The sequence below is a fragment of the Nocardia sp. NPDC059180 genome, assembly GCF_042754945.1.
Lineage (GTDB): Bacteria > Actinomycetota > Actinomycetes > Mycobacteriales > Mycobacteriaceae > Nocardia.
Window position 1 is genome coordinate 378,583 of record NZ_JBHZBU010000006.1, and the last position, 57,671, is coordinate 436,253.

Consider the following 57,671-nt stretch of genomic DNA (forward strand, 5'->3'; position numbering starts at 1 on the left):
GCGCAGGAAGTTGTCGAGGAGGCCATCGAGCAGAGGCCGATACCCGAGGCCAAGAAATGGGCGGCGGAGGCGCTCGGCACATTCATCCTGGTCATGGGCGGTGTCGGTACCGCGGTGCTGGCCGGCGAGCGAGTCGGCGCGCTCGGGGTGGCCTTGGCCTTCGGCCTCACGCTGATGTTCCTGGTCTATGCCATCGGGCCGATCTCGGGATGTCATGTGAATCCGGCGGTGACCATCGGGCAGCTGCTGATGGGGCGGCTGTCCACGGTCAGCGCGGTCGGCTACATCATCTCCCAGCTGATCGGCGCGTTTCTGTCCGGTCTGGTGCTGTTCGCCATCGCGAAGAACCTGCCCGCCTACGACCGCGCGGTCGATGGGCTCGGCGCCAACGGCTGGGGCGAGCACAGTCCGTCGGCGGTGACGGGACCGCTCGGGCAGATCGTGGTGCAGAACGGCTACGGGATGGCGGCGATGATCATCGTCGAAGTGATGCTGACCGCGCTGCTGGTATTCGTGGTGCTGGCCTCCACCGACCAGATCTCCGACGTCCCGCTGGCGGGCTTGTCCATCGGTGTCACCCTTGCGGTCATCCACCTGATTTCCATCCCGGTCGACAACACCTCGGTCAACCCGGCCCGCAGCCTCGGCGTCGCCCCCTATCAGGACGGCGCCATGGCGCAGTCCTGGGCATTCGTGGTGTTCCCGCTGATCGGCGGCTGCCTGGGCGCCCTCATCTACGGCATGCTGTTCGGCCGCTCCCGCGACATGATCAGCTGACTCGCAGGTATCAATAGACCCTGCGCCGGCCGCATATCGGCGCGGGGTCTATTGCTGTTGCGTCAGCTCCAGTTGTATTCGATGACCAGACGATGGGCGACCAGGTCGAAGGTCTTGCGCGGCAAGATCGCGCCTTCGCGGCGAATTCCCGCCTCGGGGACGTCGAGCACCCGGTCCAGCCGGACCCAGCTCGGGCGGCCCTCGTGATCCCAGCTGCCACCGCCGATACCGACCCAGTCCCGATCGTGGGCACGCATCGGGTTCGACGACAGCATCAGGCCGAGCAGCGTCCGGCGGTCGCGCCCGACGACGAGCACCGGACGGTCCTTGCCGTTGGCCGGGTCCTCCTCGAACGGCACCCAGGTCCACACGATCTCGCCCGGGTCGGCGCGGCCGTCCAGATGGGGGGAGTAGACGATCTGGCGGGCGCGGTGGGCCGTGGGCACCGGTGTGGAGGCGGCCGGGCGGACGGGCACGCTCGCCGAACGGCGCGGCGGCGCCAGCGATCCGACGGCCCGTTCCAGCAGCGTGGAACGCTGCAACTTGCCGACCAGCTTCGGCGCCTGAGACTTGACGATCTTGGGTCCCTGCTCCTTCGCGATGAGGCCGAGCTGCTTGCCGAGAGAGTTCCAACTGCGGGCCATTACTGGAATATAACGGCGACCCGTCGTGATCACATCTGTACCGAGCCGGTGCGCGACCCCGCCCAGAGCCGTCGTCGATCACCGTGTGGCCGCCCGGAATTCCCGCAATGCACGGGCCAGCGGAGGGCACCGGACCCTGCGCATGGGACGATGGGGCGCAGTTCGCCGATACCCGAATGAGGAGTGGAGTGCCCGCCAGCTTCGCCGACACGACGTTCACCGATCCGTCGCGGATCCGGAACTTCTGCATCATCGCGCACATCGACCACGGCAAGTCGACGCTGGCCGATCGGATGCTGCAACTGACCGGGGTGGTCGAGGAGCGGCAGATGCGCGCTCAGTACCTGGACCGGATGGACATCGAGCGCGAACGCGGCATCACCATCAAGGCCCAGAACGTGCGGCTGCCGTGGACCCCGCGCACCGGTGAGCACGCGGGCACCGACTTTGTGCTGCACCTCATCGACACACCCGGCCACGTCGACTTCACCTATGAGGTCTCGCGTGCGCTGGAAGCCTGTGAGGGCGCGATCCTGCTGGTGGACGCCGCGCAGGGCATCGAGGCGCAGACCCTCGCCAACCTGTACCTGGCGATGGACAAGGATCTGACGGTCATCCCGGTGCTGAACAAGATCGATCTGCCCGCCGCCGACCCGGACCGCTACGCGGCCGAGCTGGCCCACATCGTCGGCTGCGAGCCGTCGGACGTGCTGCGGGTCTCCGGTAAGACCGGTGCCGGCGTGACCGAACTGCTCGACGAGGTGATCGCCCAGATCCCGGCGCCGCAGGGCGACGCCGACGCCCCGGCGCGCGCGATGATCTTCGACTCGGTCTATGACACCTACCGCGGTGTGGTGACCTACATCCGTGTGGTGGACGGCAAGCTCACCCCGCGCGAGAAGATCAAGATGATGTCCACCGGCGCGACGCACGAGCTGCTCGAGATCGGCATCGTCTCGCCCGAACCCAAGCCCACACAGGGCCTCGGCGTCGGCGAGGTCGGCTATCTGATCACCGGTGTGAAGGATGTGCGCCAGTCGAAGGTCGGCGATACCGTCACCTCGGCCCGTGGCGGCGCCACCGAACCGCTCACCGGATACCGGGAACCGCGGCCGATGGTCTACTCGGGCCTGTATCCGGTCGACGGCTCCGACTACCCGGATCTGCGTGACGCCCTGGAGAAGCTCCAGCTCAACGACGCCGCGCTGACCTACACCCCGGAAACCTCGGTGGCGCTCGGGTTCGGTTTCCGCTGCGGCTTCCTCGGGCTGCTGCACATGGAGATCACCCGTGAGCGGTTACAGCGCGAATTCGACCTGGACCTGATCTCGACCGCACCCAACGTGGTGTACCGGGTGGAGATGGAGGACGGCAGTGAGCAGGTCGTCACCAACCCGTCGTACTGGCCCGAGGGCAAGGTGCGTCACGTGTTCGAGCCGGTGGTCAAGTGCACCGTCATCTCGCCGAGCGAGTTCATCGGTTCGATCATGGAGCTGTGCCAGGCCCGGCGCGGTGAACTCGGCGGCATGGACTACCTGTCGGAGACCCGCGTCGAGCTGCGCTACACGCTGCCGATGGCCGAGATCATCTTCGACTTCTTCGATTCGCTGAAGTCGCGTACCCGCGGCTATGCCAGCCTCGATTACGAAGAGGCGGGCGAGCAGGAGTCGAACCTGGTGAAGGTGGATATCCTGCTGCAGGGCGAGGCAGTCGACGCGTTCAGTGCCATCGTGCACCGTGACGCCGCGCAGGCCTACGGCAACAAGATGACCAACAAACTGCGCGAGTTGATTCCGCGTCAGCAGTTCGAGGTGCCGATCCAGGCCGCCATCGGTTCGAAAATCATTGCCCGCGAGAATATCCGCGCCATCCGCAAGGACGTGCTCGCCAAGTGCTACGGCGGCGACATCAGCCGTAAGCGCAAGCTGCTGGAGAAGCAGAAGGAAGGCAAGAAGCGGATGAAGACCATCGGCAGGGTCGAGGTTCCGCAGGAGGCCTTCGTCGCGGCGCTGTCGTCGGATGCGCAGTCGGATAAGCCGAAAGACAAGAAATAGCGCGCGATCTCGGGTCTGATCAGGGATAATGGCGCGCCGGCCTGGGCCGGTGACGCCACCCGATAACTGGGGGCTGTGGCAATTTGCGCGGCGTTGTTAACTTTTTCAGCGTCCCGGAGGATGTGACAGCTGGGTTCCGCACAAATATGGTGGTACCTGATCTTCACTCTCGGTCGGTCCGGCGCGGTGAGGATGCTGGATAGACCTGAGAGTGGAGTTTCGGATGACGCGTGACCTGCCCTTCGACGGCGACTTCGATGCCGACGAGCGTGGCGGCGACACTGCCTACCGTGTAGCGAGCGGGGTCGCGCGAGTAGCCAGAGGTGGCGCCTACGTCACCGGCGGCGCACTGGTGGCCGCCAACGGTGGTGGAGTTCCGGCGCAGCCGGGTAACGAACACCACCTCGACAGCTGGAATGCCGGCTGGGCGCGCAACACCGATCCCGACCCCGATGTGCCGAGCCCGGTACTCACTTTCCCGGATCCGGAACCCGGTGATTTCGCTCCGAGCCCGATCGCCGACCAGACGCCCGAACCCGACGCCCCGGGCGTCGATCCATGGGTCACCATGCCGCTGCCGCGGCTCGATGGTGGCATGGGCAGTGGCGGTGGCGGGACCGACGCGGGCTTCGAGCTGCCGTCGCTGCCCGGCAACGGGTCCGACGGTATGCGGATTCCCGGTTCGAACGGTGAAGGTGTCCCCGGCCTCGGTGGTATCCCCGGTTCGAACGGTGACGGTGTGCCCGGTATCGGCGGCATCCCCGGTTCGAACGGCGAGGGCGTTCCCGGCTTCAGCGGTATCCCCGGCGCGAGCGGCGAGGGGGTCCCCGGATTCGGTGGAATCCCCGGTGCCGGTGGGCAACCGAACGGTATCGGCCTGCCGGGCACCGGCGGGGGTGGTCTGGAGGAACCGGGCGGCCAAGGATTCGGTCTGCCGGGCCATGGGCTCGGTCAAGCCGGGCACGGCTTCGGTCTGCCTGGCACCAACGGTTTCGTCGCGCCGGGCTCGGACCCGTTCGGGTTGCCGGGCACGTCGCCGGTGGCGCAGAACGGGACCACGGCTCCTGGCGCGGGGGATCCGTTCGACGGTGTCGGCAACGGTGACAGCCTCGGTGTGTTCCTCGGTACTTCACTCAGCGTCGATTTCGGAATCGGGCCGGACGGGATCTACCTGACCACCGCGATGGAGGTCGACTTCGGCGTCGGCAATGTGGGCGATCAGCTCGACGAGTACACCGACTGGCTCGCCGACGGCATGCGAGTGCCGGACGGTTCGCATTCCGGTGTCGAAGCGGGCGAAGCCGGCGGCGCTCATCAGGGCCTGGTCGGCGGCGTCACCATGCCGCAGGCGGCCGGCGCGAGTTCGGCCGCGGCCACCGGTGCCTCGGCAGGCCATTCCGCACCCCACACCGCGACGCACTCGGCTCCGGTGGCCCCCGCGGCTCCGGCCCCGATCGCTCCCACCGCGCCTGCCCCGGCGCCCGCACCGGTGGCGCCTGCCGCCTCGGTAGCGCCCGCCGCGATCGCTCCCGTTCCGGCGGCGGTCGCGCCCGCGGCGGTGGCTCCGGTCGCGGTCGCGCAGCCGGTGGTGGCGACGCCATTGCAGACCACGATCCAACCCGACGCCGCGACGTCCCCGATCGCGAATGTGATCGCGCCGCCGCCGGGTCCGTCTCCGCTCACCGCGCCCGCCGCAGCGGTTCCCGCGATCTTCGAGCGTTCCGTGCCCGCCGAGCGGCCCGGGTCCACCGGTACCGGTATCGACGATCCGGCACAGACGACGGACACCACCACACCCGGCGTGCCGACCACAGTCACGTCGACGGTGCCGACTCCGAGCACGCCGGGCGGTACCACCTCGCCGGGCTCGAGCACGTCCACGCCCGACGTGAGCGTCACCAAGCTGCCGGGGGTGCCCGGTACGACCCGGCCGGGCGGCTCGACCACCGACGATCCGATCACCAAGACGCCGGGTGGGAGCGCCACTGGTCCGAGCACCCGCCCGACCACCTCGGATCCGGACGACGACGTGACCACTCCAGGGAACTCCGGTGGCGCCACCACCCGTCCGCAGACGACCGACGCGCCGGAGCCGACCACCCGGCCGCAGCCGACGGTCGATACTCCGACCACGGCGGACCTGCCCTCGACGGTGAACCAGCCGACCGCGGACGTTCCCACCGCCGACGTTCCCACTGCGGACGTTCCCACCGCGGACGTTCCGACGGTCACCGCGCCGCGGCCGACGGCGCCGACCTACGATCCGCCGACCCAGGCGCCGACGGTCGATATCCAGCCGAACAACCCGGCTCCAACGTTAAAACCTCAGGTCGGGGTCAAGCCGATCGCCGATTACGACACCGGACATCACGATCCGGCGCTGTTCGCGGCGGCCTCCCTCGCCGATCACGGCCCGCTCGGCCTGGCCGGCGGTGAGCTGAGCGGTGCGTTGATGCCGGAGACGACCATGGCGCAAACCCATCATGTGGTGGCGCACGCGGACCCCGCCATGATGTGACCGGCTCGAACCGGGACGGGTTGACGGCGCTCCTGGGCGTCATGATCGAATGAAGGCCGACAGCGTGCGAGAGATTCTTCGACGCCAGCGACGATAGTGAGGAGCAGGGTTGTCTGCCGCAGCCGGACTGGAGGCCGCGACGGTGAAACATCCGGACGCCATGGCCCCGCTCATCCGGATCACCGACGAACTGCGGGAGCTGACCCGATCCGCCGGCCGCGACGATCTCGGCGGCCGGCTGAGCATGGTCCGGGCCAGGGTGAACGATCCGCGGGTGCGGCTCGTGGTGGTCGGTGACGCCAAGAGCGGTATGAGCAGCCTGGTCAACGCCCTGGTCGGTGCGAAGGTCAGCGCGACCGATATCCCGATCGGTGTTCCGGTCATCATCGAGCACGGTCCGGAGCCGACCGCCACTCTGGTGCGTTCGGTGGGTGGCGGCCGGATCGAACGTCAGCCCGTCGACCCGCTCGACCCGGCGCCCGCGCTCAATGCCAAGGGCGTCATCCGGGCCGAGTTCACGCAGCCCAGCCCGCTGCTGGCCGAGGGTGTGGTGCTGATGGATGCGCCCGGTGCGACCCGCGAGGACAACACCACCTGGTCGATGATCGCCGCCGCCGACGCGGTGCTCTACGTCGGTGACGCCGCCGCCGAGCTGACGCCCGAGCAGATCGGCCATTTGCAGCGCATCCAGCAGATCTGCCCGACGGTGGTCTGCGTGCTGAACAAGATCGACGTGCACGCCCACTGGGCGCACACCCAGCAGCGCAACCGCGATCTGCTCGACGCCGCAGGTCTGGGTTTCGCGGTCGCGCCGGTGTCGGCCGAGATGCATCGGCAGGCCGGTCTGGTGGGCAACTATCAGCGCGATATCGAATCCGGGTTGCCGCAGCTGGTCGATCATCTGCGCGACTTCATCGTCAACCGGGCCGATGAGGTGGCCATCGAGGCCGCGGCGGGCGATATCCGCCTGGTCTGTGACCATCTGGCGACGTCGCTGCGCACCGAGGCGGAGACGTTGCGCGACCCGCGCCGTCGTTCGGAGATCACCGCACAGTTGGCCGCGGCCCGCGACGAGGCCGATCAGCTGCGTCAGCGCACCGCGAACTGGCAGATCACCCTGGCCGACGGCAGCACCGAGCTGATGGCCGATATCGAGCACGATCTGCGGCACCGGCTGCGCAGCCTGGTCCGTGATGCCGAGGCCGAGATCGCCCAGACCGATCCGGCGCGGCGCTGGAGCGATTTCGGCACCGACCTCGACGCGCGCATCTGCGAGGCCGTCGAAGAGAACTTCGTCATGGCCCACTACCGCTCGGTAGAACTGTCGGAGCAGGTGGCGGCGAAGTTCCCGGCCGATCACCGCGCCCCGCCGCTGCCGGATGTGCGGCTGGAGAATCCGGGCGACGTCCTCGAGCATGTGGCGCCGCTCGAGCCGCTGGAGAGCGCGAAGACGAGCGTGACCCAGCAGTTCCTCTCGGCGCTGCGTGGCTCCTACGGCGGCATCCTGATGGTCGGGCTGGCCACAAGTTTGCTCGGAATGTCGCTGGTGAACTGGTATTCCGCCGGTGCGGGTGTGCTGCTCGGTATCAACGCACTGTGGGATGACCGCCGCGCACGCAAGCAGCGCCGCCAGGCCGAGGCCAAGGTCGCCGTCGCCCGGTTGATGGACGATGTCGTCTTCCAAGTCGGCAAGGAGTCAAGGAACCGCTTGCGCGCGACCCAGCGTTCACTGCGCGACCATTTCACCGAAATCGCCACCGACGTCCTGCGCAGTGCCGACGAAGCGCTGCGGGTCGCCGAGGAGGCGGGGGAGAAGTACGGCGATCGCGGCCGTGATCGGCTCGATCGCATCGATGCCGATATGGCGACGTTGCGTGCGGTGCGTGAACGCGCAGACGGGTTGATCCCCGCCGCCTGATCCGTCAGGGGCCGGAGGCGGTAGCGGAGCGTCACCACGCAGGGCCCCGGATCGGGCGTAGACCAGCACCGCCTGATCCGTCAGCTGGAGGCACCGCTCACCCGTGCTGGGTGGCGGGAGTGTGCGCGGGCACGAAGCGGCCTGCGTCGCTGGCTTCCTCGGCCCGGATCACGTGGGTGACCGCGTTGATCAGGGCCAGATGGGTGAACGCCTGCGGGAAATTGCCCAGATGGCGGCCGCTGTGCGGTTCGATCTCCTCGGCGTAGAGCCGCAGTGGGCTGGCGTAGCCGAGCAGCCGTTCACACATCTGGCGGGCGCGGTGGAGCTCACCGATCTCCACCAGCGCCGACACCAGCCAGAACGAACAGATGGTGAAGGTGCCCTCGGCCCCGGACAGTCCGTCGTCGGTGGTTTCGGTGCGGTAGCGCAACACCAGGCCGTTCTCGGTGAGCCGGTCGGCGATGGCCAGGACGGTCGCGCGGATGCGATGATCGTCGGGCGGCAGGAAGCGGGTCAGCACCGCGAGCAGCAGGGACGCGTCGAGCGTGGTGCCGCCGTAGGTCTGGGTGAGCACCCCGTCGGCATCCACGCCATGGGTGAGCACGTCGTCCTTGATCTCTTCGGCGATGCCGTACCAGCGGCCGGCGATCTCCATCTCACCGTGTAGCTCGGCCAGTTTCGCCCCGCGATCCAGCGCCACCCAGCACATGATCTTCGACGAGGTGAAGTGCTGCGGGTCGCCGCGCACCTCCCAGATACCGCGGTCGGGTTCGCGCCAATGCCGGATGGCCGCGCCCACCTGACGCTCCAGCAGCGGCCACAGCGTCTCCGGCACATGCTGGCGGGATTTGACATGCAAGTACACCGAGTCGAGCATCGTGCCCCAGATATCGTGTTGATCCTGGTCGTAGGCGCCGTTACCGACGCGCACCGGTCGGGCGGAGTCGTAGCCGGACAGATGGTCGAGCGTAGTTTCGGTGAGCTTGCGTTCGCCGTCGAGCCCGTAGAGCACCTGCAGTGGAACGGGTTCGCCGTCGGCGCCGGTGGTCGCGTCGTTGAGGAAGGCGAAGAAGTCGTCGGCCTCGCGGTCGAGCCCGAGGGTGTACAGGCCCCACAGCGCGAAGGTGGAATCGCGCACCCAGCTGTAGCGGTAGTCCCAATTGCGTTCGCCGCCAGGTGTTTCCGGTAGAGATGTGGTAGCGGCGGCCATCAGCGCACCGGTCGGCGCGTACGTCAGTCCCTTGAGGGTGAGGGCGCTGCGCTGCAGGTAGCTGCGCCACGGGTGATCGGGGAACTTGCCGAGGGTGATCCATTGCCGCCAGCATTCGGCCGTCGTCCACATCTTTTGCGCCGCCTCGGCAAAGGTTTGCGGTGCGGGCAGCTCCGACCAGGTCAGCGCCACGTACACCTCATCACCCTCCTGCATCCGGGTGCGGGCGCGCGCTTCCCTGCCTTCCAGGCCGATGCGCAGATCGGTGGTCAGCACCAGCGTCGGACCCGAACTCGGGTCGGCGGCGCATTGGGCGGTGGCCTCCTCGTACACCTTGCCGGTGTACTCCCACAGCGCGGTCTCGCGGTGATAGTCGAAGGAGGGTTCGCAGCTCATCTCCAGTTCGACGGTGCCGCTGACGCATTTCACCGTGCGCAGCAACATGTGCTCGGCATCCCAGTCCATCGGGGTGCGCCGGTGGGTCTTGCTGCGCTGAAAGTTGTTGTGCCACGGCCCGAGAACCAGTGCGTCGCGCACGATCAGCCAGCCGGTGGCGGTCTGCCAGGTGGTTTCCAGGATCATGCCGCCCGGCAGGTAGCGGCGCGCCGCGGGCACATTGCGTCCATACGGCCCGATGCGGAAATGCCCGGCATTGCGGTCGAGCATGGCGCCGAACACGCTCGCCGAATCCGGTCGCGGCACACACATCCACTCGACGGAGCCGTTGCTTGCGATCAGGCAGTTGGTCTCGCAGTCGGACAGGAAGGCGTAGTCGTCGATCGGCGGGAAATTCGAGCGGCGCCGGGATTCGATGAGCGAATGCGCCGTCTGCTGGACGTCGTGATCCTCGGAGATCGCCATAACCTCATGATCACCCCGCACCTGCGGTGCGTCCACCGCACCGCGCCGGTGGAAGCGGCACCGACCGCCCTCACCGGCGCGAACGGTCTCAGATCCGGCGGATACGGGCCAGCCAGGCCGCGGTGTCGATAGGTCCCTCCTGCGGCAGTCCGAGGCGCGCGACCTCCTGGGCGACCACCTCGGTATTGCGGCCGCGATAGCGTGCTGGGCTGAGGTCTTCGATCTCCCAGCCATCGGTGAACGAATCCCGGATGATCGAGTCGCTGATCCGCGGTCCGAACCCAGGCTCGACATCCGAGAGCGCCAGGATGTGCACCAGCCCGCCGGGCGCGCAGATCGCGCGCAATCCGCGCACGTAGGCGGCCCTGGCCTCGGGATCGGTGCCGAAGACGTGGAACAGCGCGCTGTCCACGATCGTGTCGAAGGGCCCGAAATCGCCTTCCGGGCGATCGGCGATGGCCAGCACGTCTACCACCTCGAACCGTGCGTTCGGCGCGTCCTTGGCGGCCGCGTTGCGGCGGGCATAGTCGACCGCGCTGGGGGACAGATCGACGCCGAGCACGTCGTAGCCGAGTTTCGTCAGCAGAATGGTGTGTTCACCGGCACCGCTGCCGGGATCGAGGACCCGGCCGCTGATACCACCGGCGCGCTCCAGTTCGACGATCGCGGGCTGCGGTTCGCCGATCACCCAGGGAGCGGTGTCGTTGTCGTAGACGGTGTTCCAGAATTCCGCGGCTTGTGTCATACCACCAGCGTGCACTCTCAACCACGGTTCAGGTCAACGGTGCGCGCGGGTCGACCACGCAGGGCGGCACTCGGCGTGGATTACGCTGGTGATCGTGGATCGCATAGCGGGTTGGTGGGACGGCTTCGAACTGTGGGTGGCGGGTCTTCCGTTCATCCCGCAGTTCCTGGTGGTGCTGGTGGGCATGGTGCCGATCAGCTTCGCCCTCGCCTACCTGCTCGATCGCGCGCTGAAGCTCGTGCAGCATCGCGTGACACTCGCCCAGCATCGCGTCCGGGCCGGCCGCTATCGCTCCGCGCGGCTGGCGCAGGCCGCACCCGTGGAACCACTGGTCGAAACCCGCGAGCACGCGCAGAGCGGAGCCCGCTGATGCCTCGCTCCCGTGTTCAGCTGGCCCTGCTCGCCCTGCTCGTGCTGGTGCTCGTCGCCTGGTTCTTCACTCGCTGAACGAGCCGGCTTCACTCGCTGAACGAGTCCTCCCGCGCGTCGCTACCGCGGCGCCAGTCGGTGAGTCGTTTGCCGACCTTGGCGACGGTATCGCCGACCTCCTGGCCGACCGTGTTCACCGCCGCACCCATATCGCGGCCCATGGTGCGCACGGTGCGGATCAGCGGGTCCTCGGACTGGTCGAAGGAATCGCGGTAGCTGCGCGCCGCCTGCTTGATCTCTTCGCTGATCTTGGCGTCCTTGTCGTGCGCGCGGCGCGGGTAGTCGCCGCCGAGGATGCGCTCGTAGTCGCCGTTCTGGATCCAGCGCCGTAGTTCGGCTGCCCGCAGCACTGAGAACGGATGGCTCTGCAACTCGAGGTTCAGCAGCTTGAGCACCCCGTCACGCAGGTCACCGGACCGCTCGTAGTCATCGGCCTGCGCCAGGAACGCGCCGAGATTCATCTCCTCGACGCGGGCCCCACCGGCCAGCTTCATATGCACCCGTACCGAGGCCTCCACATCCTGCCCGCACAGCAGACCGGCCCGGTCGCCGGAGAGTTCGGATTTGCGGCTCCATTCCATCAGGGCTGCGACGATGGCCCGCAGCGCCCATCCGCCGATCGGCATCCACCCGATACCGTCGGCCATACGCAGCAGATGCATCAGCATCGTCCGGTAGACCGCGTGCCCCGACATCGCGTGGCCGAGTTCGTGCCCGATGGTGAAACGCATCTCCTCGTGGTCGAGCAGATCGACCAGTCCGGTGGTCAGCACGATGAACGGCTTGTCCATGCCGATGGTGAAGGCGTTCACCTGCGGGTTCTGCACCACGAACATCTCCGGCGTGGTGGGCGCGTCCAGGATCTCGACGCAGTCCTGGCGCAGCAGGTGCAAGGACCGGAACTGTCGTTCATCGACCCGGACCGCGGTCGCCAGATACATCAGCCGATACTGACGTTCACGCAGCAGCCCGGACAGGGTGCGCAGGACCAGGTCGAAGCCGCTCAGTGAGCGCAGCGCCACCAGTGCGGTGCGGTCGGCGGGGTGTTCCCAGGCGCGCGTGCTGATTTCGGGCAGCCGCGTGCGCAGGCGATCAGGGCTGGTCGTCATGGTTGTTTCCCCCGTCGATCTAGGATTCGTCGATTCGAATCGGCTCGAGTGCTCTGCTACAGTCTGCCGGGTGTCGTCGAGTGTTGTGCCGCAGGTCCGCCATGAATTGGCGTTGATCGCGGTCGGCTGCCTCGTCGTCGCGGATATTCACTGTCGGTGATCGGAATCCGGGCAGTTCTGCGCGTTCCCTCCTGGACTGGTGCGCACCTTTTTCGCAGCATTGCCCGAACCCAGCGGCCACATCCGGCCGGCAAAGTCGCGCCACTGCCACCTCTGCGGCAGGTCTTTCGTTCGATCCCGATGTGTTTCCGCCACTCGCGCCCGAAAAGCTCATGGCGGCCCCGAGAAAGGTCCATCCCATGTCACGCATCAGCCGGCTCACCACGCGCCGACGCCGCGCCGCCATCGCGCTCACCGCGATCGCGGCGTTCGCTCTCACCGCGTGCAGCGGTGGCGCCAGCGATTCGGTCGACGGTGAGGTCGCCGACGGCAGTGGCGGCACCATCAACCTGTTCGCCTACGCCGTGCCCAAGCCCGGCTTCGACAAGGTGATCCCCGCGTTCAACAAGACCGAGGCGGGCAAGGGAGTGCAGGTACAGCAGTCCTACGGCGCTTCCGGCGATCAGTCCCGCAAGGTCAAAGACGGCGCAGAGGCCGATGTGGTGAACTTCTCGGTCGAGCCCGACGTCACCCGCTTGGTGGACGCAGGCCTGGTCGATCAGAACTGGAATGCCGACGCCAACAAGGGGGTTCCGTTCGGGTCGGTCGTCGCGATCGTGGTCCGCGAAGGCAACCCGAAGGGCATCAAGACCTGGGACGACCTGCTGAAGCCCGGCGTCGAGGTAGTGACCCCGAACCCGTTCAGCTCCGGTTCGGCCAAGTGGAATCTGCTGGCGCCGTACGCGGCCAAGAGCGAGGGCGGCAAGAACCCGCAGGCGGGTCTGGACTACCTGTCGCAGCTGATCTCCCCCGAGCACATGCGGGTGCAGCCCAAATCCGGCCGCGACGCCACCGAGACGTTCCTGCAGGGCACCGGTGATGTGCTGCTGAGCTACGAGAACGAGGCGCTGTTCGTCGAACGCAACGGTGATCCGGTCGAGCACATCGTCCCGGCCGACACCTTCAAGATCGAGAACCCGGTCGCGGTGCTGAAGAGCAGCCAGAACCAGGAGAAGGCCGTCGCCTTCCGCGACTTCCTCTACACCCCTGAGGGGCAGCGCGCCTGGGCCGAGGCCGGCTTCCGTCCGGTCGATCCCGGCGTCGCCGCCGAATTCGCTTCGGACTTCCCGCAACCGGAGAAGCTGTACACGATCGCCGACCTCGGCGGGTGGAAGACGGTCGACGCCGAACTGTTCGCGCAGGGCACCGGCAAGATCGCCATCATCTACGACAACGCGACCAAGTAGTCGGGTGATCCGGCACACACGCGATACTCGACACCGTGACAGACAGTAGTAACAGCACCGGAACCGAACCCGCGTCCGGTTCCGGCGCCGCCACAGACCTGGGCAAACCCGCGGCCGCGGGATCGCGGGGACCGAACTGGTCGTGGCTGCGGGTGACGGGCTCGGTGGGCCCGCTCGGCATCGCTACCGCGGTGCTGTGGCTCAGCATCATCGTGCTGCTGCCACTGGCCGCGCTCACCGTCAGCGCCTTCGACGAGGGCTGGGCCGGTTTCTGGGACGCGGTCACCTCGCCGGTCGCGCTGGCCTCGCTGCGGGTCACCGTGTTCGTCTCGGTGATCGTCGCGCTGATCAACGTGGTGATGGGCACTCTCATCGCCTGGGTGCTCGTGCGTGACGATTTCCCGGGCAAGGGCGCCGTCAACGCGCTGATCGACCTGCCGTTCGCGCTGCCGACCATCGTGGCCAGCATCGTGCTGCTGTCGCTGTACGGCCCGGAGAGCCCGCTCGATATCCACCTCAATGCCACCCAGCCCGGTCTGGTGGTTGCGCTGGCGTTCGTCACCTTGCCGTTCGTGGTGCGGTCGGTGCAGCCGGTGCTGATCGAGGTGGACAAGGAAGTGGAGCAGGCCGCGCTCTCGCTTGGTGCGGACAACTGGACCACGTTCCGAAGCATCGTGCTGCCCACCCTGACCCCCGCCATCGTCAGCGGCGGTGGCCTCGCCTTCGCCCGCGCGCTCGGTGAGTACGGCTCGGTGGTGCTGATCGGCGGCAACATCCCACGCGAGACCCAGATGGCTTCGCAATACATTCAGCAGCAGATCGAGATCGACCGGCCGGTGGCCGCTGCCGCGATCTCGGTGGTGCTGCTGGCGATCGCGTTCGTCTCGCTGCTGGTGCTGCGGTTGTTCGCCGAGCGGACAGCCAGGAAAGAGCAGGAAGCGCGATGAAACTCTCGACTCCGGTCCGGCTGTCGTTGCGCGTGGTCGCGCTCGGGTATCTGTTCGTGCTGCTCGTGCTGCCGCTCGGGGTGATCCTGTTCCGGACTTTCGGCGACGGAATCGGTGCCTTCATCGATTCCATCAGCACGCCCGCCGCGATCTCGGCGTTCAACCTGTCGATCATCATCGTGGCGATCGTGGTCCCGGTGAACGTCGTGTTCGGCGTGGTCACCGCGATCGCGCTGGTGCGCGGCCGATTCCCCGGCCGCAGCCTGGTCCAGAGCATCGTGGATCTGCCGTTCGCGGCATCCCCGGTGGTGGTCGGTGTCGCGCTGATCATGTTGTGGGGTGCGGGCGGCTGGTTCGGTGGACTCGACTCCGCCGGATTCAAGGTGATCTTCGGGTTGCCCGGCATGGTCCTCGCGACGATCTTCGTGACGCTGCCGTTCGTCGTGCGCGAGGTCGAACCGGTCCTGCACGAGATCGGTGACGAGCAGGAGCAAGCCGCCGCGACGCTCGGCGCCTCGCGCTGGCAGACCTTCTGGCGGATCACCCTGCCCGCGATCCGCTGGGGCCTGACCTATGGCATCGTGCTCACGGTGGCCCGTTCGCTCGGCGAGTTCGGCGCGGTGATCATGGTGTCGTCGGGTTTCCCCGGAGTCTCACAGACCCTGACACTGCTGGTGCATGCCAGGTACATGGACGACCACAACACCTTCGGCGCCTACAGTGCCGCCACCCTGCTGATGGGCATCGCCCTGGTCGTCCTGCTGTTGATGACCCTTCTCGAACGCAAGCGGGGCAACAAATGATCGGCACTGCCGCGCGCAGGGCACCGATGTCGACTGCCGGAGGCAACCAATGATTACCGTGACCAACGCGCGCAAGAACTACGGTGCGTTCGCCGCGCTGGACGACGTCAGCATCGATATTCCCTCCGGTGAGCTGACCGCGCTGCTCGGTCCGTCCGGTTCGGGTAAGTCGACGCTGCTGCGGTCGATCGCCGGGCTGGAGACGCTGGACTCCGGGGTGGTGGTGATCTCCGATCGCGACGTCACCAGGGTGCCGCCGCAGAAGCGCGATATCGGCTTCGTCTTCCAGCATTACGCCGCGTTCAAGCACATGACCGTGCGCGACAACGTCGCCTTCGGGCTCAAGATCCGCAAACGGCCCAAGGCCGAGATCGCCAAGCGGGTCGACGAACTGCTCGGCATCGTCGGCCTGGACGGTTTCCAGCATCGGTATCCCGCGCAGTTGTCGGGTGGTCAGCGTCAGCGCATGGCGTTGGCGCGTGCCCTGGCCGTCGATCCGCAGGTGCTGCTGCTGGACGAGCCGTTCGGTGCCCTGGATGCCAAGGTGCGCGCCGATCTGCGCACCTGGCTGCGTCGTCTGCACGACGAAGTCCATGTGACCACCGTGCTGGTGACCCACGACCAGGAAGAGGCCCTCGATGTGGCCGACCGGATCGCGGTGATGAACGCCGGCCGCATCGAGCAAATCGGCTCGCCCGAGGACGTCTACGACCGGCCGGCCAACGAGTTCGTCATGTCCTTCCTCGGCGCGGTGGCCCGGCTCAACGGCCATCTCGTACGTCCGCACGACATCCGGGTCGGCCGCGATCCGAGCATGGCGATGGCCGAGCACGAGGGCACCGCGGAATCGGCGGGCGTCACCCGTGCGACGGTGGAGCGCGTTGTGCATCTCGGTTTCGAGGTGCGAGTGGAGATGCGCAATGCCGCCACCGGCGATCTGTTCGCGGCACAGGTGACCCGCGGCGACGCCGAAGCGCTTCGCCTGTCCGACGGTGAGACCGTCTACGCCCGGGCCACCCGCATTCCGGAATTGCCCACCAGCTGACCGCATCTCGGCGATCGGTGGTGACCGCACACCACCGTCGCCGAGTCTCGGCAGTGTCCGGCCGGCAAACCGGAGCAGGTCAATCGGCGTGTCCGCTCGTGGTCCGCGCGGCTGCCGTCGCGCGCTCCCGAACAGGTCAGCAGGGCTGGTGGGGGCACTACCGGCGGTCTCGTTCCCCATGGCGGGGGAGAGGCGATGGCGGACAACCTGGTGTCCGGTGGTTGGCACGCCGATCGCGCGATGATTGCCTGATGGGCGTTCGAAGCATGTCCGCTCGGCGATCAGGTGGAGTTCGATGGCGTTTGGTCTCGGATTGAGCATCGGCACGGTGAACACGGTTTCGGCAGTCGCGGAGGAGGATTCGGTGAAGGCGCCGCCGGGGCGACGCCGCCGGGCCACCCGGCCACCCGCCGTCACCCACCGCACCACCCTTACCTTCGACAGCACAGGTATGGCCCGGCTCGGCACGATTCCCCGGCACGGCCGGGTCGTCACCGAATTCGCGGACCTCACCCAGCGCGGCGCGACGGCCGCCCGCGTCGGCAATCGTGCCCTCGCACCCGCGGATCTGGTGGCGGTCGTCGCGGACTGCTTGATCGCGGAGATCCGCGACGACCCGCGCGCCACAGGCGACGACGCGGGCATCGCCCTCACCCACCCGGTCGGCTACACCGACGAGCAGGTGGGCACACTACGTACGGCGCTCGACGCGGCCGGGCTGGAACGAGTGTCGCTTGTGGCCGAGCCGGTGGCCGCCGCTGCCTGGCTGGAGGCCGAACACGGGCCGCTCATGCCGGGGCTGGCCCTGGTCTACGACCTCGGCGGTGCGAGCCTGGATGTGACGTTGGTGCGGGTCGGTGCAGGGTGCCCGGACAACCCGGTGATCGGCACCCTGCGTTCGCGTGACTTCGGCGGGCGCGCGTTCGGTGCGCTGGTGACCACACAGGCGGTGCGCGCAGAGTCCTCGCGTGATGATGAGGACGCAGGCGATCCGATGGGCGCGCGGGCACAGGATCGCGCGGGTGTATTGCGTAGCGAGCATGTGCGCGGCTCCTTGGAGCTGGTCTATCGATGCCTGCGTCAGGCTGATGTGACCATGGCCGACGTCGACCGGGTGCTGGTCGTGGGCGGGGCCGCACGACCGGCCGAGGTGGTGCGGGTGCTCGGCGAGGAACTGGCGCGCCCGGTGGTCACGGCGCCCGATCCCGAGCGCACCATCGCGTCCGGGGCCGCGATCATGGCCCGTCGCACGGTGATGCCCTCGGCGGAGGCCGGACGAAAGCGTGGTTCGGGCCCACGCGCATGGGAATTCTCCCGGCGCAAACTGCGTAGGAGTGCGCGGGTCGCGGTGGGGGCGGGAGTCTGCGCAGTGGCCGTGGCGTTGACGCTCACCGTCCCGGGTGATGCGGTACTCACGGCATTGTCGCAGTTCGGAGCGGGTTAAGCGGAGATAGAGCAGGTCCGGGTACGGCGGGAGTGCGGCGACGTCGACCCGCCGCCCGGACCGCGCCCGTGTTGACGTGGCTCACGGTTGGTGTAACTATTGGGAACAGTTAAAAGGTATTCCCGACCGAGAGGCAGTGACGACGATGTCCGCAGCCACCACGACACCTGATATCGACCCGGTAGTCGCGCAGGCCCAGGAGTACGCGCAGAAGTTGCTGCTGCTGTCGGAGGGCTCGGTGAACCGGCACTTCGATCCTTTCGAGGACATCGACTGGGACAACCCGGACTTCGACGCCGAGACCAAGCCCGAGCGCTGGATCCTGCCGCGGTCCGCTGATCCGCTGGGCCGCCACCCGTGGTACCTCGCGCTCACCGACGAGCAGAAGATCGCGGTCGGCAAGTATCGCCAGGCCAATGTGGCCAGGGTCGGTCTGCAGTTCGAGGCCATCCTCATCAGCGGCATGATGCAGCACGTCTTCGGTCTGCCCAACGGCTCGCCGGAATTCCGCTACTGCTCCCACGAGATGATCGAGGAGCACAACCACACCCTGATGTTCCAGGAGATGGTCAACCGCATCGGCCTCGACGTTCCGGGAATGGGCCCGCTGGTCCGCCAGTTCCGGCAGATCGTCGTCCCGGTTGCGGTGCTGTTCCCGAACTTGTTCTTCATGGCCGTGCTGGCCGGTGAAGAGCCGATCGACCACATCCAGAAGGACATCCTGCGCTCGGGCGAGGAAGTACACCCGATCATGCGCGGTGTGATGGCGATCCATGTCGCCGAAGAGGCGCGCCACATTTCCTTCGCGCACGAGTTCCTCAAGCAGCATGTGCCCGAGGCCAACGCCGCCAACCGCTTCGTACTCTCGATCGCGATGCCGATCGTCATGTGGATCCTCGGCCGCTCCATCGCGACCCCGCCGCGGGCGTTCTTCGACGAGTTCGACATCCCGGACTCGGTGCGCAAGGAACTGTTCTACGGTTCCAAGGAAGCCAAGCAGGTCTTCAGCGACTACTTCGCCGACGTCCGTTCGCTGGCCAAGGAAATCGGTCTGATGAACCCGATCTCCAAGCGTGTGTGGAAGCTGCTCGGTATCAACGGTCACTCGACCCGTTACCGCTCCGAGCCGCTGCGCGTGGTCGGCAAGGTCGCCTGAGGTACCCATGCCCTACGTTGTCACGCAGTCCTGCTGTAGCGACGCGTCCTGCGTCTACGCCTGCCCGGTCAACTGCATCCACCCCACGCCCGACGAGCCCGACTTCCGCACCGCGGAAATGCTCTACGTCGACCCGCAGGCGTGTGTGGACTGCGGCGCCTGCGCCTCGGCCTGCCCGGTCGACGCGATCACCTCGTCGAAGAAGTTGACCGAAGAGCAGAAGCCCTTCATCGAGATCAACGCCGATTTCTACCGGCAGTCCCGGCCGCGCCCGATCCTGGCGCAGCCGGTGCCCGCCCCGGAGATCCGCACCGAGCGCGAACCCCTGCGGGTGGCGATCGTCGGTTCCGGTCCCTCGGCCATGTACGCCGCCGACGAGCTGCTCACCCAGCCCGATGTCGCGGTGACCATGTTCGACCGGCTGCCGGTGCCCTACGGCCTGGCCCGTCACGGCGTCGCGCCCGACCACGCCAAGACTCGTCAGGTGAGTCAGCTCTTCGATGTGATGTCGGCCCAGCCCGGCTTCGGTTCGTACCTCAATGTCGAGGTGGGCAAGCACATCTCGCACGAGGAGCTGCTGGCTTACCACCACGCGGTGATCTACGCCGTCGGCGCGTCCTCCGATCGCAAGCTCGGTATCGCGGGCGAAGGACTGGCGGGCAATGTGTCGGCCACCGATTTCGTCGCCTGGTACAACGGCCATCCCGATCACGTCGGCCGCACCTTCGATCTCTCGCGCAAGCGCGCGGTGATCGTCGGTAACGGCAACGTCGCGCTGGATGTGGCTCGTATTCTGACCATCGACCCGGAGTCGCTGGTCGGCACCGACATCTCGCAGTATGCGCTGGATGCCCTGCGCGAGAGCCAGATCGAAGAGGTCGTCATTCTCGGTCGGCGCGGTGCGGCGGAGTCGGCGTTCACGGTGCCGGAGTTCGTCGGCCTGCTCGGTTCCGATATCGACATCGCCATCGAGGGCGAGCTGCCCGGGATCACCGATGACCTGCCCTACCAGGTGGAGCAGAAGCTGCGGCTGCTGCACAGCGTGCGCACCCGCCCGTTCGGGCAGCGCCGCCGAATCGTGTTCCGGTACCTGTCCTCGCCGACCGAGATTCTCGGCCCGGATCAGGTGACCGGTATCGAGGTGGTCCGCAACGAGCTGGTCGCCGACGGCGACGGCAATATGCGCGCGGTGCCGACCGAGCAGACCGAAAAGCTCGACGCCGGCCTGGTACTCACCTCGGTGGGTTACCGCGGGGTGCCGCTGCCTGGCCTGCCGTTCGACGAGCGGGCGGGCGTGATCCCGAACCTGGATGGTCGTGTTCTCGAACAGCCCGGTGGTTCGGTGCTGTCGGGCACCTACGTTACCGGCTGGATCAAGCGCGGTCCCACCGGTTTCATCGGTACCAACAAGTCCTGCGCCCAGCAGACGGTGCAGCAGCTGGCCGACGATTTCAACGCGGGCAGGCTGCGCGCGCCGTCGGGTGGTGCGGCCGGATTCGACCGCCTGGTGCGCAGCAGGCAGCCCGAATTGCGGCCCGGTGGCGCGGTATTGCGTCCGACCGGACCGGTTCGGCGCCTGCTCAACCGGATCTGAGTCCGTACTGACAATCGCGCCGGAGTCGTGGACTCCGGCGCGATTGTCGTGTGTGAAGCCCGGATCCCACCGGATCTCGGCAGGCCACCGCGCGCATCGGCCGATGAGGGGCCGGTGCGCGCGGTGCTGATCAACGCGCGGTGAAACCGCCGTCGATTGCGAGCGCCGCTCCGGTGACGAAGCTCGACTCGGGGCTGAGCAGATACGCACACAGCGAGGCGATTTCCTCGGGCTTGCTGATGCGGCCCAGCGGATGCAGCGCCGCGATCGCGGCCTCGCCCTCCGGAGTTGCACCCATCGAATTGCGGAAGGCCGGCGTATCGATCGCGCCGGGGACCAGCGCGTTTACTCGAACCCCCTGTTCGGCTGCTTCCAAAGCGACCGCGCGGGACAACCCGACCACACCGTGTTTTGCCGCGACATACGGTGCGACCGAGCCCATTCCGACCACACCCAGGTTGGAGGCATTGTTCACAATGGCCCCGCCTCCGGAAGCCGCCAGCGCCGGAACCTGATGGCGCATACCGTAGAAGACGCTGGTCAGGTTGAGCTCGAGTTCACCGCGCCACGCCGCGTCGTCGATCTCGGTGATGGGACCGGATGCGGTGATCGCACCGGCGTTGTTGAACGCGGCATCGAGGCGGCCGAACTCGTCGAGGGCCGCTCGGGTCAGCGCGGCCACCTCCTCCTCGTTGCGCACATCGGTGGGCACGAACACCGCGCGCCCGCCGTCGGCGCGAATCTCCTCGGCCACCCGGACCCCTGCTTCTTTGCCGCGCGCACCGAGGACGACCGCGGCGCCCTCGGCGGCCACCCGCCGGGCCACCGCCTCGCCCACCCCTGAGGTGGCGCCGGTGATCAAGACGACCTGCTCGGCGAATCGTTGTGCCATGGAAATCGGTTTCCCTTCTGATACTTGGTTTTTGGTCATCGCTACGACGTCGTGCTCTCCAGTCAACTCGAGGGACGGCAGGTGTGCTGGCGGAAATCTGCCGCCGCGTTGACGCGTCATGCACCTGGCTGGAAGCAACCGCTCGGTCGATTTTTGCGCGGTAGCAACAGTTTGGTTACCGACTGGTAGGTGTGTACTCGACGGATGCCCGAGGGTCGTCAACGGTGTCCGGCGGGTAAAAGGGCGTTGATCGCCGAATGATTGCGGAGCGCGACACGAGGTCTCCGAATCGTATCGATCCAGGGGTCTGGATCATCCAATCGCGCAGCTGTGACCAGGTAATTTAACGAATTGTCGCGGAAGGTTGAATCTTTCATATCAAATCGGCATCCGGACGGAGTCGAAACAGTTAACCTGTGGGGGCTGTTTGGAAGACGACCGCGGCCCATGGTTCTTCACATGAGGGACGTGGTCACGGTGCGTTGACGGGATAGCGAATGACTACAGGGCTGGGCTTCAGCATCGGCACAGTGAACTCCGTTTCGGCAGTGGCGACCGCCGAGCAACCACGGCCATCGGTGCGGACCAGGCGCACGACCGCCGCGTTCGACGGCACCAGCGGCCTCCGGCTCGGCGGCATCCCCGAATTCGCCGTCGCGGTCACCGATTTCGCCGACCTCGCCCGTGACCCCGACTCGGTCACCATCGGCGGGCGGATCTGGTCGCCCGCGAACATGATCGCCGCGGTGGTGCACAGCCTGCTGGCCTCGGCCGAACCCTGCGCCGGCGTGGTCACCACCTATCCGGCCGCCTATTCGAACAAGCAGGTCGCCCTGCTGCGGCAGGCGCTGGAGCTGTCCGGGATCGGGCATGTGGAACTCGTCCCCGAACCCGTGGCCGCTGCCGAATGGCTCGAGCGCGAACAGGGGCCGCTGCCTTCGGAATTCGTGCTCGTCTACGACCTCGGCGGCAACAGCCTCGACATTACGGTCGTTCGGGTCGGTCCCGATTGGCACAACCACCCGATGGTCGGGAAACCGGTGCGCTGCTACGACTTCGGCGGCCGGCCGCTCGGCGCGATGATCGCCCGCTACGCCGGTGGAAAGATGTCGTCGGCGCCCGGCACCGTCGCGATGACGTCGTTCGTCGATACCGACAGCCTGCGGGTGGAGCAGATCCGCGATTCGCTCGAGGTGGTGCGGGCCGCGGTGCGTGCCGCAGGAATCACCATGTCCGATATCGGTCGGATTCTGGTGGTCGGTGGCGCCGCCCGGCCGCCCGAAGTGGCGCGGACCCTCGCCGAACTCGGCAGGCCCGTCGTGATGTCGGCGGATCCGGGCCAGACCGTCGCGGCCGGAGCCGCCTACCTCGCGGCACGCACCGCGATGCCGGCAGCGCCAGGTGCCAGTTTCCACCCGCCGGTGTTCTCCGGTGCGGCAATCTTTTCCGCGATCGCGATGTCGGCCGCCACCATGTTCGGCGGTGGGGCGGTCGACAACCAGCTCTCGCCGGTACTCGACCGCTTCCCGCGCCTGGACATCCCGAACGACGCACTACTCGTCGAACTCGACGGCAACGCGTTGGACGGACGTGGCCTCGTCGGCAATGTCGGCGCGGTCGGCCATGTGGCGGCGGGAATGGCCCGCGCCGTGGCCGGCGCCCCCGCGCGGCTGACCGGATACGCCGCGATGGTCTCGCCGTCGGCGTACCCGCAGGGATCGCGACCGCACGGGCCGACCATGGCCGAAAGCCGTGGCGATACCCATTCCGACACCCGCCAATGGCGGCACAGGTCCGACGAGCTGTCGGGTACCTACGCCGACCCCGCGCGGTTCCGCAATCCGATGCCGTTCTCGCAGCCGAACAAGTCGGTACGCCCACCGAGCAGTCCGGTCGAGGGCACGCCGTCGATTCCCGGCGGGAAACCCGGCGCCGGAGATGGGTCGAATCCTGTTCCTGGCGTGCCCGGTTCGGTCCCCGGTGATGTGACGCCGGGCGGGAACGAACCCGGAACCCCGGTCGGCTCTACACCGGGTGTTCCTTCCGTGCCGGACACTTCGGTGCCGGGCAGCACGGCCCCCGGCTCGTCCACCGGCGCAATTCCAGCGGGTGATACCTCGCCGGGCGGGGTGGGGATTCCTGACGGATCGATCGGGACCGGCGACGACGGGGCCTCGGGTGGCGTGTCGACCGGCGGGCTCGGCGGCGGAACGTCCTCGGGTGACGGCTCGGGGACATCCGGCGGTGGCGCCTCCGGGGGCGGCGCGGTCGGTGACGGTGCATCGGGTGGATCGCCGGGCGGTTCGACCGGTGCGGGTGCCGGCGGCGCCTCGGGCGGTTCGGCGGCCGGAGGATCTGCGTCGGGTGGCTCGGACTCGGATGGCACGGACTCGGATGGCACGGGTTCGGATGGTTCGGGCTCCGGCGGTTCCGCCTCCGGTGGATCCGGTGCGGGGGGTTCCGCTTCCGGTGGATCGACCTCAGGCGGTTCGGCGTCGGGCGGGTCGGGTTCTGGCGGTTCGACTTCGGGTGGTTCCGCGTCGGGCGGGTCGACGTCAGGGGGAGCGTCCTCAGGCGGCGGCATGTCCGGTGGGAATTCCTCCGGTGGAATCTCATCCGGTGGGAGCACGTCCGGTGGGAGTTCCTCGGGTGGAAGCTCGTCGGGCGGAAGCTCGGGCCGATCGTCCTCGGGTGGTTCGTCGGATTCGAGTTCGGGCGGGCGCTCCTCCAGCGGAGGCTCACGCGGCGGTTCGGGCAGCGATTCGGATGGCGGCTCGTCGGGCGGTTCCCGCGGCGGCGGCTCGAAGGGCGGTTCAGGCGGTTCGCGCGGCGGGTCAGGTGGCTCGGGCGGCTCAGGCGGATCCGGGGGGTCGGGTGGTTCCGGCGGGTCCGGAGGTTCGGGTGGCGGCTCAGGAGGTCACTGAGTCCCGATCGCCCGCGGCAGGCGCCGATGGTGCCGCCACCGATATTCGGTAGCGGACCGTCGGCTGCTGGCTCCGGCTCCAGCATCGAGGGGTTCTGGTTGTGGCAGCCGGTATTTCGCCACAACGGGGAAGCAGAGCCCTTCTCAGGTCCGGCGGGCACGGCAGCGGGTGACGAACCGCCCGCGGCACCGACCATCGGCGACAGTGCCGGATCGACGGCCCCGACCCCGCGAACACCGTTCGCGCGGCGGACCCCGGCCATCGAGTCGCCAGCGGCGAGTCGGCGGTAGCGATGCCCGTGCGAAGGCCGGGGATGTCCCGCGCGTCAGCGCAGCGGAGCGCCCCACCGAATTTGCTCACGAAGCTGCGCCTTGAGCAGTTTTCCGCCGGCATTGCGTGGCAGCGCTTCATCTACCACAGTGACGTACTGCGGAATCTTGAAGTCGGCCAGCTGTTCTCGGCAGTGTGCGATGACGGCATCGAGATCGATATCCGCGCCGTCGCCGAACAGGACCGCACCGACCTTCTCACCCATGACCTCGTCGGGGACAGCGAGTACGGCCGCGTCCGCGACATCCGGTGCCGCGAGCAGCGCCGCCTCCACCTCGACACTCGAGACGTTTTCCCCACCGCGGTTGATGATGTCCTTGATCCGGTCGATCACGTGCACGCGCCCGGCATCATCGACTCGGACGACGTCCCCGGTGCGCAGCCAGCCCTGCATGCGCGCCGCTTCGGTGGCCTCCGGCCGATTCCAGTATCCGGCAGTGATATTCGCCCCGCGTGCGAGCAGCTCTCCGACGTTCGGATCGTCATCGATCGGCGCCAACGCGAGCCGCACGGACGGAACCGCGTAGCCGACCGAATCAGCATGGTCGACGGCATCGTCGTCGGGCAGCAAGGTCATGAGCGAGGCGGTCTCGGTCATGCCGTAGCCGTTGAATACGGTCGCCGCGGCGAACGCGGCCTGCAATGCCCGAACCAGGGCCGGAGCGATCGGCGCACCGCCGTAGCCGACCCAGCGCACTCCGGACACATCCGCACCGTCGAAGTCCGCATGCCGCAGCATCAGCGAATACATGGCCGGAACTGTGACGATGAACGAGATCCGTTCGGCAGCAACAGCGGCGATCATTCCGGGTATGTCCCGCGTCGGCATGATCACCGAGGTGCCGCCGAGGTAGACGGCGACCATCAGCTGGGAGTTGCAGCCGGTCACGTGGAACAGTGGAACCGAGATCAAGGTCCGCAGCTCGGCACCGATGCCTCTGGGCAGGCCGAGGCAGCGGACCATGTTCTCGGCGTTGGTCAGGAATGCCTCATGGGTAGTGGGAACGCCTTTCGGCTTGCCGGTCGTGCCCGATGTGTAGAACAGCGCCGCGATGTCATCGTGCTGGAGTCCTTCTGCGACATAGGGTTCGCCGTCGGGCAGCGGTGAGCCGGGACTCAGATCCACGCGAGCGCCCGCATCCGCCAGGACGAATTCGATCTCGGGCGCCGCCGAGCGAGTGTTCACCGCGACGGCGATACCGCCGGCCAGCACGATGCCCCAGAAGGCGAGAACCCAGTCGGCGCCTGCGGGGTACCGGATGGCAACTCGATCGCCGTGCGTGACACCGGACGCCCGCAGCCCACCGGCGACGCGGGTCGCGCGGTCCCACAACTGCCGGTAGGTCAGCCGATGGACCCCTGGTTCGACGACCGCCTCGGTGTCCGGGCAGGTGTCGGCGCGAGTCCTGAGCAAGTCGAGCAAGGTGGCGGGTAGGCCGTCGTAGTGGGGGATGCCGTTCGCATCCAGCGACGTACCGGTGGTGTCGAAAGGGTTGTGGGTGCGCGGGATCTCGATCATCGTGCTCAGATCCCGGCCTCGTCGGCCACGATGCGGGCCTGGCGGACGACCGCATCGATGCGTTGGGTCGTGGGCACCCCCGCGCTGGCCTTGTTACGGGGCTCGTCCATGCCACGGCGCAGGACCCCATCGGCGATGATGGCGAGTTTCCACAGCCCGAGCGCATGCCAGTAGCGCAGCGCGGCGGGGTCGCGTCCGGTCTCGGCCACATAGATGTCGACGATCTGGGCGCGATCGGGAAATCCGGGCAGGGCCGTGGCGGGGAAGTCGCCGGCAAAATCTTCGCCCGGCTGTACCCAGTAGGTGAGCAGACTGCCCAGGTCCGCCAAGGGATCTCCGAGGGTGGACAGTTCCCAGTCCAGCACCGCCGTGACCTCGCCGCTGTCGGGTGCGGTGATGACGTTGCGCACGTGAAAATCGCCGTGCACCAACGTGAGTTCCTGTTGCTCCGGTGCGGCGGCGGTCAGTCGTCGGGTGAGATCGTCGAGCTCGGGCCGATCGGCGGTCTTGGACTGTTCCCACTGCCGCGACCACCGCTTCAACTGTCGCTGCGCGTACGGCTTGTGACTGGCCAGATCGCCCAATCCGACCGCATCGATATCGACGGCGTGGATTTTCGCGAGCGCCGAGGCCATCGAGTGGCCGATCCGGCCGCGGATCGACGGGGACAGTGACTCCGCGATCTCCATGGTGTCCACCACGCGGCCGTCGACGAACTCCATCAGCACCATCGGGACCTCGGCAAAAGCCGGATCGTCGGTGTAGCCGAGCACGCGAGGCGTCGGTACGGGTGTGTCGGTGAGCGCGGAGAGGATGCGCGCCTCCCGGCCCACATCGTGGGCGGAGGCGAGCAGATGCCCGAGCGGTGGCCGACGCACCACCCAGCGGTGATCGGCCGAATCCCGCACCAGATACGTCAAATTGGATTGGCCGAGACCGATCCGATCGAATCGCAACCGCCCGGACCGGTCGATCGCCAGGTGATCCAGCCAGCGGCCGATCGCCGTCGGATCGATACCGGGAACAGTGTCGGAATCCATCGAGGTGCCCGTTTCGTCGCTCATGCCTGCGCCTCGCCGGCGCTCGGCTCAGGCACGAGCGAGAGCTCGGCTGTGTATATGAATCGCTCGCTCATGCGGTGAAGTACCTGCGCGGGTTGTCGACCAGCATCGTCGTGATCTGCTCCGGGCTGACCCCGCGTTCCAGCAGAGCGGGCAGCACATCGTCGCTGATGTGGGTGAAGTTCCAGTTGGGCACGGCGGCGGCCTTGCCTTCCGCGGTGAACCAGTCGATGAAGCAGGCCGCGTCGTGGGCGAGCACCATCTTCTCCGCGTAGCCGCGTTCGGCCAGCGCCACCACCGTGGAAACCCGCTCATCGAAGGGCAGCAGCACATCGAGTCCGAAACGGTCCATGCCGAGATAGGACCCGGCATCGGCCAGCTCGCACAGATAATCCAGATCGGTGCTGTCGCCGGAGTGCCCGATGACGACCTTGGTCAGGTCGGCGCCTTCCTCGGCGAGGATCTTCTGCGCCACCAGCCCCGAGTGAGTGTGCGGATTGGTGTGCACGGTGATCGGCGCACCGGTTTCGACGTGGGCTTGTGCGACGGCGCGCATCACCCGCTCCACGCCGGGTGTCAAGCCCTGCTCCTCGATCGCGCATTTGAGGAATGCCGCCTTGACGCCGGTGTCCGCGATGCCTTCGCGGATGTCCTTGACGAACAACTCCACCATCGGCTCGGCTACGTCGAACAGCAGTCCGGGGCCGGTGTAGTGGAACTGGAAAGGGACCTCGTTGTAGGTGTAGATGCCGGTCGCGGCCACGATATTGATGTCTACCTGCTCGTTGATGCGCTGCACGCGCGGCAGGTAGCGGCCGAGGCCGATCACCGTCGGGTCGACGATCGTATCGATCCCGCGGGCCTTGCACTGTGTCAGCTTCTCCACGGCGTCGGCGACGCGGACGTCCTCATCCCAATGATTCGGATAGTCCGGGTAGTTCTGCTGAATTTCGGTGCCGAGCACGAAGACGTGCTCGTGCATCAGCACCTTCCCCAGGGCTGTGGTGTCGACGGGGCCGCGGACGGTTTCAACTGTGGGCATCGGAATTCCTCTGCGCTTTCGCCGGTCGATGATGGTCTGCGTGTGATGCACACCACCATGCGTGAGACACTCATGGAGTGTGTCTCACGTCCGGAGTTCCGTCAACCCATCGCGATAGCCACGCAGGGCGCCGGTTCGCGGTGTGTGCACGGATAAGAGGAGATGAACAGGTGATCGCTACTTCCGAGGCGCGCCGCGCGGTCGATGCCGCCACGAAGCTGTACCTGGACGGCGAACCGCTGGACATGTCGGTGCTGGCCCGCACGCTCGGGATCGGCCGGGCCACGCTGTATCGGCACGTCGGCAACCGCGACGAGCTGATCGCTACTGTGCTGGCCGAGGCCACCGAGCGCACCTACCGAAAGGCGATCGCGGCCGGGTCCGGGACGGGGGCCGAACTGATCCTCGATGTGCTCGAGCGACTGATGACAGCGGTGTCCGGTTCCGAACCGCTGCTCGCACTCACCCGTCGAGAGCCGCAACTATTCATCCGGTTGGCACTGCTGCCCGGAGCCATCGAGTCCACCTCGGCGCGTTTGATCGCGGAGATGCTCGACGACGAGCAGCGGCAGGGGCATCTGCGGTTACGTATGTCGAGCCGGGTGCTTGCCGATGCCATCGTCCGCATTTGCGACGTCCACCTCTACGCGCCGTTGCTCGGCGGCGATGACCCCCAGATCGGCACGGCCCTCGACATTGTCGCGCTGCTGATCGGGCACGAACCGGCGAACTCGTAACCTCCGCTCGTAGCAGTGTGCCGATTCCGCTGCGATGCCGGTAATTTCGGCGCCGCTACTTAATATCGATGCCAGATGTCAACTCGGACGGCACAATAGGGAAGTGAGTGACAACGGGGGAGCGCCTGAACTGATCGCGCTGGACGTGGACGGAACCCTCATGCCCACCGGTGAGCCGATGAGCGAACGGGTCGTCGCGGCGGTGCACGCCGCGGTCGCCGCAGGCGCGCACGTCGTCGTCACGACCGGCCGCACTGTCCTCAAGACCCGCCCGGTCCTGGCCGAACTCGGTCTGGTCGCCGGGCACGCCCTGTGCTCCAACGGTGCCGTGCACATGGACGTCGCCGGTGGTCACCCGGTCGCCGTCCACGCGTTCGATCCCGCACCTGCGGTGCGGGCGCTGCGAGATCTGTTCCCCGAGATGATCCTCGCGGTCGAACGCGTCGGGATCGGTACCTGGGCCACCGGATTCAGTCCGGGAGAATACGATGTCGGCGGCGAATACCTGGTCGTCGACGACCGCACCCTGTGCAGTGCACCGACCCCTCGGCTCAACGGCTGGTGGCCGGAGGGCTCCACCGAGGAACTGCGACGCCTGCTGACGTTCCTGCGCGTACCCGACGCCAGCTGGGTGTACGGCGAATACGGCCCCTGGCTGACGGTCTCCCGGCACGGTGTCTCGAAGGGCTGGGCGCTGGAACGTCTCCGCACCGCCCTCGGCGTCCCGGCCGCCGCGACCCTCGCCATCGGCGACGGCTACAACGACCGGGAAATGCTCACCTGGGCAGCACATTCGGTCGCCATGGCCAACGGCCCAGCCGAAATCCGTGACCTGGCCGATGAAGTCACCGCCGACGTCACCGCCGACGGTGTCGCGAAGATCCTCGAACGCTGGTTCCGGCCGTAGCAGCGGTCCCGCACCGTGTGCTGGTCGGCACGCGGTCGCCCATGTGCCGGTGCGCGCGGTGATCGGACCGCGAGTAAACGGGCCGCCGATACTCAGGCGGACGCCGCCACGGGACCGGTTTCCGCAAGCACCTCCACGTAGTGCGGGTTGGACATGATCCCGAGTACGTTGCCGAACGGATCGACCACCGACGCGGTGACGAACCCGGTGCCGACGCCACGCTCGGTGATGGGGTCGTACACGGTGGCGCCGAGCTCGAGCAGCCGATCGAAGCAGGACTGCAGGTCGTCGACGTGCCAGTGCAGAATGGCGCCGCCGGGGGCCTGCCTGCCCTTCGGGGCATACGCCCCGGCGATGATGCCGAATTCCTGCTGGTAGTCGCCGATCCGGAACTCGTAGTAGCCGCCGGGAACCTGGAAATAGGGCGGGATGCCGAACACCTCGGTGTACCAGTCCTTGGCGGCCTCGAGATCGTCGGCGTAGAAATTCACGGTCGCCATTCCTCGCATCATCACTGTCTCCTTCGGTTCGTTGTGCGTGTTGAATACATCCTCGCGGTCAAAGTGCTCACCGAATGATCACTTTTATCGGCAGAATGAGATTTATGCGAGCTGATCGACTGGTGGCCACTCTGCTGCTGATGCAAAGCCGGGGGCGGGTCACCGCCGCCGAGATCGCCACCGAACTCGAGGTATCGGTCGCCACCGCGCGCCGGGATCTGGAGGCGCTGTCCGCGGCGGGTATCCCGGTGTATCCGCAGCCGGGCCGCGGCGGCGGATGGCAGTTGATCGGGGGTGCGCGTACCGATCTGAGCGGTCTGACCGCGGGGGAGGCGCGAGCGTTATTCCTGCTCGCGGGTCCGTCGGCGGGCGCGGAACCCGAGGCGAAGGCGGCTTTGCGCAAACTGGTGCGCGCGCTACCCCAGACGTTCAGGGAGGACGCCGAAGCCGCCGCCGCCGCCGTCGTCATCGATCCGTCCCGCTGGGGTGCCACCGACCGTGAGTTGCCCGCCGAGGTTCGCACCCTGCAACGGGCGGTCGTGCAGCGCACCAAGGTCCGTATCGGCTACCGCACCCGCACCGGCGAACAGTCGCAGCGGCTGGTCGACCCGCTGGGGCTGGTCGACAAGGACGGCATCTGGTACCTGGTCGCGGGAACCGACCGCGGCAGGCGGACTTTTCGTGTCGAACGCATCAGCGAGATGGTTGTGACCGCAGAGACTGCCGACCGTCCCGAGGATTTCGATCTTGCCGAGGTATGGCAGCAGGTCGTCCACGAGGTGGAGCGGCAGCGCTCGACCGTCGCCGCGACGGTGCTCATCAGCGCGCGGTTGCTCCCGATCCTGCGTGATCAGCAGGGACGGCACTGCGTGGTGGACGGACCGATCGAGGACGGGCGGGTGCAGGCCCACATCACCGCACCAACGGCATGGATGGTTGCCCAGCAGCTCGCCGGCTGGGGCGACACGATCGAGGTCGTCGGGCCTGCGGAAGTCCGCGCCGAGCTGGCCAGGATCGGCGCGGAGCTGGTCGGCCGCTACGCCGTGGCCGACCCCGACACTGTGCCGTGAGCCGGGTACGCCGGTGCGGCAGCGGAGGTTACGGCCGACGGTGCGCACTGGGCGATCCGCAGCGCCGTGCACATGGTTCGATCACGCGAAACTGGTTCAGGCCGAACACAGCAGGGGCAGGTCGACTGCCACGTCGTAGCGATCCAGCACCACATCGGTCAACGCGGGGTGCGGACCGAGCACCTGAGTGTGCACCAGATCCGGTGCCTGATTCACCAGCCGATCGGTGAGCAGACCGGGCGCGAGGAACCACGGCGCCACGAGTACCCGTTCGGCGCCGCGCGCACGTAGCCGGGCCGCAGCCTCGGTGACCGATGGCCCGGTGGTGGCGAAGCAGATCTCGGTCTTCCAGCCGGTCGCCGCGGCCAGCGTCCGCGCCACCTCCGCGGTGCGGATATTCGCCGCAGCCGACGAGGAACCCACTGCCGCGACCGCTACGCCGAGGCGGGAATCCGATACTGCCCCAGCGAAAACGGAGCCACCGCCGGTCGAGTCGGCGGCGACGGTGATCGCGCGGTTCTCCATCGCCGCGTGGTTCGCGGCGATCACCCGGTCGCGCAATGCCGAGACCAGCCTGGCATCGGGTCCGAGCACTTCGGCCTGGGTCAACTCCAGCCGAGGATGCCGTGCCGCCGCACCCGCCAGGAGTCCGGGCAGATCCACCCGTGCGTGAAAGGCGCTGCCCAGCAACAATGGGACGACGATCGCGCAGGTATGTCCCTGCGCCGCGACGGCATCGATCACCTGATCGACCGACGGCGCGTTCAGATCCAGAAACGCCAGCCGCACATCCAGATCCGGGCGCGCGGCCGCGAGCTGCTCGGTCACCGCCGCCATGGTGGCGGCCGAGCGCGGGTCGCGGCTACCGTGCGCGACCGCGATCAGTGCGGGCGCGCCGGTGCCGCCCGCACTGTGCGCGGTCCTCGCGCGGATCACCGCGGACACCTCAGACCTCGGTTCCGACCTCGACCGCCGTCAGCGCATCGCCGACCAGGCCCGCGGCAAGGGTGTTGCCGCCGGACGGATCGATCAGCAGGAAGCTGCCGGTGTGCCGGTTCACGCGGTAGTCGTCGGCGGCGACGGGCTCGGCCACCCGCACCGAGATCCGCCCGATGTCGTTGAGCTCCAGCGATTCCGGATTCGGCGCCGCCGACAGCCGCTGCTCGTCGAACCGTTCGATCAGCTCGCCAACGATCGCCTGGGTGGTCCGGGTGCCGTGCTTGAGCAGCAGTCGCGCGCCGGGGCGCAGCGGCTTGTCACCCAGCCAGCACACGGTGGCGTCGAAGGTGTCGATCGGTTCCGGTGCATCGCCGGGGGAGGCGATGATGTCGCCGCGGGAGATGTCGACCTCATCGGCCAGGATCAGCGTGACGCTGCGTCCGGGCTGCGCGACGGCCAGCTCACCGTCGGGGGTGTCGATGCGTTCGACGGTGGTGCGGATACCCGAGGGCAGCACCACCACCTCGTCGCCGGGCGAGACCGAGCCTGCCGCGATCTGGCCCGCGTAGCCGCGGTAGTCGGGGTATTCGGCGGTGCGCGGGCGGATGACGTACTGCACCGGGAACCGCAGGCCCAGCGAATGCGTGCCGGAGCTGTCGGCGTCGACCGGCACCGACTCGAGGTGCTCGATCAGCGAGGGACCGCTGTAGTACGGGGTGTTGTCCGACCGGGTGGCGATATTGTCGCCGTGCAGCGCGGAGACGGGGATCTCCAGCACGTCCTCGCTCGTCCAGCCCAGTGTGCTGGTGAGCTTGTTGAACTCGGCGGAGATCTCGGCGAACACCGTCGCGGCGTCGTCGACCAGGTCGATCTTGTTCACCGCGAGCACCAGCTTCGGCACACCCAGCAGCGCAAGCACCGCGGCATGGCGGCGGGTCTGCTCGATGACGCCCTTACGCGCGTCGACCAGCAGGATCACCAGCTGCGCCGTCGAGGCGCCGGAAACGGTGTTGCGGGTGTACTGCACGTGGCCGGGGGTGTCGGCAAGCACGAACGAACGCTGCGGCGTCGCGAAGTAGCGATAGGCGACGTCGATGGTGATGCCCTGCTCACGCTCCGCGCGCAGGCCGTCCACCAGCAGCGAGAGATCCGGCGTGGACAGGCCCTTGTCCACCGACGCACGGGTGACGGCGTCGATCTGGTCGGCAAGCACGGATTTGGTGTCGTAGAGCAGACGTCCGACAAGGGTGGACTTACCGTCGTCGACAGAACCGGCGGTGGCCAGCCTCAATAGGTCGGACATATCAGAAATAACCCTCTCGCTTGCGGTCTTCCATGGCGGCCTCGGAGACGCGGTCATCGCCTCGGGTCGCGCCACGTTCGGTCAGTCGTGACGCGGCGACCTCGGCGAGGATCGCCTCGTTGTCGGCGGCGTCGGACAGGATGGCGCCGGTGGTGGAGCCGTCGCCGACGGTGCGGTAGCGCACCGAACGGGTCTCGAGCACCTCGTTCTCGGCCGGGCCACCCCACTCGCCCGGCGTCATCCACATGCCGTCGCGCTGGTAGACGGGGCGCTCGTGCGCGTAGTAGATGCTGGCCAGGTCGACGTCCTCGCGGGCGATGTAGCGCCAGATGTCGAGCTCGGTCCAGTTGCTCAGCGGGAAGACCCGCACATGCTCGCCCGGGGCGTGCTTGCCGTTGTAGAGGTTCCACAGCTCCGGACGCTGCCGCTTGGGATCCCACTGCCCGAAGGCGTTGCGCAGCGAGAAGATCCGCTCCTTGGCCCGCGAACGCTCCTCGTCGCGCCGGCCACCGCCGAAGACGGCGTCGAAGCGGTTCTCGCTGATGGCGTCCAGCAGCGGGACGGTCTGCAGCGGGTTGCGGATGCCGTCGGGACGCTCGGTGAGCCTGCCGTCGGCCAGGTAGTCCTCCACCTTCGCCACGTGCAGGCGCAGGCCGTAGCGCTCGACCACCTTGTCGCGGAATTCGAGCACCTCCGGCAGGTTGTGCCCGGTGTCCACGTGCAGCAGCGCGAACGGCAGCGGCGCGGGCCAGAAGGCCTTGAGCGCCAGATGCAGCAGGACCGTGGAGTCCTTACCGCCGGAGAACAGGATGACCGGCCGCTCGAATTCGCCTGCCACCTCGCGGAAGATGTGAATCGATTCCGATTCCAGTGCCGCGAGGGTGTCGAAATCGGTAATGCCGAGGGAACGTTCGCTGACTGTCTTGGTCATGAGCTGTGCAACCCGCATTCGGTCTTGGCGAGGCCGGCCCAGCGGCCGCTTCGCGGATCGGATCCCGGCTCCGGCTTCCGTGTGCACGGAGCGCAGCCGATGGACGGATATCCCTCTTCCACCAGAGGATTGACGAGGATCGAGTGCTGCTCGATGTAGGCCTGCATCTCGTCGTCGGACCACGGCGCGATCGGGTTGATCTTCACCAGGCCGAAACCCTCGTCGAAGGAGATGAGCGGCGCATTGGCCCTGGTCGGCGACTCGACGCGGCGGATGCCTGTCACCCAGGCGTTGTAGCCGGCCAGCGACCGCTTCAGCGGCACCACCTTGCGCAGCCGGCAGCATTCGGCGGCGTCACGGGCGAACAGGTCCTTGCCGAGCAGCTGGTCCTGTTCGGTGACCGAATGCTCCGGGCGCACGTTGATCACGTTCACCCCGTAGACCGCCTCCACCGCGTCACGGGTGCCGATGGTCTCGGCGAAGTGGTAGCCGGTGTCGAGGAACAGCACGTCGACGCCGGAGCGGACCTGCGCGGCCAGATGGACCAGCACGCCGTCCTGCATGTTCGAGGCCACGATGTAGTTGGTGCCGAAGGTTTCCTCGGTCCAGCGCAGCAGTTCGGCCGCCGAGGCGTCAGAACCCAGTTCGGCCGCACCGCGCTCGGCGATGGCCCGCAGCTCGTCCTCGGACAGCTTGTCCGCGAGTTGTGTTGTCACTGTTGATCTCCCGTCACCTGATCAGGCGTGCTCATCGCAGGTCGGCCTCGTCGGCGCGCACTGCCCACTGTGCGAAACGCTCGCCCGCGTCGCGGTTCTTGACGAAATTGCGCACCACGCGCTCGATGTAGTCGCCGAGTTCGACGCTGGTCACCTTGTGCTGGCGCAGCTTGCGGCCGAAACCGCTGTCGAGTCCGAGGCTGCCACCCAGATGAACCTGATAGCCCTCGACCTGATTCCCTTCACCGTCATCGACCAGCTGGCCCTTGAAGCCGATATCGGCGATCTGGGAGCGGCCGCAGGAGTTCGGGCAGCCGTTGATATTGATCGTGATCGGCACATCGAGCTGGGCGTTGATATCGGCGAGCCGCTGCTCCAGCTCGGGTGCGAGCACCTGCGAACGCTTGCGGGTCTCGACGAACGACAGCTTGCAGAACTCGATACCACTGCACGCCAACAGGTTCTTGCGCCACATCGACGGACGGGCCTGCAGGCCGAGCGGTTCCAGTTCGGCGATCAGCTCCTCGACCTTGTCGTCGGCGACATCGAGCACGATCAGCTTCTGGTACGGCGTGAAGCGGATGCGATCGGAACCGATGCGCTCGGCGGCCGCGGCCACCTTGGTCAGGATCGTGCCCGACACGCGGCCCGCGATGGGGGAGAAGCCGACGGCATTGAGCCCGTTGCGCAGCTTCTGCACGCCCACGTGATCGATCGGCTTGTCCGGCTGCGCCGGGGCGGGACCGTCGATCAGCTTGCGCTTCAGGTACTCGTCCTCGAGCACCTGACGGAACTTCTCGATGCCCCAGTCCTTGATCAGGAACTTCAGCCGGGCCTTGGTGCGCAGGCGGCGGTAGCCGTAATCGCGGAACACCGCGACGACCGCCTCCCACACCTCGGGGACCTCGTCGAGCGGCACCCACGCGCCGACCCGCTGGGCCAGCATCGGATTCGTCGACAGGCCGCCACCGACCCACAGGTCCAGGCCGGGCCCGTGCTCGGGATGCTCGACACCGACGAAGGCGACGTCGTTGATCTCGTGCACCACATCCTGCTGGCCCGAGATCGCCGTCTTGAACTTGCGCGGAAGGTTCGAGTACTCCTTCTTCCCGATGTAGCGGCGCACGATCTCCTCGATCGCCGGTGTCGGGTCGACGATCTCGTCGAGCGACTCACCCGCCAGCGGGGAGCCGAGGATCACGCGCGGGCAGTCACCGCAAGCCTCGGTGGTGTGCAGACCCACCTGCTCGAGCCGCCGCCAGATCTCGGGGACGTTCTCCACCTCGATCCAGTGGTACTGGACGTTCTCGCGGTCGGACAGGTCGGCGGTGTCGCGGCCGAACTCGGTGGAGATCTCACCGATGGTGCGCAGCTGCGCGGCATTGAGCGCGCCGCCGTCGCAGCGCACCCGCATCATGAAGTACTTGGCCTCGAGCAGGTCGATGTTCTCATCGCCGGTGTAGGTGCCGTCATAGCCCTGCTCACGCTGGGTGTAGAGGCCCCACCAGCGGAACCGGCCACGCAGATCGCCCTTGTCGATGCCGTCGAAACCGGTCTTGGAGTAGATGTTCTCGATGCGCGCACGCACATTGAGCGGGTTGTCGTCCTTCTTGGACTGTTCATTGGGGTTCAGCGGCTCGCGGTATCCGAGCGCCCACTGTCCCTCGGCGCGCCGCTTCACCGGCTTACCGGTGCGGGCGCGCGGGGCCGCCGCAGCTTCGGCCCGCGGGCGATCCGGGCGGACCCGGCGCTCACGTGCGGGCGCGGCGGTTTCGGGCTGATCGGCGGGGCCGGCGTCGGTGCTCGACGTCATAGGGGCTGCTCCTGCTGGGTATGTCGTACGTCCGTGCTGAAGGCGTGAGATGGGCTGTGCTCACGCCCGCGGTGTCAGCGGGCCGAAGTCCTCGATATCGGAATGGCCGGAGAGGGGAGATGGCCGGGGGTCCGGGAACGGGCGCAGCTGAGCTACCGGGAAGAACCGGGCAGACAACAGGCGCTGCAGACGCGCTTGAAGTCGACGTGGCGTCGTGCCACCAGTCGTACTCCGATTTCGCGCATGGGCTTCATTGTGCCACGTCAGCCCCTACGTTCCGACCGCCCTGCCAGTATTTTCCGCTCACAAGGGGGAAATGCCCTGGATTCAGGGGGTCATTTGTGACCGCTGTCATAGTTCATGCGCCGGATCCGGCCGTCGATGCGCCGGATTTGCCGGTTGTGATTCATCGCACCGGGCGCTTGACCTCGAGTTAACTCGAGGTCGCATGCTCATCGGCATGAGCATCGAGACAACACAGACCCGCTACCGGCCCGCCGATACCGACGCCGAACTCGCGGCGATCCGCGCGGTGGTCGACACCGTCGCACACGCACAGGCGAATGAACTCGTCGACGATTTCGTCGGCCTGTTCCGCGAGGACGCCATCTGGACCACCGGCCACGGCAAGCGACTGTTCGGGCGCCGGGCCATCGCCGAGTTCACCGCGCAGGTGCTGCCTGGTGCTGCGCTGAACGGCACGGCGACCTACGAGGTGGAGCACATCTTGTTCCTCCGCCCGGACGTGGCAGCGGTCAAAATTCGGCAGCGATACATCACCAACGACGGCGAGATCGACAGCGAGGGCAGCCCGATGTACGTGATGACCAAGGAAGACGGTCGCTGGATGCTGACGGCGAACCAGAACACCCCTGTCGTCGCGGGGTGAGCGGCATGTAGCCGCTCGGGTCACGGCCGCCCGAAGGCCTGACCCCAGCGCGGTGTCAACGCCCCCAACGCCCCGAGGGCAACCGCTGCCGCAGTGGAGGTGCGCAGCACGGTCGGCCCGAGCAACACCACCTCGGCGCCTGCCTCGGCCAATGCCGACAGCTCCGCATCGTCGAGCCCACCTTCCGGCCCCACGATCAGCGTGACCGCGGGCGCAGTGCCCAGCGGCAGGTCGGTGAACCGAGAAGCGCCGGACTCGTGCAGCGCCGCAACCACCGCACCGTCGGCTTTCGCCGTACGTACCGCCGTCAGCAGGTCGGCAGTGCGGTGCAGGCCGGTGACCTCGGGGATGTAGGCACGCCGGGATTGCCGGGCCGCCGATTTCGCCGCGGCCCGCCATTTGCCGATGCCCTTGTCGGCCTTGGCTTCCCAGTTGGCCACACAGCGAGCGGCCTGCCACGGCACGATCACGTCCGCGCCGGCCTCGGTCATCAGCTCGATCGCCAGTTCGGAGCGATCGGATTTCGGCAATGCCTGCACCACCGTGACCGGCGGCCGTGCCGGCTCCGCAACCGCCGTGGCCCGCACTGCGAGTTCGAGCCGGTCACGCTGTGCGGCAACGACTTCGGATTCGGCGAGCAGTCCGCGACCGTCGGAGAGGGTGATCTGCTCACCGACCCGGATGCGGCGCACCGTGGCGGCATGTCTGCCCTCGGGACCGTCGAGCACGGCGATTCCCCCCGGCTCGGGGATCTCGTCGAGGTAGAAGACGGTCGCGGCCACCTAGCGTCCGCTGAAGGAGGCGCGCAGCCGCGCGAACAAACCGCTGTTGTGCTCGGACTGCGCCGACATCACCTCGGCGCGTTCACGATCGCGCATGCCCTTGTACTTGCGCAGCAGATCGGTCTGCTTACTGTCCAGCTTGGTCGGGACGACGATGTCGAGGTGAGCCAGCAGGTCGCCGCGCGCGCCCGAACGCAGCCTCGGCATGCCGTGGCCGCGCAGGACCGATACTTCGCCGGGCTGTGTGCCCGCCGAAATGGTGAGTTCGGTGGGGCCGTCGAGGATGGTGTCGATGACGACGGTGGTGCCGAGCGCCGCGTCGACCATCGGGACCCGGACGGTGCAGTGCAACTCGTCACCGTCGCGGACGAACACGTCGTGCGGCTGCTCGACGACCTCCACGTACAGATCGCCCGCGTGACCGCCGCCGGGGCCGACTTCGCCCTGGGCGGCCAGTCGCACCCGCATCCCGTTCGCGACACCGGCCGGGATCGGCGCGGCGATCTCGCGGCGAGCCCGCACGCGGCCGTCGCCACCACACTTGTGGCACGGATCGGGGATCGTTTCGCCCGCGCCACGGCAGGTGGGGCAGGGGCGTGAGGTCATCACCTGGCCGAGGAACGAGCGCTGCACCGACTGGACCTCACCGGCACCGGCGCAGGTCTCACAACGCACCGGCTTGGAATTGCCGTTGGTGCCCGCGCCCTGGCAGATATCGCAGAGGATGGCGGTGTCGACAGTCAGGTGCTTGGTGACGCCGACGGCACATTCGGCGAGGCTGAGGCGGGTACGGACCAGCGAATCGGCGCCCGGTTGCACGCGTCCGCGCGGCTTGCGTGCGCCGCCGGTTCCGCTCATGCCGCCGAAGAACGCCTCGAACACATCGCCGAGACCGCCGAAGCCCGCTCCGCTGAAACCGCCACCGGGGCCGCCACCGGACTCGAGCGGGTCGCCGCCCATATCGACGATGCGCCGCTTCTCCGGATCGGTCAGCACCTCGTAGGCCGCCGAGACCTCCTTGAAGCGGGCTTGGGCCGCTTCATCGGGGTTGACGTCGGGATGCAGTTCGCGAGCCAGCTTGCGGTATGCGCGCTTGAGTTCCTGGTCGGTCGCGTTGTTCGCGACGCCGAGCAGTCCGTAGTAGTCCCGTGCCACTTGAGTTCTCTAGTCCTTGATCGCTGTCCACAGTTCCGACTGCGTACGGCCGGATGCCGTTGGGCTGGTCCCGGGCCGGTACCGCTCCAACCGCACAGCATTAGTCGGGTTCACTCAACTTTATCCGGCCGGAGATTCGAGCGTATCAGTGGAGGCGACGACCGGCGTCACCGTCAACGCTCGGCGAGGACCTCGCCGATGTACCTGGCCACCGCGGCCACCGACGCGATCGTGCCCGGATAGTCCATGCGGGTCGGTCCGAGTACGCCCATCCCGCCGAGAATCGCACCAGAGGCGCCGTATCCGGTGGTGACCACCGAGGTGCCGCGCATCTGTTCGACCTGGGTTTCCTCACCGATGCGCACCGTGACGGTGCCCGGCTGCTGCGCCGCGGCCAGCAGCTTGAGGACGATGACCTGCTCCTCCAACGCCTCCAGCACCGAACGCAATGAGCCGGGGAAACCGAAGTCCGCCGCATTGCGAGTCAGATTGGCGGTGCCACCGAGCACCAGCCTTTCCTCCGGATGTTCGACCAGGGTCTCGACGAGCACAGTCGACACCCGGACCAGCACATCACGCAGCCGAGGCGGCGCCTGCTCGGGCAGTTCCGCGACCGCCGCGGACGCCGCGGCGAGCCGCTTGCCATCCATCGCACCGCCGAGCATGGCGCGCAGCGCGGCCAGATCCTCGTCGTCGACGAGCGCGCCGAGTTCCACGATGCGCTGATCGACGCGTCCGGTATCGGTGATGACCACCAGCAGCAGCCGAGCCGGGTTCAACGCGACCACTTCGATATGTCGCACCGTCGACGCGGACACCGTCGGGTACTGCACGACGGCGACCTGACGGGTCAGCTGGGCCAGCAGACGCACACCGCGGCGCAGCACATCGTCGAGGTCGACGCCGGATTCCAGGAATTCCAGGATGGCGCGGCGCTCGGCCGGTGAGAGCGGCTTGACATCGGCGATCCGGTCGACGAACTGCCGGTAACCCTTATCGGTGGGAACGCGCCCGGAACTGGTGTGCGGCTGGGTGATGTAGCCCTCGGCCTCCAGCACCGCCATATCGTTGCGCACCGTGGCGCTCGACACACCCAGATTGTGCCGCTCGACAAGTGTTTTCGAGCCGATCGGCTCCTTGGTCGAAACGTAGTCGGCGACGATCGCCCGCAGGACCTCGAAGCGCCGGTCTTCGGTGCTCGACATCGGCCCCACCTCCTCGCTCGCGTGGGCACGCAGTCGCGGCCGTTGCGCGCGCCACCATACTGGGCCCTACCGACTCCGGCCGAGCCTCACCTATCCAGTTTAGTGGGCCGACCAGATCGGCCGCGGGTCCCGCATCGGCGCGGCGGCCCGCCCGCTGCCGTGACGACCCAGCGGGTACGGCTGCCACCGTGGTAGTTTCCCGGGCGTCTTCGCATCGACAACGACGGAACAGAGGGGGATCCGGATGTTCGACGACCCAGCCAGGGCTGCCGACGATCTCGCCCAGTGGGCGCAGAATCTCGAGAAGAAAGCGCAGCAGTATCAGGCGCTGCACGGTCGGATGGCCGCGATGTCGGTCACCGAGACCTCCGAGGGCGGGCGCGTCACCGTGACCGTCGACGGCAACGGCCTGCCGACCGATATCCGCTTCTCCGACGGCATTCGCGGACTCGGCCCCGCGGCATTGTCGGCCGAGCTGATGACTTGTCTGCAACGCGCACAAGCCAAGCTGCGCCGCGATGTCACCGCGACGGTGCAGGAGGTGGTCGGCGAAGACGAAGCAGGCGCCCGCATCATCGGGCAGTACGCCGACCGATTCGCCGATGAGCAGGAGACCGAACCGGAGCCACCGGCCCCGGCGACGCCACCGGGTGATCTGCGCGGGCCGGACTCCGACGATCCGGATGATCAGTATTTCCGCGGCAAGTCCTGGTTGGTGTGAGGATGACGCAACCGAATCTCGCCGTCGAACCGGATGATCTGCGGCGGCATGCGCGCAGCGTGGCCGGGCTGGTCGAACGCACCCAGACGGCGTTGCAAGCCGCGGAGTATCTTGCCGCCGCCGACGATGGGTTCGGAATGTATCCGCGGCCGTTGGTAAAGCTGTTGCTCGACGACAATCACCAGGGCGCTGTCGACGCGATTCGCAAGGTCACCACTGAGCTGTCCGGGGTTCCGGCCAAGCTCGAAACCAATGCGGCCTCGTTCGAGAGCGCGGACAAGGCGCTCGGAACGACTATCGGCAAGACGGGCCGACCGATCGAAGACGTGGGAGGCTTCCCGCGATGAGCACTCCGTACGGCACCTGGATCAACGAGCACACACCGGGATTCGATGATGCCGCCGCACCGAAGAATCCGCTGATCGCCGACGGTACGGATTATCGCGACGAGTACTTCGCCGAGACGAATTTCATGCTCTCGAATGTGGGGTTCGAGGGTAAAGACGGGCCATGGGGCGTGCTCGAAGGGACCGTTGCCGCCGATTCGTGGAAGGTCGTGTCGCATATCGGCAAGGGCGAGATCGTCGATGCGGTCTTCAGCGGCATCGCCGCCGGCGCCGCACTCAGCAGCATCGGCACGGACCCATTCGGCTTCGTCGGCGGGCAGATCGCCGGTTGGATGCTCGAGCATGTCGAACCACTACGAAAGAGCCTCGACGCGTTGTGGGGCAACGCGGACATGGTCGAGGCCTATTCGGAAACCTGGAAGAACGTTTCGACAGAATTGACCGAGGTCGGCGCGGCATGGCGGACTGCGGTGGACACCGAGGTCGCAGAATGGAATGGCCTTGCCGCCCAGGCCTATCGCGCTCGCGTGGCCACGCTCACCGACCAGGTCGGTGGCGCTGCCGGCGTCGCGGCCGCGCTGGCGGCGACCGTCGAGAAAACGGCCAAGATCGTCGATGCGATTCGCAGCATGGTGTCCGAAGTCCTCGGCGCCCTTGCCGGAGCGTTGATCGGGTACACCATCGAGCTGGCGGTCTCGCTCGGTAGCGCGGCGCCATTGATCGCAGCGCAGGCGTTCTTCAGGATCACCGCAGAGAGCGTCAAAGTCGCCGCACTCATGGCGAAATTGACCAAAGCATGCACGGATATGCTGCCGTACCGGGTAGCGGTCGGAAAGATCGTGGCCGAACTGCTCGGGACCGAAGAGCCGGGAACCGAACCGCAGGCTGCGCCGGCGTAGGTCGGCGATCCGAAGTCGAGGAAACTGTGAACAATTTCGATGCCGGCCGCCGCATGCCTGCGGCACCGATGCCATACGCCCCACCGCCGCAGCTGGTTCCGCCACTGCCATTGCAAGGCGGGCCCGGGGAAATGCCCGCGTACAACCAGGCGATGCTGCCGCCGGATTTCTCGCAGCCATATCTGCATCTTCTCGATCGCCCGATGCCGCACTACATTCCGGAGCCAGGGCCTACGGGCGTCACGGTGCACTTGCGGTATGCGCAATGGGCCCTGCCCGTCAGCCTGCTGACTCGTTTCGCCGGTCCGAAGCTCCTCATCAACGGACGGGAATGGCCCGATATCCCATGGGGCACAACGCATATACCGCTACCGCCTGGCCTGTACCACGTGCGGGTTTGCTGCCGCGGCACGGCGATCGCGCCATGGATGGGATTCGGGCCGATGGGGGGACGATTACGGCCATGCGGACGCCATGCTCGCGGTCGCCCCGGACCACAACATCCACACCTACTATTCAGCACCGGCTGTAGCGACACTGCGGGGCGGGCTGGAGCCCGGAGAACATCGACGCACACCGGGGTTCTGGTTTGCGCTGCCGTTGTCGGTGGTTGCGATGTTCTTCCTGGTCGGCATCCCCATCATCGCCGTCGGCATGGCAGTCGTGGGCTGACTCGGGTTCGTACGTCACCCCACCAGATCGCGCACCACACCGTCTGCCAGCAGACGTCCCTGATCGGTGAGCACCAACCGATCATCGCGCAGCTCGGCCCGCCCATTCGCGACGATCTGTTCCGCTGCCGCGACCCCGGCCGGATCCAGATCACCCATCGGCAATCCGGAGCGCAATCGCACGACCAGCATGATGCGCTCCAGGTAGCGCTCCTCGTCGGTGAGCAATTCCCAACCCGCCGCGGGCAACCCACCTTCACTCACCCGGTCGGCGTAACGCGCCGGATGCTTGACGTTCCACCAGCGCACTCCACCCAGATGACTGTGTGCACCAGGGCCCGCTCCGAGCCAGTCCCCGCCGTCCCAGTAGCCGAGGTTGTGGCGGCAGCGGGCCTCGTCGGAAGCCGCCCAGTTGGAGACCTCGTACCAGGACAGGCCCGCTGCGGCGAGGCGGGCGTCGATGCGTTCGTAGCGGGCCGCGAGGACGTCGTCGTCGGGCGCGGGCAGTTCGCCGCGGCGCACGCGGCGGGCCAGTGCGGTGCCGTCCTCGACGATGAGCGAGTACGCGGAGACGTGGTCGACGCCGGCGTCGAGGACCGCGTCCAAGCTGGCGTCCAGATCGCTGTCGCGTTCGCCGGGAGTGCCGTAGATCAGATCGAGGTTGACGTGCTCGAAGCCGGCCGCCCGGGCCTCCTTGGCCGCGGCGACGGCCCGGCCGGGCGTGTGGGTGCGGTCGAGGACGGCCAGAACGTGTTGTGCCGCGGACTGCATACCTAGTGAGACCCGGGTGTAGCCGGCGGACCGGATCCGCTCGAAGAAGGCGGGTGAGGTCGACTCGGGATTCGATTCCGTGGTGACCTCGGCATCCGCGGCCAGGTCGAATTCGGCGCGCACAGCGTCGAGCACTTCGGCCAGACCGTCGCCACCGAGCAGCGAGGGCGTCCCGCCGCCGACGAACACCGTGGACACCTCGGGCGTGGCGCTCGGTAGGTCCGCGAACTGCCGCGCCGCCGTCGCCAGCTCACCGCGCAGCGCCGTCAGCCAGGACTGCGGCGAGGACGAACTGCCCAGCTCACCGGCGGTGTAGGTATTGAAGTCGCAGTATCCGCAGCGGGTCGCGCAGAACGGCACATGCACGTAGATGCCGAACGGCCCCCCGCCGAAATCGCGCAGCACCGGAACGGAGGCGTCGGCGTGCGGTGTGGTGACAGCGGGGGAACTCACCGTTCCAGTGTGCCCGTGTGCTGCAGCACCAGCACACGCGACCTGGGGTGTTTGCCGCCACGTATCCGCCTGCCGGACCCCGGCCGGCATCGGTGCGGGCGAGCGGCCGGGCCGGGCAGCGGTGAGCTGTCGATCCTGTGGTGTGCGCTGCCGGTTTTTGGTGTGCTGTCGATCCTGGGGCGTGCGCAGCCGATTCCGCGGTGCGCACCGTTGGTCCCGCGATGCCACTGGAGGCGGCTACCCAATCGCGGGGAGCATCGCCATAGTTGCTGGTAGGACGCCCGAGGGTAGCCGGCGACCGCATAATCGGTGGGCGGGCGTCGGTGCCGCGCGTTAAACTTTGAGCATCCACTGCGCATGATCTCCACCGCGCCGGAGCAGGGCCGATGCCGCCGAACACGCGGTGGTCGCCACGGGTGCGGGGGCGGGTGATGCGGCGGCTCCGAGACCGGAAAGCAGGCTATAGCCACTACGTGAGAACCCAAGGTGAGATCGGCGACCCGGCGACACCCGCTGTCGGCAATGGTGCAGACGGCAGCAATACGGGTCCCGCGGCACGCACCGTACGTTCCAGTATCGAACTCGCACCGGAGTCCGTCTTCCCGTTCCTCGGATCGGCCGACCAGAATCTGCGTGAACTCGAGGATCTGCTCGACGCCGACATCCATGTGCGCGGCAACTCGGTCACCCTCACCGGTAAGGCCGCCGACGTGGCGCTGGCCGAGCGTGTCATCGAACAGCTCGTCGCGCTGACCGGCCGCAACCGGGTCGTCACCCCCGAGGCCGTCCGCCACACCGTCTCCATGCTGACCGAGGGCACCGCCGAGTCGCCCGCCGAGGTGCTCAGCCTCGACATCCTGTCCCGCCGCGGCAAGACCATCCGCCCCAAGACGCTCAACCAGAAGCGCTACGTCGACGCCATCGACGCCAACACCATCGTGTTCGGCATCGGCCCGGCAGGCACCGGCAAGACGTATCTGGCCATGGCCAAGGCGGTGCAAGCCCTGCAGTCCAAGCAGGTCAACCGCATCATCCTCACCCGTCCCGCCGTCGAAGCGGGCGAGCGCCTCGGCTTCCTGCCCGGCACCCTCAACGAGAAGATCGACCCCTACCTGCGCCCCCTCTACGACGCCCTGCACGACATGATGGACCCGGAAGCCATCCCGAAGCTCATGGCAGCAGGCGTCATCGAGGTCGCGCCCCTGGCGTACATGCGTGGTCGCGCGCAGCCGGTGTTCACCAAGGTGCTCACCCCCGAGGGGTACCGGCCGATCGGCGAACTAGAGGTCGGTGATCTCGTCATCGGTTCGGACGGTCGTCCGACGCCGGTGTTGGGTGTGTATCCGCAGGGCCCGAAGGAGATCTATCGGGTCTATACCCAGGACGGGTCGTCGACGCTCGCGTCCAGCGACCACCTGTGGTCGGTTTACACCCGTGACGACCGGCGGCGTAACAAGCCGGCGCGGGTGCTCGAGACCAAAGAGATGATCGGCAACCTGCGTGCGGCGCACTACCACCGCTTTGAGCTGCCGCTGCTCGACGCACCCGTGTGCTTCCCACCTCAGCCGGTGCCGATGGATCCGTATGCACTCGGGCTGCTGATCGGCGATGGCTGCTTGACCGGCAAGACCACTCCGAGTTTCGCAACGAACGACGCAGAGTTGGTTGAGGCTCTGCACCATGCGATTCCGGGTATCGCGTTGCGGCGCACCTCACCGGTCGACTACACCCTCAGGCGTGACCCGCAGCCGGGGGAAGTGATCACTCTGGAGAACCCGATCACCGGCGTCGCCCGACGTCTCGGACTGGCGGGCGCCCGGTCGAACACGAAATTCGTCCCGTCGGAGTACCTCTACAACGACGCCGAAGTTCGGCTGGCGGTCCTACAAGGGCTGCTGGATTCCGATGGCGGTCCGGTCACCCAGAACGGGCGGACCTGCCGGATCCAGTTCACCACGGTGTCGGACCGGCTGCGCGATGACGTCGTGTTCCTTGTGCAGTCGCTCGGTGGAGTCGTCTACGCGCGCACGCGCCTCGCAGCGGGTCGCAAGCCCGGTTTGGCACGGGGCCGTGCCGTCCACCATCGCCACGACGCGCACATCCTCGACATCCGATTGCCGGCCGGTATCACGCCGTTCCGGCTCGCCCGCAAAGCCGCGAAGTACGAGACAACAGGTGGCGGCAGGCCGGTGCGGTATATCGACCGCATCGAGCCCGCCGGGACCGAGGAGGCCGTGTGCATCCAGGTGGCGGCCGCGGACTCGCTGTACGTCACCGAGGCCTTCCTGCTCACCCACAACACACTCAACGACTCGTTCATCATCTTGGACGAGGCGCAGAACACCACGGCCGAGCAGATGAAGATGTTCCTGACCAGGCTCGGGTTCGGGTCGAAGATCGTGGTCACCGGTGACGTGACGCAGGTCGACCTGCCGAACGGTTCGCGTTCGGGTTTGCGGGCGGCCAGTGAGATCCTCACCGAGATCGAGGACATCCACTTCTCCGAACTCACCAGCAGCGACGTCGTCCGGCACCGACTCGTCTCCAACATCGTCGACGCCTACGAGCGGTTCGAATCCGAAACCCGCCCGGTCGGCCCGCACCTGCCCGGCAACCGCGCCGAGCGCCGCGCCGCCAACCGCCCCGGACGGCGGTAACGGCGGCGGCACCCGACGTCACGAAGCCCCCGCAGACCGCGCAGCCGGTCAGCGGGGGTATTCCGGGTTCGGCACGACGATAAATCGACCGGCACCGCGCCGTTCGCATTCTTCGCCGTAGTCGATGTCCAATCGCGCCGGCGGGACAACGCTCGCCAGATCCACGACCAGCGCGTGCGCGACAAGATCGCTCAACGACTGCGCGGCCTCCCTGGGTAGGCTGCCATGCAGCTTCTTGTACGGGATCGCACCGACGACCGGTATGCGGCCGTCCCATGCACTCGCCAGGTTCGAGCCGCTGTCGCCTGGCATGTAGTCGATATCGGTCGAATCGCCTTCACCGAGGTCCGCTGCGATTCCGTCGGCGAGTGCACGCCACCAATCCGTCAGCGACCTCGCCTGATAGACGAGCGAGAACTGGTAGAAGTCGGGTGAGGAAGCGAACACCGCACCCCAGCGCCCGGTCTCCGGATCGACGTCCACGTAATAGGTGTCGCCGTTGCCCGGGTCGTGCAGGAACAGCGACGTCCCCACCGGACCGCAATCGGGCGAACCGCCGAACGCGTGGTCCCAGTTCGATGGCTCGCCGATGGCACGTTCCCCGCCCAACCCGAAGTACACACCAGGGGCGGTGCCGACCCAGAACCCGCTGACCTGCCTCAGCAGTGCGCGTTCGGGATCCGGCACTCGGACAGGACACGCGTCCAACTCTGCGTCGGTGAGGCCGGGCAGCAACCGGATCTGCCGTTCATGGCGTTCGGCGAGCGCGCGCAACACGGCCACGAGACCGTCGACGTCGTTGTCCGGACTGATCATTCGAGGGTCCTGCTCTCCTCGCCGGACGCGGCGATATGCGGTTGTCGGATCGAAGGCTCAACCTATCCGGCACTTGCCTGATGGCACCAGGTGGTTCGACTGGAGGTTGCGGCCGCTGTCTCAGCTAGGCTGACCTGGTGAGTATCGAGATCGCCAACGAGTCGGGTATGGACGTGCCCGAGGAAGATCTGGTCGGTGTCGCGCGGTTCGTGATCGCGCGGATGGATGTACACCCGGCCGCGGAGCTGTCCATGGTGCTCGTCGATCTCGACACCATGGCCGACCTGCATATGCGGTGGATGGATCTTCCGGGGCCCACCGATGTGATGTCGTTCCCGATGGACGAGCTCGAGCCGGGTGGGCGGCCGGACAGTCCCGAACCGGGCCCCTCGATGCTCGGCGATATCGTGCTGTGCCCCGAGTTCGCTTTGGCACAGGCCCGCAAGGCCGGCCATTCGCTCGACCACGAACTCTCGCTGCTCACCGTGCACGGTGTGCTGCACCTGCTCGGCTACGACCATGCCGAGCCGGAGGAGGAGAAGGAGATGTTCGCGCTACAGGCCCGGCTGCTCGAGGAGTGGTACGAGAGCCTGCGCGAGGCCAGGCGCCGCGCCGAACTCGCCGAACGTGACGCCAGGCTGCTGGGGAAGGCGGGCTTCACGACGCCGGGTGATTCCCGGGCGTGAACGCGCTGACCCTGATCGTCCTTGCCGTCCTTCTGGTCCCCGTCGGCGGTGTCTTCGCCGCCGTCGACTCCGCGCTCAACACCATTTCTCCCGCCCGCCTCGACGATATGGTGCGCGCCGAGCGCGCAGGTGCCGCCCGCCTGAGCCGCATCGTCGAGGACCGGCCGCGCTATGTGAATCTCATGGTGCTGCTGCGCATCCTGTGCGAGATCACCGCGACCGTCCTGCTCGCGGCCGCGCTGGCGACCATGCTGTCCGACGGGCTCGCGCTGCTGTTGACCGCGATCATCATGGTGCTGGTCGACTATGTCGTGATCGGTGTCGGACCGCGCACACTCGGCCGCCAGCACGCCTATTCGATCGCTTTGACCGCCGCGCTGCCGTTGCAGTTCATCGGCGCGCTGCTCGGTCCGGTCAGCAGACTGCTGATCCTCATCGGTAATGCGATCACCCCAGGTAAGGGTTTCCGCAACGGCCCGTTCGCCTCCGAGATCGAGCTGCGCGAGGTGGTCGATATGGCCCGTGAGCGTGGTGTGGTCGCCGACGACGAACGCCGGATGATCCAGTCGGTCTTCGAACTCGGCGATACCGCGGCAAGGGCGGTGATGGTGCCGCGCACCGAGATGGTGTGGATCGAGCAGGATAAGACGGCCGCGCAGGCCACCTCGCTGGCGGTGCGCAGTGGTCATTCGCGGATCCCGGTGGTCGGCACCAATGTCGACGACATTCTCGGTGTCGTCTACCTCAAAGACCTTGTGCAGTACGGCGATCGTGGCCGCACCGTGCGCGTCGGCGACGTCATGCGGCCCGCGGTGTTCATGCCCGACTCCAAACCGCTGGACGACCTGCTCGACGAGATGCAGCGCCGCCGCAACCATATGGCGCTGCTGGTCGACGAATACGGCGGTATCGCCGGTCTGGTCACCATCGAGGACGTGCTGGAGGAGATAGTCGGCGAGATCGCCGACGAGTACGACACCGACGAGACCCCGCCCATCGAGAAGCTCGACGACGACCGCTACCGGGTGTCGGCACGCCTGTCGGTCGAGGATCTCGGCGAGCTGTACGGCCTCGATATCGAAGAAGAGGACGTCGACACCGTCGGCGGTCTGCTCGCCCACGAACTCGGCCGGGTCCCGCTGCCCGGCTCCGAGATCACCGCGCACGGACTGTTGCTGCGTGGCGAAGGCGGATCCGATACCCGCGGCCGGGTGCGCGTGCACACGGTGGTGGTCAGCCGGGCGGTCGAGGGTGACACGGCATCGAACGGTAACGGCGTGGCGCGGCAGGTCCCGGCCGGCCGAGACGAACAGGAGACACCGAATGACTGAACTGGATGCCGAGGACAACAAGCTGCTGGTCCTCGCGCGCGGTGCCATGGCCCGCACCGAGGGCACCAGCGGTGCCGCGGTCCGCGATACCGACGGCCGCACCTACGCTGCAGGCGAGGTGAAGCTCGAGGCGTTGCGGCTCACCGCGTTGCAGGCGGCGGTCGCTGCCGCGATCTCCAGCGGCGCCGAAGGTTTCGAGGCAGCCGTGGTGGTAGGCGGCAAGTTCTCCGATTCGGGGGTGACCGCGGTGCGCGAGGTATCGGCGCAGGCGCGGATCGTGTTCACCGACCGCGCGGGCGCGGTCTTCGATATTGCCGAGGGTTTCGAGGTACAAGGTGGCTGACCGGTCCGATTCCAAGAAGTCCGGCGAATTCCGGTCCGGCTTCGTCTGTTTCGTCGGCAGGCCGAATACCGGCAAGTCGACGCTGACCAACGCGTTGGTCGGTGCGAAGATCGCGATCACCTCCTCCCGGCCGCAGACCACCCGCCACACCATCCGCGGCATCGTCCATCGCGAACACACTCAGCTGATCCTTGTCGATACCCCCGGACTGCATCGCCCGCGCACCCTGCTCGGCCAGCGGCTCAACGATCTGGTGCGCGACACCTACTCCGAGGTCGACGTGATCGCGCTGTGCATCCCGGCCGACGAGAAGATCGGTCCCGGTGACCGCTGGATCGTGCAGCAGATCCGGCAGATGGCGCCGAAGACGACACTTCTCGGTGTGGTCACCAAGATCGACAAGGTGAGCCGCGACCAGGTCGCCGCGCAGCTGCTGGCGGTGTCGCAGCTGCTCGGTCCCGACGCCGATGTGGTTCCGGTGTCGGCGGTCAAAGGTGAGCAGGTCGAGGTCCTCGTCGATGTGATCGCGTCGAAGATGCCGGAGGGGCCTGCCTTCTATCCCGACGGCGAGTTGACCGACGAACCCGAGGAAACCCTGATGGCCGAGCTCATTCGTGAGGCCGCGCTGGAGGGTGTGCGCGACGAGCTGCCGCATTCGCTGGCCGTCGTCATCGAGGAGATCCTGCCGTACGAGGAGCGCGAGGACATGCTCGACGTGCACGCGCTGCTGTATGTGGAGCGGCCGAGTCAGAAGGCGATCGTCATCGGTAAGGGCGGTTCCCGGCTCAAGGAAGTCGGCACCAATGCCCGCAAGCAGATCGAGCACATCCTCGGTACCCGCATCTATCTGAACCTGCACGTGAAGGTCGCCAAGGATTGGCAGCGCGACCCGAAACAGCTGGGCAAGCTCGGTTTCTGAACCCTGCTATATTCCCGGCGTGTTCGCTGTCGCTTGACCAGGCTTGTCACCGGCTCGCGTCACGATGATGATCAATCGATGCCGGAAGGGTCCCGGCGTCGACGCAGGTGTGGGAGGACAGTGCCGGGTGGAGATTTCCGAGGGTATGGAATTCGCCGGGTATCGCGTCGAGCGCAGACTCGGTGTCGGTGGCATGGGGACCGTGTACCTGGTCCAGCATCCTCGGCTGCCGCGCAAGGATGCACTGAAGGTGCTCTCGGACAGCCACCGCGACGATGCCGAATTCCGCGCGCGGTTCCTGCGGGAGGCGGAGATCGCTGCCGGGCTGAAGCATCCCAATCTGGTCGCGGTCCGGGATCGCGGTGAGTTCGAGGGCCTGCTGTGGCTCACCATGCAGTATGTCGACGGGATCGACGGCGCCGAACTGATTCGCCGGGGTCCGGCGGCATTGCCGTTACCGCGCGCGGTGTACGTCATCGGTGAGGCCGCGCGCGGTCTCGACGAGATCCACCGCGCCGGGCTACTGCACCGGGACGTGAAGCCGGCCAACATCCTGATCGCCGAGCAGCCAGGGGAACCGGACCGAGTGCTGGTGACCGATTTCGGCATCGCCCGCGCTGCCGACGATTCGACCACGCTGGGCGATCCGGGCGGGCTCACCGCGAGCCTGGCATACGCGGCGCCGGAACAGATTCGCGGCGAGGTGCTGGATCGGCGCGCGGATGTGTACGCGTTGGGGTGCACGCTTTTCCAGATGCTGACGGGGACGGTGCCGTTCCAGCGGGACACTCCGGGCGCGGTCCTGTTCGCCCATCTCAACGATCTGCCGCCGCGGCCCTCGCAGGTCGATTCGCGGCTGCCCGCGGGATTCGATGAGGTAATCGCGATCGCGCTGGCCAAGGATCCGGCGCGGCGGTATCCCAGTTGTGGTGCGCTGGCCGAGGCGGCGCACAGGGCGCTGACCGAAGGGGAGGCGCAGACAATCCGGCTCACCGCTCCCGCCACTGCGCAACCCGTTGTGCTCGCGGCCTCCGGACCTGCCTACCGGTCCGGAACACGGGCGCTGCTCAGCGCCGCTGCGGTCGTTGTCGCCGTGCTCGCGGTGTTGATCACGGTGGTCGCATGGCCCGATCGTGGTGAGTCGACGTCGTCGGTGGAGCTGCCGACGCCTTCGATGCCTCCTCCGGTGATATCGCCGGAATGGGCCGCGCACTCGTTCATGGTCGAACCGTTCGCCGATCTCCTGCCGTTTTCGCCGACCGGTATCGGCTATCGGGAGCTGTCGATGTGCGACTCGATCGATGAAGCCCGGAATCTGATTCCACTCGATGCGAAGGTCACCGTCGGCCGGATTCGCTGCAACGGCGATCAGGATCCGGTCGGCGTTTTCGATCTCGAATGCTTCGCCGACCGTACCCAGGTGAGGCCGGCCCCGCGAGAGGGTATCGACGGCGAAGAACGGTGGGACCGGCCCTCGGGTACCGGCACGCTGCGGTGGGGCCACTACACCACGGTGCGCGGAGAGTCTTGGGGACGGCTCGAGGTGTTCTTCGACGGCCGCGACCGGAATTTCTGCCGCATCACAGTGACGGGCCCTGTGCCCGGTGCGGAGCTGCGGGCCCGCTGGTGGTTGGATGCGCCGCTGTGACAAGGAGAGACGAATGAGCTTGTGCGCCAACGCGATCCGACGGTTCTGCGTCATCGCGGTGATTGCGGCGACAGCAAGCTGTGGGGTGCAGGGCAATCCGGTCCCCGAGCAGACAGATCTCGCCTCGCTCGACGTCGGCTACCGCGCCGTGAGGCCATTGACCGAGCCGCCCAACGACAGCGAGCGATACGGCCGGGTACTCGAATCGGTGCGGATGGCCGAAGCGTTGATCGACCCCGCCGAGGCCGATCCTGCGTTGAAGTACGCGCTCGGGTCGGTGCGCTCCTCCCCGCTGCCCACACCCGCCAAGACGACCGGCCTGCTCGCCGCACCGGCCAGGGCGGTGCTGGCCCGCTACGGCATGATTGCGGGCTTCGTCGCCGGTGGCGCCGATCGCGAGGTCAGGGGCGTTCCGCTGGTGGGGGCGGCGCGGATGATAACGGTGTTGCTGTTGCGGTTCCCGGACAACGACTCCGCGCGGCGCGCCGCCCAGGAGATCGACGCGATCGATGCCGCGGTCAGCACGGAAAACATCGCTGTGGCACTCGATGGTCACCCGGACGCACACGCACACTGGCGGCCGACGGTCCCGACGATGGCCGCGACGGCGGCGCAGGGGCCGTTCGTCATCAGCCTGATGATCGGCCACACCTCGCCGGATCGGGATGCGCTCACCGGGCTCGCCTCCGCCGCGCTCGACGCCCAGGTGACGCGGCTGGACGAGTTTCGGCCCACCTCACGCGACGAGATCGCGAATCTACCGCTCGACAATGAGGGCATGCTGAGCCGAATGGTGCCGGAAGAACCGGGGCAGTGGCCGTTTCCGATGGTGATCGCGGCGAGTTCGGAGGAGAACGCCGGCTGGAACACCGCGACACTTCCGGTCGGTGTGGTCTACGGACCGCGCGCCGCGCATCTGCACTGGGGGCGTCCGGGTGATGGCGAGCCCGCCGGGGAGCCGTTGGAACTGCTGGCCCTCAACGGTCTCTTCGCGCTGGCTCGATTCGCCGACGCCACCGTGGCCCGCCGTGACTACGACGCCCATGCCGGGGAAGTATCCGAACCCGGATACCGCGCGGCGCAGGCGCCCGACGATATCCCGGACACCCGCTGCGTCGAATACCTGGCGGCGTCATCGAAGGCGCTGCGCTTCTCCTGCCGCATCCTCCAGGGCCGTTATCAGGCATTTGTTCGCGGTCGGACCCTCGAATCCACCTATCAGCTGGCAGCTGCGCAGTACGTGCTGCTGGTGACCACCGCGTGAGCGGTCCGCTCCAGCCGGGGTCGGTGTTCGCCGGTTACCTTGTCGAGGCTGTGCTCGGTAGCGGCGGGATGGGCACGGTTTATCTGGTTCGGCATCCACGGTTGCCGCGCCGCGATGCACTGAAGGTGTTGTCTCCACAGCGCAGTGCCGATGCCGAGTTCCGGGCGCGATTTGTCCGTGAGGCCGATCTCGCCGCCCGGCTCGATCATCCGAACGTCATCGCGGTGCACGATCGCGGGGTGTCCGACGGTCTGCTGTGGATTGCCATGCAGTACGTCGACGGCATCGACGCCGCCGGGCTCATTCGCCGCGAGCCGGGTGGGCTGGCACCGGCGCGGGTCGAACACATCCTCACGCAGGCGGCTCGCGGTCTGGACGCGGCGCACCGGGCCGGGATGCTGCACCGAGATGTCAAACCCGCGAATATTCTCATCGAATCGCGGGCTGATGGGCCCGAACGCGTGTTCGTCACCGATTTCGGGATTGCCAGGGCTGCCGGTGATTCCACTGCACTCACGGAAGCGGGCGTGGTGCTGGCAACCCTCGCCTATGCCGCACCGGAACAGCTCACCGCGCGCCCCGTGGATCAACGCGCCGACGTCTACGCACTGGGCTGCACGCTCTACGAACTGCTGACCGGGGCCAAGCCGTATCCGCGCGCGAACGCCGCCGCGGTGCTGCATGCGCATCTACGGGATGCACCGCCGCGGCCGTCGGCGGTGCATCGCGGACTACCGCAGGCGATCGACGACGTGGTGGCGTGCGCACTGGCGAAGGATCCTGCCGACAGGTACCCGTCGTGTGGTGAACTGGCGGCGGCGGTGTCGGCGGCGCTGTCCGGAACGACGATTGTTGCGCGCACCGGCTCCTCCGGGCAGTCGGCGGGTCAGTATTCGACCCACGTTCAGGTCGATGGTGCCGCAAACGCGTCGCGCTCGCCCCGTGGGCGGATCGCCATGGTGGTGTCAGCGGCGGTGGTCGCCGTGATCGCCGTCATCACGGCAACGGTGTGGCTGGGGAATTCGGGCGATACCGCGGCGCCGGCCGCCGCGGCGACATCGACCACCGTCCCCGTACCATCGACGACAGCTTCCGATGACTTGGCGACGTGGGGCACTCATATCGCCATGACCACGAAGTTTCCGGGATTGCTACCCGCCACTCCGGACGTACTCGGCTATCAGGGTCTGAGTTGTGCTGCGGTGGACGAGCAGGGACGACCCGCCGATCTCAATGCTCCGGTCGGAGAGGTTACCGAGGTGGAGTGCCGCGGTGACCGTCGCCCGGTGGAACGGATTACGGTGAGCTGCCGAGTCGACTCCGCCGTGGTGAAGGTGTATCCCGTGGATGGGATGGTCGTCAGCGGCGATGCCGCATGGGAGCGCGTGTCCGGACGGGGCCAGATCATCTGGGGCGAGGTCGCCACGCGTAGTGGCGAGGTTTTCGGCACGCTGCTGATCGGCTTCGACGACATGCGGTCACACTGCCGCATGGTGGTCATCGGCGGCTACTCCGGGCAGGCCCTCTACGAGCAGTGGTGGCCTGGCGCGCCGATCTGACGGTATCGCCGTGCGGGGGAACAGCTCTCGTCCGTCAGTGGGCGAAGCGCGATGTGACGACTGGCTGCCCCGCTGAAACATCACCACCAGGATTCTGGACGCTGACGCTCCCAATGCAGTTCCGATTCCAGTTGCGCGGCAAGCGAAACCAGCAGCGGTTCGGTGCTTGCGGTACCCATCAACTGGGCCCCGACCGGCAGCCCGGTCGCGGTGAACCCAGCGGGCACATTGACGCTCGGCCAGCCCAGCACATTCCACGGCCACGTGTACGGACATGCGGCGGTGATCAGATTGTTGGTGGCGACGACACCGATATCGTCGATTTCCTCCGCGCGCGGCGGGGGAGTGGCCGTCGTGGGGGCGAGCACCACATCGAAGTCGTCGAAGAAGCGTCCGATACGCCGGTGCAGCAATGCCTCCGCTTGGCGTGCCGCGAACAACGCGGGCCCACTCAGCAGCTGACCGGTGCGCACATTCGCCATAGTGCGTGGGTCGACTCTGGCGCCCGGCATCTGGTCGTGCACGGCCCGAATTCCCGCCATCGAGCGCGGGAGGAAGGAAGCACCGATCATGACTCCGTAGTGCAGGTCCGTCACGGTGACCGAATGGCCCAGCTCACGCAGGGTTTTCGCGATGCGGTGCACCCCGGCCTCGACCTCTGGATGCAGTTCGGTCCGGGTGGCGGTGAACGGGATGTTCAACGAGAGCGCGATACGCAACCGGCCCGGGTCGCGGCCCACCGCATCGGAGAGCGTCAGTGGTGCCGGGGTGTGCTTGTCGCCCGGATGTGGGCCCGCGGCGGCGTCGAGCAGCAGCGCCGCATCACCGACGGTGCGCGCCAGTGGACCGTTGACCGTGAGCCCGTTGAACGCCTCGGCCAGCGGCCAGGTCGAAATCCGCCCACGCTGCGGTTTGATGCCGACCAGATTCGTCCACGCGGCCGGGATGCGGACCGAACCCGCGCCATCGGAACCCAGCGCGGCCGGTACCAGCCCCGCCGCCACCGCGGCCGACGAACCACCGGAGGATCCGCCCGGAGTATGCGCCCGTCCCCACGGGTTGCGGGTGTGTCCGAAGGCCGCGCCGCTGGTGAACGGCAACTGCCCGTATTCGCAGGTATTGGTCTTGCCGACGATCACCGCTCCGGCCGCGCGCAGCCTGCGCACCGACTCTGCATCCTCGGTCTTCGGGGCGAAATCACCGCCGGCGCC

At 67.4% G+C, this 57,671-nt stretch carries 51 protein-coding genes (2 of these 51 only partly in view); 30 read left to right on the forward strand and 21 right to left on the reverse strand.

Annotated elements, in window-relative coordinates; genetic code table 11:
- Nucleotides 1-777 carry the 3' portion of an aquaporin gene (locus ACFXNW_RS21005; protein WP_379419397.1) on the forward strand. It extends 12 nt beyond the left edge of the window, so the window shows 777 of its 789 coding nt (coding positions 13-789); its start codon lies off the left edge, out of view; the stop codon is at nt 775-777.
- Between the two features lie 62 nt (nt 778-839).
- On the opposite strand, the gene ACFXNW_RS21010 is transcribed toward ACFXNW_RS21005, so the two are convergent.
- Entirely contained in the window at nt 840-1,421 is a 582-nt protein-coding gene (locus tag ACFXNW_RS21010) for a type II toxin-antitoxin system PemK/MazF family toxin (protein ID WP_379419398.1), read from the reverse strand.
- Between the two features lie 176 nt (nt 1,422-1,597).
- Between ACFXNW_RS21010 and lepA the strand changes: the two genes are divergently transcribed.
- The 3 genes from lepA (at nt 1,598) to ACFXNW_RS21025 (ending at nt 7,911) form a co-directional block, all read left to right on the forward strand.
- Nucleotides 1,598-3,475, forward strand: coding sequence for a translation elongation factor 4 (gene lepA / locus ACFXNW_RS21015; protein ID WP_379419399.1), 1,878 nt, complete (start codon nt 1,598-1,600; stop codon nt 3,473-3,475).
- A gap of 223 nt (nt 3,476-3,698) precedes the next feature.
- Nucleotides 3,699-5,993 carry a hypothetical protein gene (locus ACFXNW_RS21020; RefSeq protein WP_379419400.1) on the forward strand — a complete coding sequence of 765 codons (2,295 nt, stop codon included), beginning with the start codon at nt 3,699-3,701 and terminating at the stop codon, nt 5,991-5,993.
- Nucleotides 5,994-6,102: 109 nt separating this feature from the next.
- Entirely contained in the window at nt 6,103-7,911 is a 1,809-nt protein-coding gene (locus ACFXNW_RS21025; protein ID WP_379419401.1) for a dynamin family protein, read from the forward strand.
- Between the two features lie 97 nt (nt 7,912-8,008).
- On the opposite strand, the gene ACFXNW_RS21030 is transcribed toward ACFXNW_RS21025, so the two are convergent.
- Together ACFXNW_RS21030 and ACFXNW_RS21035 are read right to left on the reverse strand one after the other, a co-directional pair.
- Nucleotides 8,009-9,982, reverse strand: coding sequence for a glycoside hydrolase family 15 protein (locus ACFXNW_RS21030; RefSeq protein WP_379419402.1), 1,974 nt, complete (start codon nt 9,980-9,982; stop codon nt 8,009-8,011).
- 88 nt (nt 9,983-10,070) lie between these two features.
- Nucleotides 10,071-10,727 (reverse strand): class I SAM-dependent methyltransferase, encoded by a 657-nt coding sequence (locus ACFXNW_RS21035; RefSeq protein WP_379419403.1) that lies wholly within the window; start codon nt 10,725-10,727, stop codon nt 10,071-10,073.
- Nucleotides 10,728-10,821: 94 nt separating this feature from the next.
- Between ACFXNW_RS21035 and ACFXNW_RS21040 the strand changes: the two genes are divergently transcribed.
- Nucleotides 10,822-11,097: a hypothetical protein gene (locus tag ACFXNW_RS21040; protein WP_379419404.1), complete on the forward strand. Its 276-nt coding sequence runs from the start codon at nt 10,822-10,824 to the stop codon at nt 11,095-11,097.
- Between the two features lie 88 nt (nt 11,098-11,185).
- On the opposite strand, the gene ACFXNW_RS21045 is transcribed toward ACFXNW_RS21040, so the two are convergent.
- Nucleotides 11,186-12,265, reverse strand: coding sequence for a M48 family metallopeptidase (locus ACFXNW_RS21045; protein ID WP_379419405.1), 1,080 nt, complete (start codon nt 12,263-12,265; stop codon nt 11,186-11,188).
- A gap of 70 nt (nt 12,266-12,335) precedes the next feature.
- Here ACFXNW_RS21045 and ACFXNW_RS21050 point away from each other — a divergent pair, with 70 nt between their 5' ends.
- The 8 genes from ACFXNW_RS21050 (at nt 12,336) to ACFXNW_RS21085 (ending at nt 20,660) form a co-directional block, all read left to right on the forward strand.
- Nucleotides 12,336-12,425 carry an Ms4533A family Cys-rich leader peptide gene (locus ACFXNW_RS21050; protein ID WP_324192512.1) on the forward strand — a complete coding sequence of 30 codons (90 nt, stop codon included), beginning with the start codon at nt 12,336-12,338 and terminating at the stop codon, nt 12,423-12,425.
- Nucleotides 12,426-12,624: 199 nt separating this feature from the next.
- A complete protein-coding gene (locus ACFXNW_RS21055) occupies nt 12,625-13,671 on the forward strand; it encodes a sulfate ABC transporter substrate-binding protein (protein WP_379419406.1) in 1,047 nt (348 codons plus the stop codon).
- A 98-nt stretch (nt 13,672-13,769) separates the two neighbouring features.
- Nucleotides 13,770-14,618 (forward strand): sulfate ABC transporter permease subunit CysT, encoded by an 849-nt coding sequence (cysT, locus tag ACFXNW_RS21060; RefSeq protein ID WP_379419471.1) that lies wholly within the window; start codon nt 13,770-13,772, stop codon nt 14,616-14,618.
- Nucleotides 14,615-15,421, forward strand: a complete 807-nt coding sequence (cysW, locus tag ACFXNW_RS21065) for a sulfate ABC transporter permease subunit CysW (RefSeq protein ID WP_379419407.1) — start codon at nt 14,615-14,617, stop codon at nt 15,419-15,421. The genes cysT and cysW overlap by 4 nt, the downstream gene beginning before the upstream one ends.
- Nucleotides 15,422-15,470: 49 nt before the next feature.
- Nucleotides 15,471-16,466 (forward strand): sulfate/molybdate ABC transporter ATP-binding protein, encoded by a 996-nt coding sequence (locus ACFXNW_RS21070; protein WP_379419408.1) that lies wholly within the window; start codon nt 15,471-15,473, stop codon nt 16,464-16,466.
- Nucleotides 16,467-16,761: 295 nt separating this feature from the next.
- Nucleotides 16,762-17,910 (forward strand): Hsp70 family protein, encoded by a 1,149-nt coding sequence (locus ACFXNW_RS21075; protein WP_379419409.1) that lies wholly within the window; start codon nt 16,762-16,764, stop codon nt 17,908-17,910.
- 145 nt (nt 17,911-18,055) lie between these two features.
- Complete coding sequence (locus ACFXNW_RS21080; protein ID WP_379419410.1) at nt 18,056-19,066, forward strand: diiron oxygenase; 1,011 nt, start codon at nt 18,056-18,058, stop codon at nt 19,064-19,066.
- A gap of 7 nt (nt 19,067-19,073) precedes the next feature.
- A complete protein-coding gene (locus ACFXNW_RS21085) occupies nt 19,074-20,660 on the forward strand; it encodes an FAD-dependent oxidoreductase (RefSeq protein WP_379419411.1) in 1,587 nt (528 codons plus the stop codon).
- Nucleotides 20,661-20,790: 130 nt separating this feature from the next.
- Here ACFXNW_RS21085 and ACFXNW_RS21090 read toward each other — a convergent pair whose 3' ends face one another.
- Complete coding sequence (locus tag ACFXNW_RS21090; protein WP_379419412.1) at nt 20,791-21,552, reverse strand: SDR family NAD(P)-dependent oxidoreductase; 762 nt, start codon at nt 21,550-21,552, stop codon at nt 20,791-20,793.
- 497 nt (nt 21,553-22,049) lie between these two features.
- Between ACFXNW_RS21090 and ACFXNW_RS21095 the strand changes: the two genes are divergently transcribed.
- Nucleotides 22,050-24,476 carry an Hsp70 family protein gene (locus ACFXNW_RS21095; protein ID WP_379419413.1) on the forward strand — a complete coding sequence of 809 codons (2,427 nt, stop codon included), beginning with the start codon at nt 22,050-22,052 and terminating at the stop codon, nt 24,474-24,476.
- 325 nt (nt 24,477-24,801) lie between these two features.
- Here ACFXNW_RS21095 and ACFXNW_RS21100 read toward each other — a convergent pair whose 3' ends face one another.
- From ACFXNW_RS21100 to ACFXNW_RS21110, 3 genes are all read right to left on the reverse strand, one after another.
- The gene (locus ACFXNW_RS21100) at nt 24,802-26,325 is read right to left on the reverse strand and encodes a class I adenylate-forming enzyme family protein (RefSeq protein WP_379419414.1); all 1,524 of its coding nucleotides are present in this window, start codon (nt 26,323-26,325) and stop codon (nt 24,802-24,804) included.
- A 5-nt stretch (nt 26,326-26,330) separates the two neighbouring features.
- Nucleotides 26,331-27,365, reverse strand: coding sequence for a phosphotransferase family protein (locus ACFXNW_RS21105; RefSeq protein WP_379419472.1), 1,035 nt, complete (start codon nt 27,363-27,365; stop codon nt 26,331-26,333).
- A gap of 91 nt (nt 27,366-27,456) precedes the next feature.
- Nucleotides 27,457-28,428, reverse strand: a complete 972-nt coding sequence (locus tag ACFXNW_RS21110) for a phosphotriesterase (protein WP_379419415.1) — start codon at nt 28,426-28,428, stop codon at nt 27,457-27,459.
- A gap of 170 nt (nt 28,429-28,598) precedes the next feature.
- On the opposite strand from ACFXNW_RS21110, the gene ACFXNW_RS21115 reads away from it, so the two are divergent.
- Together ACFXNW_RS21115 and ACFXNW_RS21120 are read left to right on the forward strand one after the other, a co-directional pair.
- Nucleotides 28,599-29,165 (forward strand): QsdR family transcriptional regulator, encoded by a 567-nt coding sequence (locus tag ACFXNW_RS21115; protein WP_379419416.1) that lies wholly within the window; start codon nt 28,599-28,601, stop codon nt 29,163-29,165.
- Nucleotides 29,166-29,268: 103 nt separating this feature from the next.
- Entirely contained in the window at nt 29,269-30,072 is an 804-nt protein-coding gene (locus tag ACFXNW_RS21120; RefSeq protein ID WP_379419417.1) for an HAD family hydrolase, read from the forward strand.
- A 92-nt stretch (nt 30,073-30,164) separates the two neighbouring features.
- Here ACFXNW_RS21120 and ACFXNW_RS21125 read toward each other — a convergent pair whose 3' ends face one another.
- The gene (locus ACFXNW_RS21125) at nt 30,165-30,584 is read right to left on the reverse strand and encodes a VOC family protein (protein ID WP_379419418.1); all 420 of its coding nucleotides are present in this window, start codon (nt 30,582-30,584) and stop codon (nt 30,165-30,167) included.
- Nucleotides 30,585-30,676: 92 nt separating this feature from the next.
- Between ACFXNW_RS21125 and ACFXNW_RS21130 the strand changes: the two genes are divergently transcribed.
- Entirely contained in the window at nt 30,677-31,642 is a 966-nt protein-coding gene (locus ACFXNW_RS21130; protein ID WP_379419419.1) for a helix-turn-helix transcriptional regulator, read from the forward strand.
- 96 nt (nt 31,643-31,738) lie between these two features.
- Here ACFXNW_RS21130 and ACFXNW_RS21135 read toward each other — a convergent pair whose 3' ends face one another.
- The 6 genes from ACFXNW_RS21135 to ACFXNW_RS21160 form a co-directional block, all read right to left on the reverse strand.
- Complete coding sequence (locus ACFXNW_RS21135; protein ID WP_379419420.1) at nt 31,739-32,587, reverse strand: sirohydrochlorin chelatase; 849 nt, start codon at nt 32,585-32,587, stop codon at nt 31,739-31,741.
- A 1-nt stretch (nt 32,588) separates the two neighbouring features.
- A complete protein-coding gene (locus ACFXNW_RS21140; protein WP_379419421.1) occupies nt 32,589-33,884 on the reverse strand; it encodes a sulfate adenylyltransferase subunit 1 in 1,296 nt (431 codons plus the stop codon).
- A 1-nt stretch (nt 33,885) separates the two neighbouring features.
- A complete protein-coding gene (gene cysD / locus ACFXNW_RS21145) occupies nt 33,886-34,833 on the reverse strand; it encodes a sulfate adenylyltransferase subunit CysD (protein ID WP_379419422.1) in 948 nt (315 codons plus the stop codon).
- Nucleotides 34,812-35,531 carry a phosphoadenylyl-sulfate reductase gene (locus tag ACFXNW_RS21150; protein WP_379419423.1) on the reverse strand — a complete coding sequence of 240 codons (720 nt, stop codon included), beginning with the start codon at nt 35,529-35,531 and terminating at the stop codon, nt 34,812-34,814. The genes cysD and ACFXNW_RS21150 overlap by 22 nt, the downstream gene beginning before the upstream one ends.
- Before the next feature lie 31 nt (nt 35,532-35,562).
- On the reverse strand, nt 35,563-37,344 hold the full coding sequence (locus tag ACFXNW_RS21155; RefSeq protein ID WP_379419424.1) for a nitrite/sulfite reductase: 1,782 nt from the start codon (nt 37,342-37,344) through the stop codon (nt 35,563-35,565).
- Between the two features lie 152 nt (nt 37,345-37,496).
- Nucleotides 37,497-37,598: an Ms4527A family Cys-rich leader peptide gene (locus ACFXNW_RS21160; RefSeq protein ID WP_375154368.1), complete on the reverse strand. Its 102-nt coding sequence runs from the start codon at nt 37,596-37,598 to the stop codon at nt 37,497-37,499.
- A 206-nt stretch (nt 37,599-37,804) separates the two neighbouring features.
- Between ACFXNW_RS21160 and ACFXNW_RS21165 the strand changes: the two genes are divergently transcribed.
- On the forward strand, nt 37,805-38,233 hold the full coding sequence (locus ACFXNW_RS21165) for an SgcJ/EcaC family oxidoreductase (RefSeq protein WP_379419425.1): 429 nt from the start codon (nt 37,805-37,807) through the stop codon (nt 38,231-38,233).
- Nucleotides 38,234-38,253: 20 nt separating this feature from the next.
- Here the strand turns inward: ACFXNW_RS21165 and ACFXNW_RS21170 are convergent, their stop codons facing one another.
- The 3 genes from ACFXNW_RS21170 to hrcA all read right to left on the reverse strand — a co-directional run bounded on the left by ACFXNW_RS21170 (nt 38,254) and on the right by hrcA (nt 41,375).
- The gene (locus ACFXNW_RS21170; protein WP_379419426.1) at nt 38,254-39,015 is read right to left on the reverse strand and encodes a 16S rRNA (uracil(1498)-N(3))-methyltransferase; all 762 of its coding nucleotides are present in this window, start codon (nt 39,013-39,015) and stop codon (nt 38,254-38,256) included.
- The gene (gene dnaJ, locus ACFXNW_RS21175; RefSeq protein WP_379419427.1) at nt 39,016-40,170 is read right to left on the reverse strand and encodes a molecular chaperone DnaJ; all 1,155 of its coding nucleotides are present in this window, start codon (nt 40,168-40,170) and stop codon (nt 39,016-39,018) included. It abuts the gene before it with no gap.
- Between the two features lie 173 nt (nt 40,171-40,343).
- A complete protein-coding gene (gene hrcA, locus ACFXNW_RS21180) occupies nt 40,344-41,375 on the reverse strand; it encodes a heat-inducible transcriptional repressor HrcA (RefSeq protein WP_379419428.1) in 1,032 nt (343 codons plus the stop codon).
- 244 nt (nt 41,376-41,619) lie between these two features.
- Between hrcA and ACFXNW_RS21185 the strand changes: the two genes are divergently transcribed.
- From ACFXNW_RS21185 to ACFXNW_RS21200, 4 genes are all read left to right on the forward strand, one after another.
- The gene (locus ACFXNW_RS21185) at nt 41,620-42,096 is read left to right on the forward strand and encodes a YbaB/EbfC family nucleoid-associated protein (RefSeq protein WP_379419429.1); all 477 of its coding nucleotides are present in this window, start codon (nt 41,620-41,622) and stop codon (nt 42,094-42,096) included.
- 2 nt (nt 42,097-42,098) lie between these two features.
- A complete protein-coding gene (locus ACFXNW_RS21190) occupies nt 42,099-42,443 on the forward strand; it encodes a type VII secretion target (RefSeq protein ID WP_379419430.1) in 345 nt (114 codons plus the stop codon).
- Complete coding sequence (locus ACFXNW_RS21195) at nt 42,440-43,342, forward strand: hypothetical protein (RefSeq protein ID WP_379419431.1); 903 nt, start codon at nt 42,440-42,442, stop codon at nt 43,340-43,342. The genes ACFXNW_RS21190 and ACFXNW_RS21195 overlap by 4 nt, the downstream gene beginning before the upstream one ends.
- 474 nt (nt 43,343-43,816) lie before the next feature.
- Nucleotides 43,817-44,014 (forward strand): hypothetical protein, encoded by a 198-nt coding sequence (locus tag ACFXNW_RS21200; RefSeq protein ID WP_379419432.1) that lies wholly within the window; start codon nt 43,817-43,819, stop codon nt 44,012-44,014.
- Between the two features lie 14 nt (nt 44,015-44,028).
- Here ACFXNW_RS21200 and hemW read toward each other — a convergent pair whose 3' ends face one another.
- Nucleotides 44,029-45,189: a radical SAM family heme chaperone HemW gene (gene hemW, locus ACFXNW_RS21205; protein ID WP_379419473.1), complete on the reverse strand. Its 1,161-nt coding sequence runs from the start codon at nt 45,187-45,189 to the stop codon at nt 44,029-44,031.
- Between the two features lie 623 nt (nt 45,190-45,812).
- On the opposite strand from hemW, the gene ACFXNW_RS21210 reads away from it, so the two are divergent.
- Nucleotides 45,813-47,894 (forward strand): PhoH family protein, encoded by a 2,082-nt coding sequence (locus tag ACFXNW_RS21210; RefSeq protein WP_379419474.1) that lies wholly within the window; start codon nt 45,813-45,815, stop codon nt 47,892-47,894.
- Nucleotides 47,895-47,942: 48 nt separating this feature from the next.
- Here ACFXNW_RS21210 and ACFXNW_RS21215 read toward each other — a convergent pair whose 3' ends face one another.
- On the reverse strand, nt 47,943-48,710 hold the full coding sequence (locus ACFXNW_RS21215; protein WP_379419433.1) for a hypothetical protein: 768 nt from the start codon (nt 48,708-48,710) through the stop codon (nt 47,943-47,945).
- A gap of 137 nt (nt 48,711-48,847) precedes the next feature.
- On the opposite strand from ACFXNW_RS21215, the gene ybeY reads away from it, so the two are divergent.
- The 7 genes from ybeY to ACFXNW_RS21250 all read left to right on the forward strand — a co-directional run bounded on the left by ybeY (nt 48,848) and on the right by ACFXNW_RS21250 (nt 56,460).
- Nucleotides 48,848-49,396 (forward strand): rRNA maturation RNase YbeY, encoded by a 549-nt coding sequence (gene ybeY / locus ACFXNW_RS21220; RefSeq protein ID WP_163827819.1) that lies wholly within the window; start codon nt 48,848-48,850, stop codon nt 49,394-49,396.
- Nucleotides 49,393-50,727 carry a hemolysin family protein gene (locus tag ACFXNW_RS21225; RefSeq protein ID WP_379419434.1) on the forward strand — a complete coding sequence of 445 codons (1,335 nt, stop codon included), beginning with the start codon at nt 49,393-49,395 and terminating at the stop codon, nt 50,725-50,727. Before ybeY ends, ACFXNW_RS21225 begins: the two co-directional genes overlap by 4 nt.
- Entirely contained in the window at nt 50,720-51,070 is a 351-nt protein-coding gene (locus tag ACFXNW_RS21230) for a cytidine deaminase (protein ID WP_163827817.1), read from the forward strand. The genes ACFXNW_RS21225 and ACFXNW_RS21230 overlap by 8 nt, the downstream gene beginning before the upstream one ends.
- Nucleotides 51,063-51,989 (forward strand): GTPase Era, encoded by a 927-nt coding sequence (gene era, locus ACFXNW_RS21235; protein WP_379419435.1) that lies wholly within the window; start codon nt 51,063-51,065, stop codon nt 51,987-51,989. The genes ACFXNW_RS21230 and era overlap by 8 nt, the downstream gene beginning before the upstream one ends.
- Before the next feature lie 127 nt (nt 51,990-52,116).
- Nucleotides 52,117-53,637, forward strand: a complete 1,521-nt coding sequence (locus ACFXNW_RS21240; RefSeq protein WP_379419436.1) for a serine/threonine-protein kinase — start codon at nt 52,117-52,119, stop codon at nt 53,635-53,637.
- A 13-nt stretch (nt 53,638-53,650) separates the two neighbouring features.
- On the forward strand, nt 53,651-54,901 hold the full coding sequence (locus ACFXNW_RS21245) for a hypothetical protein (protein WP_379419437.1): 1,251 nt from the start codon (nt 53,651-53,653) through the stop codon (nt 54,899-54,901).
- Complete coding sequence (locus ACFXNW_RS21250) at nt 54,898-56,460, forward strand: serine/threonine-protein kinase (protein ID WP_379419438.1); 1,563 nt, start codon at nt 54,898-54,900, stop codon at nt 56,458-56,460. The genes ACFXNW_RS21245 and ACFXNW_RS21250 overlap by 4 nt, the downstream gene beginning before the upstream one ends.
- Before the next feature lie 80 nt (nt 56,461-56,540).
- On the opposite strand, the gene ACFXNW_RS21255 is transcribed toward ACFXNW_RS21250, so the two are convergent.
- Nucleotides 56,541-57,671, reverse strand: partial view of an amidase gene (locus ACFXNW_RS21255; RefSeq protein ID WP_379419439.1) — the 3' portion only. 306 nt of this gene lie beyond the right edge of the window; the window shows 1,131 of its 1,437 coding nt (coding positions 307-1,437); the start codon falls outside the window, past its right edge; the stop codon is at nt 56,541-56,543.

Bases quoted from the DNA above. Each gene is read 5' to 3' on its own strand.
- ACFXNW_RS21010 (WP_379419398.1), bottom strand. From the start codon at position 1,421: ATGGCCCGCAGTTGGAACTCTCTCGGCAAGCAGCTCGGCCTCATCGCG.
- lepA (WP_379419399.1), top strand. From the start codon at position 1,598: ATGAGGAGTGGAGTGCCCGCCAGCTTCGCCGACACGACGTTCACCGAT.
- ACFXNW_RS21020 (WP_379419400.1), top strand. From the start codon at position 3,699: ATGACGCGTGACCTGCCCTTCGACGGCGACTTCGATGCCGACGAGCGT.
- ACFXNW_RS21030 (WP_379419402.1), bottom strand. From the start codon at position 9,982: ATGGCGATCTCCGAGGATCACGACGTCCAGCAGACGGCGCATTCGCTC.
- ACFXNW_RS21035 (WP_379419403.1), bottom strand. From the start codon at position 10,727: ATGACACAAGCCGCGGAATTCTGGAACACCGTCTACGACAACGACACC.
- ACFXNW_RS21045 (WP_379419405.1), bottom strand. From the start codon at position 12,265: ATGACGACCAGCCCTGATCGCCTGCGCACGCGGCTGCCCGAAATCAGC.
- ACFXNW_RS21055 (WP_379419406.1), top strand. From the start codon at position 12,625: ATGTCACGCATCAGCCGGCTCACCACGCGCCGACGCCGCGCCGCCATC.
- cysW (WP_379419407.1), top strand. From the start codon at position 14,615: ATGAAACTCTCGACTCCGGTCCGGCTGTCGTTGCGCGTGGTCGCGCTC.
- ACFXNW_RS21070 (WP_379419408.1), top strand. From the start codon at position 15,471: ATGATTACCGTGACCAACGCGCGCAAGAACTACGGTGCGTTCGCCGCG.
- ACFXNW_RS21075 (WP_379419409.1), top strand. From the start codon at position 16,762: ATGGCGTTTGGTCTCGGATTGAGCATCGGCACGGTGAACACGGTTTCG.
- ACFXNW_RS21080 (WP_379419410.1), top strand. From the start codon at position 18,056: ATGTCCGCAGCCACCACGACACCTGATATCGACCCGGTAGTCGCGCAG.
- ACFXNW_RS21085 (WP_379419411.1), top strand. From the start codon at position 19,074: ATGCCCTACGTTGTCACGCAGTCCTGCTGTAGCGACGCGTCCTGCGTC.
- ACFXNW_RS21090 (WP_379419412.1), bottom strand. From the start codon at position 21,552: ATGGCACAACGATTCGCCGAGCAGGTCGTCTTGATCACCGGCGCCACC.
- ACFXNW_RS21095 (WP_379419413.1), top strand. From the start codon at position 22,050: ATGACTACAGGGCTGGGCTTCAGCATCGGCACAGTGAACTCCGTTTCG.
- ACFXNW_RS21100 (WP_379419414.1), bottom strand. From the start codon at position 26,325: ATGATCGAGATCCCGCGCACCCACAACCCTTTCGACACCACCGGTACG.
- ACFXNW_RS21105 (WP_379419472.1), bottom strand. From the start codon at position 27,365: ATGGATTCCGACACTGTTCCCGGTATCGATCCGACGGCGATCGGCCGC.
- ACFXNW_RS21110 (WP_379419415.1), bottom strand. From the start codon at position 28,428: ATGCCCACAGTTGAAACCGTCCGCGGCCCCGTCGACACCACAGCCCTG.
- ACFXNW_RS21125 (WP_379419418.1), bottom strand. From the start codon at position 30,584: ATGATGCGAGGAATGGCGACCGTGAATTTCTACGCCGACGATCTCGAG.
- ACFXNW_RS21130 (WP_379419419.1), top strand. From the start codon at position 30,677: ATGCGAGCTGATCGACTGGTGGCCACTCTGCTGCTGATGCAAAGCCGG.
- ACFXNW_RS21140 (WP_379419421.1), bottom strand. From the start codon at position 33,884: ATGTCCGACCTATTGAGGCTGGCCACCGCCGGTTCTGTCGACGACGGT.
- cysD (WP_379419422.1), bottom strand. From the start codon at position 34,833: ATGCGGGTTGCACAGCTCATGACCAAGACAGTCAGCGAACGTTCCCTC.
- ACFXNW_RS21155 (WP_379419424.1), bottom strand. From the start codon at position 37,344: ATGACGTCGAGCACCGACGCCGGCCCCGCCGATCAGCCCGAAACCGCC.
- ACFXNW_RS21160 (WP_375154368.1), bottom strand. From the start codon at position 37,598: ATGAAGCCCATGCGCGAAATCGGAGTACGACTGGTGGCACGACGCCAC.
- ACFXNW_RS21165 (WP_379419425.1), top strand. From the start codon at position 37,805: ATGAGCATCGAGACAACACAGACCCGCTACCGGCCCGCCGATACCGAC.
- hrcA (WP_379419428.1), bottom strand. From the start codon at position 41,375: ATGTCGAGCACCGAAGACCGGCGCTTCGAGGTCCTGCGGGCGATCGTC.
- ACFXNW_RS21185 (WP_379419429.1), top strand. From the start codon at position 41,620: ATGTTCGACGACCCAGCCAGGGCTGCCGACGATCTCGCCCAGTGGGCG.
- ACFXNW_RS21190 (WP_379419430.1), top strand. From the start codon at position 42,099: ATGACGCAACCGAATCTCGCCGTCGAACCGGATGATCTGCGGCGGCAT.
- ACFXNW_RS21195 (WP_379419431.1), top strand. From the start codon at position 42,440: ATGAGCACTCCGTACGGCACCTGGATCAACGAGCACACACCGGGATTC.
- ACFXNW_RS21200 (WP_379419432.1), top strand. From the start codon at position 43,817: ATGCTCGCGGTCGCCCCGGACCACAACATCCACACCTACTATTCAGCA.
- ACFXNW_RS21215 (WP_379419433.1), bottom strand. From the start codon at position 48,710: ATGATCAGTCCGGACAACGACGTCGACGGTCTCGTGGCCGTGTTGCGC.
- ACFXNW_RS21230 (WP_163827817.1), top strand. From the start codon at position 50,720: ATGACTGAACTGGATGCCGAGGACAACAAGCTGCTGGTCCTCGCGCGC.
- ACFXNW_RS21245 (WP_379419437.1), top strand. From the start codon at position 53,651: ATGAGCTTGTGCGCCAACGCGATCCGACGGTTCTGCGTCATCGCGGTG.